The following is a 57,671-nucleotide window of genomic DNA, read 5'->3' on the forward strand; positions in this document are numbered from 1 at the left end:
TTGGGTCTAACATGGTAAGGTTAGATATTTGAGCATAAACATCCATCTCAGCACTCACACTTGAAAGATGTCCATTAGCTGTTACATTGGCATAGTCATTTTTCAACCGCAAATGATGTAAAATTAAACCCTTCGTGTTTCGAGCAACATTACCTGAAAGGGTAAGCCTCCCTTTTAATAAAGAATCAACAGCCTTAGTACCTATCATCACGTTATCAGCAGCTCCTGACAATTCAAAATCAAAAGCGCTACCAGGTAAACTCATACTACCTTTAGCTTTAACATCTGCGTTGCCAGACATTGGTCGCCCAATTAACATACCCAGAGGGGTTAATGTTTGTGCTTTTAAACCAAGATCCCCTTTAAAAACAAAATGATTTACTTCTCCCTTTAACCAAGCAGAAAAACTTTGAGCCACAATGCTAAAATCATGAACTAATATCGGTTTGCCAGAGGCAATATCTGTATCTATATGGAGATGAATCGCTTGATCTAGACCATCTTCAAATGCATTCTTAGTATTTGCAACTCCCTGAAGAATACCATTAACCTGAATGCCAACATGACGGGAAGCTGGATCATCCAGATTTTCGCTTACACCCCCCATATCAAAAACTGCATCACGAATACGAATATTTTCATTGCTCAAATGATGCGCAATAAGCCGACCTTTCCAAACTTGTTGGTCCTGGCGACCATAATCAATGGTTAAAGTCAAATTATTCACACGTGTTTGACTTTCTAACGGTAATAAACGAGCAGACTCATTTTCTTGATCAAAACCTATGTTGCCATCAACAAAAAGACGCCGCAAAAATCCATCGGCTGTTATTTCAGCATTAGCTACAACATTAATTGCTTCACCCTGGACTATCATATGATTAAGGCGTGTGGTACCCTCTTTTGTTATCACCGCCTCTATTCCCAATATTACATTAGATTCAAAAAGACTGCGATACTGAAAAGGCATTAAAAAACCAATTGTACCTGCCAACTGTGCAGAAAGGTTGTGATCATCTAAAACCCTTGCAAGAACAACATTACCATTTAAAATAGGCTTACGATCAACCTCTGCCCGAAGCGCAACAACCAAGTCATCAAAAGTACCATCACCTTTAATGACAAGATTTAATGCAGGGCGTTTCTCAATATTAAAGATATTAGCTAACATACCATTTTGTGGTTCGTTAGCGATAATATCAATTTGAGCTGTACGACTTTTCTTGGATATTTTTGTTAAAATAGAAAAATAACCTGATGCATCTAAACGATGAGCTTTTACATCAGCATCAATAATATCATTGGCTAAAGTTAAATGTCCTTCTAATGATACATCAGAAGAAAAACCAAAAAGGTCTTTTCCAAAGCTCACATGTTCAGCCTTAAACGTATTGACAGAAACAGAGATAGGTAATCGTGGTATGGAAAGTTGATTAGCTTCCAAAAAAGAAACAGATGTAGAACTGTGTGGTTTGCGTAAAAACGTAACATGTCCTATCAAAAGCTCGTTAACCTCAATACGCCCTCTTAACAACGCTAAACGATTCCAATTTATTTTCGCATTGGTAACTGTAAGCCAAACACCTTTATGATCACTTACCGTAATAACATCAATTGATGCTTGGGATGATAATATTCCCTGCATATTATGTAAACGAACTTGACGATTAGGCGTTGAAAGTTTGTGTTCAATAAAAGAAACAAACCATGAACGCTCACCTCTTATTATGTTTTTAAAAAGTGAATCACTTTTCTGTACAAAAACAAAAAAGCTTATTACAAGAAAAGAAAATCCAAATAAAAAGGCAAAAAAACGCAATATTTTTTTCATTAGAATGCTTGCCCTATACCCACATAAAAACCTACACGTGGATCACCTTTCTCCCGCTTAAGAGGCCAAGCCAAATCAAACCGTAAAGGACCAAGACCTGTCATGTAACGTCCCCCAATGCCTACCCCCCATTTAATATCTTGCGAAAAATCAAAATGTGCCTTCGCCTTCACAAGACCACCATCTATAAAACTGACCAATCCTATTGTATTATTGACAGAAAGACGTAATTCAGCTGAACCTTCAACAAGTGCATGTCCACCAATAATAGTATTATTTTTCGCCTTTATACCAATATTGTGATAAGCATAACCACGAACAGACCCTCCACCACCAGCAAAAAAAAGCATATCTGAAGGCAACTTTGTTTTATCATTCCCAATAATTGTACCAAGTTTTGTTCGTGTTGCAAAAACAAAACGATTTTGTTCATCAAGCACCCAATAAGAACGACCTTCTATTGTTATTTTCGTCACAAAATCATTAGCATGCGCTTCATATAATGGTTCAATTATCGTTTCACTATACAAACCTTTTGTCGCATTGAACTTATTATCACGGCTATCATAAATCAAACCACTCTGTAACCCAACCATCGTAAAATTACGGCTTCCAAGATAATCATCATGCGACTGTCCATTAGAAGCTACCACAGCAAACTGCCCGGATAAATTATCATTAAAAATATGAGTAAGGCCAAACTTTCCTCTGATAGCTTGTGTTGTGTAATTATCTAAGCTATCTCGTTGCATTTTTAATTCTGTTTCAAAGTCTGTGTCAGGAGTAATTATACCAGGCTTTATTAATGTCGTTCCAAAAAGATAATTAAAATTCTTTGGATTATAAGATTTTGTTTTATGATCACCAATACCATTTATTTTAGTTTCAATTTTAAGGCGCTCTGCACGGCCAAAAAGATTGTTATGCATCCAATAAGTTTCAAAACCAGCACCATCTAATGTTGAATAGCTACCACCAACGCCAAAACGTCGTGGCTTACGTTCTTCTAAAACGAACGTCAGGGGTAAACTTCCATCAGGGTTAATTGCATCAGCCTCTTGTATATTGACAGCACGAAAAACATCAAGCCGCGCAAGCCGTTTATTAGCTTTAGCTAATGCATCAGAATCATATTGCTGACCTGGCTTTAATGCTGTTATCCATTTAACATAATCTGAATCCATGTGTGGTTGTTCACTCACATTGCGCACACTCAAAGAACCATAATAAGCTTTTTGCCCAGGATCAGTTACAATCTGCGCATCAATAAGGTGCGTAGTGTGATCAGCAACCACATCACGGCTCACAATGTTAACTTTAGCATGTCCATGTCGACGCCACCCTTCAATTACCCATCGTTCTGCCTTAAAAATAGTCTCAGATTTTGCAACAGCCCCAATCTTATAACCCAACTCTTCGACTGAAGGCATTGAATTTGTTTTTTTTATAAATGGAGCAGCCCCTGTGATACTTGCGGCACTAAAAACATATTGTGGCCCAGCATCAACTATAATAACAACGGTAGATTGAACTGGCAATTGAGTCATAGGAGACAAATCAGCAACTTCCAGACCATTAATCTTAATACTAATAACACCCCCGTAACGTCCGTCAGCATAAAGAGCAGAAAGAATGGCTTGATAATTTGAACGAGCTTTAGCCAACAAACCAGAAGAACTAGAAACTGCTTTATCTTGATCAGCAACAAGAGAAGACACGTCTTTAACTATTTGAGCCCCTACTTGCGGTGCACCTTGTGGTACAACAACTTCAACTTGATAAAATTTTTCCGTACCACTCATATCACCTGAAGAAAGATTTGGCTTTTTTTTACCCCACAAATGAATGCCAAAAAGCTCAAACGCCGCAAGTGATTGCGGAAAAGCAAAAATTAAACATAAGCCCACAAATACGCTGCATATAGTTTTTGATTTCGATGAAACTTTTTTCTGACATATTACCAAATCAGATACTCTTAAAATAAATATTCTATAGTATGTTTTTTATACATAACATCCAAAAAGAAAATAAATATGTCTATTTTTTAAATTCTTCACGCATTTGATTATATCAAACAATATTTTTATGGTGATATCGTATCATTTTCCTGTGTTTATAAGCCTCTGATATTATAAAAACAAATAGTCTACTTTTGCTTTTTTTAAACATCCTTATTAGCTCATTCTATAATATCTTGAGCCGTAATATTATTATAATTAAATTTATGTAAATCTCCATCTGTAACTATGCCATACAACTTGTATATATTTATTTATACAAATAAATTGCTTCATCAAAAGCACTATACACAAATCCTGCTTGATTTTTATAGGCAGATATGATTGTTTTTTCGCAATCAAAAAAAGGGGGAAATTTATGGTTGCGCGTGTTACAACAATTGCTTTTCGTGGCTTAGAAGCAATCCCTGTTGATGTACAGGTTATGATTGCTCCTGGTAGGATAGGAATGGCTATTGTTGGATTGGCAGATAAAGCTATCGCAGAAAGCCGTGAACGTGTGCAAGCAGCCCTGCATGCTTGTGGACTTTCCATGCCTAACAAACGAGTTACGATTAATCTTGCACCAGCTGATTTACCTAAAGAAGGCTCACATTATGATCTCCCCATTGCAATAGGCTTAATGCTTGCTATGGGACTTCTTCCCCCAAAAATAGCACAAAATTATATCATTTTAGGAGAATTATCACTGGATGGATCTATTACTGCTGTCAACGGGGTTTTACCAACCGCAATGACAGCTTTATCACTTAATAAAGGGTTAATTTGTCCCCATCAATGCGGACCTGAAGCTGCATGGGCAAATGCAGATATGGATATTCTCGCACCCGATACACTTCTTGCTATTGTCAACCACTTTAAAGGAACACAAATCCTAAAGCGTCCACAACCACGCCAATATACAATCCAAACTGAGTTACCAGATCTTTGTGAGATTAAAGGACAAAAAGCTGCCAAACGTGCTTTAGAAGTATGCGCAGCTGGACGGCATAACCTTTTATTTGTAGGTCCTCCTGGCGCAGGAAAATCTATGTTAGCTCAATGCTTACCTTCTATTTTACCGCCTCTTGATAATCGTGAACTTTTAGATGTTTGTTTGATTGCCTCTATTACCGGAGAAACAGTACACAATACTATTTCACGCCACCGTCCCTTTCGCTCTCCTCATCATTCTGCTTCCATGGCAGCAATAATTGGTGGTGGGCTCAAAGGAAAACCAGGAGAAGTAACACTTGCGCATAATGGTGTTTTATTTCTCGATGAATTGCCTGAATTTTCTCCACAAGTCCTTGATTCTCTTCGTCAACCCTTAGAAAGTGGAGAATGTATTGTTGCCCGCGCTAACCACCATATTAGTTATCCCGCTCGCATCCAGCTCATTGCTGCAATGAATCCTTGTCGATGTGGCATGGCAGGCGAAGAAGGCCATGTTTGTGCTAAAGGTCCACGCTGTCAGAACGATTATCAAGCTCGTATTTCTAACCCTTTGCTCGATCGAATTGACTTACGCATTTGTGTGCCTGCTCTAACAGCTATGGATCTCATGCAACCAGAACAGTCCGAAAAAAGCTGTGATGTTGCAAAACGCGTTGCACGAACCCGTGTTATTCAAGCCAAACGTTTTGCAAAATTGGGCCTTGGTCATATTCGCACTAACGGTGATTGCCCTGGCAAAATTATTGAACAAATTGCTATTCCAGATCAAAGTGCGACCACATTGCTACAAGATATTAGTGAAAAAATGTGCTTTTCTGCACGTGCTTATCACCGTATCCTCAAAGTTGCACGCACTATCGCTGATCTTGATGAAGTAGATCAACTTTCACGTCATCATCTTGCAGAAGCCATTTCCTATCGATTAAACAATGAAAAATTAACAACTATTAGTTAAAGAAGTTATTCGTCAATAAAAATTAATCGGAAAATAATATAAACAAAACTTTATTAGTTTGTCATCATGCACTAAACGTTTCAGAATATAATTAAGCGCATCAACTCATTTTGTATTTTCTACAAAAACACTATGCATTTCCCTCTAACAATTGTAAAGCTATACACCTACCACCCAATAAAATAGTAGCAATCAATTTATTAGATCATTCAGCTATAAAAATAAAAGCTCATAATCATCAAAAAATACTATTTTCTTTTAGTTATAACTTGATCAAAATAGTGAGCATTTTCATAGGTTAAAATATCTGATATTTTCTAAAATTGTCAGAAGAAAACACCATAATTCGTACATTTATCCAGAACACGTGTGGATAGAATGTAAATCTCATTGTAAACGTTTTTTAAGCATAAATATAAAGAAGAGCACTCTTTGAGTAAAAAATAAAGATATCATCCAACCTTCCTTCTCTCCTTCTAGCCAAACAAAGGCTAAAATAAAAGCTTTACAGTATTTGTGTACGAAAAAAATTATTCCACCTAATTATAGAGTAACAAATGTTGAATATATATTTGATATACGATAAATGCTTTACGTAGTTATGCTATAAATAACATATTAGAATATTAAACCTGAAAAGAGCTAATAAAATATTGATTCAAATATAGAAATGGATTGACTTATGAGTGATGAAACAACCTCACCCTTAAGTGGTGAGTATGGTGCTGCTTCCATTAAAGTTCTCAAAGGTCTTGATGCTGTACGCAAACGTCCCGGCATGTATATCGGTGATACTGATGATGGTTCAGGTTTGCACCACATGGTTTACGAAGTTGTAGACAATGCTATTGATGAAGCTTTAGCGGGTCACGCTACTCTTGTAAATGTCACGCTCCATGCCGATGGATCCTGTTCTGTTCGTGATAATGGACGTGGAATTCCAACTGATATTCACCCAACAGAAGGCGTTTCAGCAGCTGAAGTCATTATGACACAACTTCATGCTGGTGGAAAATTTGATCAAAATTCTTATAAAGTGTCAGGAGGATTGCATGGCGTTGGTGTTTCTGTTGTCAATGCACTTTCAGTTTGGTTGCGATTACAAATCAAGCGTAATGGTAAAATCTATGAAATGTCGTTTACCCGTGGAGTGGCTGATTCTCCACTTAAAATTGTTGGTGATTGTGATGCAGAAAGTGGAACAGAAATCAGCTTTTTACCAAGCCCTGAAATCTTTACTAAAGTTGAATTTGATTTCGAAACTCTAGAACGTCGTTTGCGAGAATTAGCTTTTTTAAATTCTGGTGTACATATTCTTCTCACAGACCAACGCCATGCTGATGTCCAATCGGTAGAATTACACTATGAAGGTGGATTAGTCGAATTTGTAAAATATATTGATCGATCTAAAAAAGTGCTCATCGATAACCCTATTTACATTGCAAATGAAAAGGACGGGATGAGCGTAGATGTTGCTTTGTGGTGGAATGATTCTTATCACGAAAAAGTATTATGCTTTACCAATAACATTCCTCAACGTGATGGAGGAACCCATTTAGCAGGTTTTCGTAGTGCCTTAACACGCCAAATCAATGGTTACGCTGAATCTTCAGGTATTACAAAAAAAGAAAAGGTCAATTTAACTGGTGATGATTGTCGTGAAGGATTAACAGCTATTCTTTCAGTTAAAGTTCCTGATCCCAAATTTTCCTCACAAACAAAGGATAAATTGGTTTCTTCTGAAGTACGTCCTATTGTTGAAAATTTAGTGAATGAAGGTCTTTCAGCATGGCTAGAAGAACACCCTAATGAAGCGAAAATTCTCATCAGTAAGGTAGTGGAAGCTGCCGCAGCCCGTGAAGCAGCACGCAAAGCACGCGAACTCACACGGCGAAAAGGAGCTCTTGACATTACTTCACTTCCAGGAAAACTTGCTGATTGTCAAGAACGTGATCCTACAAAATCAGAAATTTTTATCGTTGAAGGGGATTCAGCTGGCGGTTCAGCTAAAAGTGGACGTTCACGTCAAAATCAAGCGATTTTACCTTTGCGTGGTAAAATTCTTAACGTTGAGCGGGCACGTTTTGATCGGATGCTTTCATCTGAAATGATTGGCACACTTATCACTGCTCTTGGAACTTCTATCGGCAAAGATGAATTCTCACCTGATAAATTACGTTATCATAAAATCATCATTATGACAGATGCAGATGTCGACGGAGCTCATATTCGCACTTTGCTTCTTACTTTCTTCTTTAGGCAAATGCCTGAATTGATTGAGCGTGGTCACCTTTATATCGCACAGCCGCCCCTTTATAAAGTATCGCGTGGTAAGTCTTTTCAATATATTAAAAATGAAACAGCATTTGAAGAATTTTTGATTGATGCAGGATTGGAAGATACAACATTAGAATTATCAACAGGTGAGATACGTGCAGGCGCTGATTTACGCCAACTCGTTCAAGATGCTTGTTTGTTACGCCAACTTTTAAATGGTCTTCATACCCGTTATGACCGCAATATTGTTGAACAAGCAGCAATTACTGGTGTTTTTAACTCTGAAGCTTTTGTAACACCAGAGAAAACCCAAAAAACAATAGATAATGTCGTGCAGCGCCTTGACTTAATTGCTGATGATATGGAACGTGGTTGGAGTGGGTATAGCACACCAGATGGAAGTTTGTGTTTTGAGCGCATTTTACGTGGTGTTAAAGACGCTGTTGTGCTCGATACAGGGCTTATAAATTCAGTAGATGCACGTCAAATTGATCGTGTTTGTCAAAATCTCATAGAAATATATAACCCTCCCACTCTTCTGCGTCGCAAAGATAAATCAGAGCATATTTTTGGACCAACGAGCTTATTAGAAAGTATCTTTGTAAACGGTAAAAAAGGCATCACTCTACAGCGTTATAAAGGTCTTGGAGAAATGAATGCTGAACAGCTTTGGGAAACAACCCTTGATCCTGATGCGCGCTCTCTTTTACAAGTTAAAATCAATGATGCAACTGACGCAGATTCTCTCTTTTCCCGTTTAATGGGTGATGAAGTTGAGCCACGGCGAGTTTTTATTCAAAATAATGCTCTAAGTGTTGCCAATCTTGATATCTAAAAATACTTTTTTGTTTTAAGCTTAAGCGCCATAGGTTTTGCGTATTACTTTTTTGTATGTAAGAATTTTCTCTATTCTTCATTTACATAAAAGAAAAATAAGGAAGGTCGTCACATATGCCAGCTGAAATGAAACGCATAGGGGCTGACGGTGGCATGGAATATTCTTTTGGTTTCACAAAAGTTGATGAAATGCAAAAGCAGTCTATGGTCGATGATGTATTTCATTCTGTTGCGACAAACTATGACAAAATGAATGACATTATGTCTCTTGGGCTGCACCGTATGTGGAAAAATTCCATGGTTGCATGGCTCTCTCCACCAGCGATTTCGGGCTGGAAAATTCTTGATGTAGCTGGTGGTACTGGTGATATCGCTTTTCGTATTCTCAATGCTTCACGCAAACAAGTTCACGCTACAGTACTTGATATTAATAATTCGATGCTCAACATTGGCAAAGAGCGTGCACATAAAAATGGTCTTGCTCCTTTTATTGATTTTGTTGAAGCCAATGCAGAAGATCTTCCCTTTGAAAATCAAAGTTTTGATGCTTATACAATTGCTTTTGGAATTCGCAATGTGCCACATATTGATAAAGCTCTTAAGCAAGCTTTGCGTGTTTTAAAGCCGGGCGGACGTTTTTTATGTTTAGAGTTTTCAAATGTCGAAATGCCTTTTCTTGATAAAATTTATGACCTTTGGTCTTTTTATGCCATTCCTCAACTTGGTCAACTCATTACTGGTGATGGCGATGCCTATCGTTATTTGGTTGAATCCATTCGTAAATTTCCCAAACAAGACGATTTTGCCCATATGATTAGTCGTGCAGGTTTCTCGCGAGTATCGTATCGCAACCTAACCGGTGCTATTGCAGCATTACATTCAGGCTGGAAGATCTGAAAAATGGTACAAATTTCTGCTTATTTTCAACTTATGCGTGCAGGATGGATTTTAGCGCGTGAGGGTGTCCTTAGTGCTCTTCCAAGAGAAGGTCTTCATGGCCCTCTGGCGACATGTCATCATATAGCAAGAATTTTAGCACGGCGTAAAACAAAAAAGAAGCACCGGTCTGAAAATATGTCACACGCCATTAATAAGCTTGGCCCCTCTTATATTAAGCTTGGTCAATTTCTTGCCACCCGACCTGACATTGTAGGGCGTGATATTGCTAAAGATCTGGCACAGCTACAAGACTGTGTCCAAACATTTCCTTGTACTGCAGCTATTGTTCAAATTGAAAGTTCGCTAGGTCGCCCTATGGATGATTTATTCATAGACTTCTGTCCGCCTATTGCTGCTGCTTCTGTTGCCCAAGTTCATCCAGCTGAATATTATGATGAAACAGGTCATAAAAAAAAATGTGCCGTTAAAGTTATCCGCCCCAATATCAGAAATCGTTTTGCCAAAGATCTTAAAAGTTTCTACCTTATTGCCCGTTTGCAAGAGCGTTATATTCCCGCTTCTCGACGTTTACGCCCTGTTCGTGTGGTTGAAACTTTGGCACAAACTACCCGTATTGAAATGGATTTACGCTTAGAAGCAGCTGCTCTATCAGAAATGGCTGAAAATATTCAAAATGATGTAGGTTTTCGGGTGCCTCTTGTTGATTGGGAAAGAACAGGGCGCGATGTTTTAACGATGGAATGGATTGATGGCATAAAAATGTCTAATATTCCAGCACTTAAAGAAGCAGGTTTTGATTTAAAAAATTTAGCAACCACGCTTATTCAATCTTTCCTTCGCCACACACTACGGGATGGTTTTTTTCATGCTGATATGCATCCTGGTAATTTATTTGTAGATCGGCAAGGGTGTATTGTTGCAGTTGATTTAGGAATTACAGGGCGGCTTAGTAAAAAAGAAAAATATTTCCTCGCTGAAATTCTTTATGGTTTTATTACTCGTGATTACTATCGAGTGGCACGTGCCCACTTTGAAGCAGGATATGTACCACCTCATCACAGTATTGAAAGTTTTGCTCAAGCCAACCGAGCTATTGGTGAGCCTATTCACGGACAATCAGCGCAAAGCATTTCCATGGCCAAATTACTCACACTTTTGTTTGAAGTTACTGAATTATTTGACATGAAAACCCGACCTGAACTTTTGTTGCTGCAAAAAACTATGATTGTTGTAGAAGGTGTAGCTCGTACATTGGACCCAGCTTTTAATATGTGGAAAGCCTCCGAACCAGTTGTTAAAGAATGGATTGGCAAAAATTTAGGACCTATGGGGCTTATCCAAGATTTTAATGAGGGAGCACAAGCATTGTTTTCACTAGCACGTCAAACACCAAAATTAGTAAAAAACTTTCAACGTATAGAAGAAAATCTCAGCCAAATAACAAAAACAGGACTGTATCTTTCCCCTCCCACCTTTAAGCACTTTGTTTTCGAACAAAATCGTAATCACCGTTATAGCCGTTATAATTTATTTATCACGACCCTTTGTCTCATTATTCTAGGCTTTTTTCTTTTTCATTTTTTCTAATTTGCTTAATATGCTAAAAAGAATAAAGTTTATGAAATCATTGAAATCACTTTATTCCTTTGGAAGCATTTTATGGCCAGTATCACTATCCGTAATCTTTCACCTGAAACCAAAGCAATGTTGCGCACAAGGTCTGCACAAAATGGTGTTTCTATGGAAGAAGAAGCCCGTCGTTTGTTAAGTAATCCCAGCGCATTATCCATACCACCATTACAAGCAAGTACTGTCGAAATGCAATCATTGCAATCAAAATCTGTGCTTCTCATTATCGGCGGTGGAATTGCTGCCTATAAAGCACTTGATTTGATTCGTCGTTTACAAGAACGTGGAGCGCATTTGAACATTATTATGACAAAAGCGGCTCAAAAATTTGTTACCCTCTTAGCAGCTGAAGCTCTGAATGGTGGTGCTGTATATAGTGATTTATTTTCACGTGAAAAAGATCATGATATTAGTCATATTCGGCTAGCACGTAATGCTGATTTAATTATTTTAGCACCAGCTAGTGCTAATCGTATTGCAAAAATGGCCGTCGGTATAGCAGATGATCTAGCTGGTTGTGTGCTTTTAGCAGCACGTTGTCCACTTTTGATTGCTCCAGCTATGAATCCGGCTATGTGGGCTCATCCTGCAACTGTACGTAATGTCGCACAATTGCATGCCGATGGGGTTCATATAGTAGGACCAGAAAGTGGTAAAATGGCTGAACGAGATGAAATAGGTTATGGACGTATGAGTGACCCTTTAACCATTGTAGCCTCAGTAGAAACTCTTTTGAGAGAGCAAGAAAAACCGCTTTCTGGTCGTCATTTTATTGTTACTTCTGGCCCCACATACGAACCAATTGACCCGATGCGTTATCTTGCCAATCGCTCCTCAGGCAAACAAGGCCATGCAATTGCAACAGCTTTAGCCAACTTGGGAGCTGTAGTAACACTTATTTGTGGACCTGTTAATCTTCCTGATCCACAAAATGTAAAAACTATTCACGTGGAAACGGCTTGTCAGATGTTAGAAGCTGTTCAAGCTGCACTACCCGCTGATGGTGCTATTTTTGTTGCTGCTGTTTGCGATTGGCGTAGCCAAACGCAATCTTTACAAAAAATCAAAAAGGAGAATAACAAAATCCCACCATCTTTGCATATGGTTGAAAATCCTGATATTTTGGCAACTATCGGTCACGCTTCAAACCGACCCCCACTCGTGATTGGTTTTGCTGCTGAAACATGTGACATTATTGTGAACGCACAAAAAAAATGTGTTCAAAAAGGAGCAGATTTCATTCTTGCAAACGATGTTTCTCTCCACACTGATGGAACAAGCGTAATGGGTGGAGATACAAACAAAATTTGTCTGGTCAGTAAAAAAACTGTTGAACAATGGCCATGTATGAGTAAACAACAAGTAGCTAAAAAATTAGCAAAGATTATTGTGTCATTTTTTCATTCTCTTTCCACCACTGATTAAAAGAAGAAAGAGCTTCTTGTTTCAATAAAAATAAAAATTTTTAAAAGTTGATGATGTTTTAAAAACACAACATAAAATAAGAGATAAATTTTAATTAATACAATTTACGTAAGGACCATATAATTTACCAAACAGAGCTTATATAAAACACCATTAATACAGGCTATGATGATGTTATTTATTTAATCTATCTCTTGTTTTCTATTCTTCTCTTCTTATCTATCGTTTATGATTTTTACCGCTACTTATTTGGCTCTAAAACGCCTTTCTACCCCGCAATATTGCATCATGATGTTAAAAATTTTGGGGCTTACTTGTATTGTTTTCATCATTATATGGCTACTCATACACAAGCTTTTTATGCCTTATCTTTGGCTTTGGATTACGCATTTTTTTCCCATATTAACAGATTGGATAGGATTATTAAAACTTAGCACATTAATCATTCTTAACTTTGCCCTAGCTTTTTTGGCGCCTTTTCTGATTGCTCCAACTACCGCTATAATTGGTAGCTTTTTCGTTGATGCCGCCGCTGAAATTATTGAAAAAGAAGATTATCCCAATGAACCTGTTGGGCAAACTATGTCGTTTACGTCTTCGCTTATTCTCTCTTTAAAATTTGCTGTCATAAGCTTTTTAGGTAACGCAATTGCCTTTATTTTATTTTTCATACCAGGTGTTAATTTGATCGCTTTTTACGTTATTAATGGCTATATGTTAGGTCGTGAATATTTTTTGCTCTCTGCTTATCGTTTTCAATCCCAGAAAGAAGCCCATAGTTTCTTACGCATCCATCATATGACAGTATTTTGGGCTGGTTTAGTGATTGCGTTTTTCGTTTCTATTCCCATTGTTAATTTAGTAACACCACTTTTTGCAGCTGCCTTCATGACATATTTATATAAAATGCTTCCCCATAATCACTCTACACTTATTACATTAAAATAACTCACATCCAAAAAATAATTTATACTCAATCAAGTCAAATAGTCGACCTACGAAAGAGGCATTTCATTCCGGAATTAATTTTATATTTAATGTAATCTGACGATACTAAAAAATACAAAATTACATATTTTAAACATGATAATCTATTGAAATAATTAATTTTATTAATAAAATGTGTTTATTTTATTGGTTTTATTTTTCTCATAAAAGTACAGCTTAAGCTGGTAATACTTGTAATTGAGATTATCATGCCGCTTTTAAAGCCATATACTTATAAATTAATGATTCAAAGCACTACATCATGTATTCATAAATTGAAGCATATTTTTAAAAAATTCATTTTTATGAACAGCATTTTCCCATATAAATTTTTGCTCTCATTATTTCATAAGTTATTATAATGCTATAGTATTAAAGTTCTTTTGGCTGAAAATTTACATTATTCGGTTGATAATTTAATCTTTGTTGACTTATCACAAAAAACAGATGAAAAATTTTCCTGCTAAAATGAATAATGAAATTTTATTTTATCTATCAATATCTCAACAGTCAGTAACAAACAGATATCAAAAATTTTGCAAAATAGTTCAAATTTTAGCTATTATGTTTTTGCAGTAAATGTCATTAATCAAATATTAAAGGAAATATCTTTGATTAACCAGAGTAACTCTACAATTAAAGTGACCAAACAATACATCCTTACCTGCCGCAATAGGATTTAATATTCAAATAAACAAGCAAACTATATTGCTAAAATTGTTAACAGATTTATTAAAGGAAATACTCTCAACTCATGCCATTGTTGCTCTATTAATAAACAAGGGAAGCTAAAATGATATATTGAAAGCTAACACTGGTAAAAAAATAAAACAAATAGTTGATTAATCAGTCAAAAGAATCCGACTATTCAATCCCAATATGCCCTTAAGCCATATAAAGTGTATAACATCTAAAGGGAGGTTACCAAATGAATTGGATTACAAATTATGTTCGTCCTAAAATTAATTCTATATTAGGTCGCCGCGAAATTCCAGACAATCTATGGATCAAAGATCCTATTAATGGTGAAATGGTATTTCATAAAGATTTAGAAGCTAATCAATATGTGAGTCCTTCTTCTGGTCATCACATGCGCATTAGTGCTAAAAATCGTCTCATGCATTTTTTTGATGATGGTGTTTATACATTACTTGAAAATCCAAAAGTTGTCACAGACCCATTAAAATTTCGCGATACAAAACGCTATACTGATCGGTTAAAAGAATATCGCTCTAAACTTGGTGTTGATGATAATATCTTAAATGCACGAGGAACTATTGAAGGCTTACCAATTATTGCCACCGTTCAAGACTTTGCCTTTATGGGTGGATCGCTTGGCATGGCCTCAGGGGAAGCTATTATCAAAGCTTTTCACACTGCCATTGAAGATAAATGTCCCTTGGTTCTTTTTGCTGCTTCTGGTGGAGCACGAATGCAAGAAGGAATATTATCACTAATGCAAATGCCCCGTACAACAGTAGCAATTGAAATGATGAAAGAAACAAAACTTCCCTATATTGTGGTTCTAACCAACCCTACCACCGGTGGTGTAACTGCTTCTTATGCGATGTTAGGAGATATCCACATTGCTGAACCTGGAGCCATGATTGGTTTTGCGGGGCCACGTGTTATTCAACAAACCATTCGTGAAACTTTACCAGAAGGCTTCCAAAGTAGTGAATACCTGCTTAATCATGGTATGATTGATATGGTTGTATCACGCTTGGAAATGAAAGCCACTATTGCACGGCTTTTACGCTTGATGATGAAACATTCTGCACCCCAAAAACCTTCTTACCCATCATCTCAAAATTCTCAAACAGTATTTTCTGAAACAAATGCTGCTTAAATTATGAAAAAAAGCCGCACACAAAAAGTGATTGATGATTTACTGGAAAGCTATCCCAAAAAATTTGCTCCTTCTTTAGAACGTATTTCTCGTCTTTTAGAGTGTCTTGGCAGCCCACATTTAAAACTTGCACCCATTATTCACATTGCTGGAACAAATGGTAAAGGATCTGCTTCAGCCATTTGTCGGGCTTTGTTGGAAAGTGCAGGCTACCGCGTTCATGTATACAGCTCTCCTCATTTGGTGCGTTGGAATGAACGCTGGCGACTAAGCGGTCAATTTGTCACAGATAGCCAACTGATCAAAACAATTCACCAAATTATAGAAATAAACCGTAACGAACCAATCGCTGTTTTTGAAATTCTCACAGCAGTCGCTTTTATGTTGTTTAGCACAAATCCAGCTGATGCAACAATTGTAGAAGTTGGATTAGGAGGGCGTTTTGACGCTACCAATGTAATTAACAAGCCAGCTGTATCCCTTATTATGCCTATTGACTATGATCATGAAACCTTTCTTGGCAACACTATTGAACAAATTGCTTTTGAAAAGGGGGGAATTATCAAACAGACTGTTCCTGTGGTCATTGGCAAGCAAAATTATGATATAACTCATTCTGTTTTAAGCACTCTTGCTGATAAAAATAAAGCACCTTATTTTATTTTTAACCAGGATTATCAAAGTTATGAAGAATATGGACGTATGGTATTCCAAAACAATCAAGGTTTAATGGATTTACCACTTCCTAATCTTATCGGCGCTCATCAAATTGCCAATGCTGGTGCTTCTATCGAAGCAATCTATCAGGCAGGATTTCAACTTTCACAACAAACAATAAGCAAAGCTTTGCGCAATCTTTACTGGCCAGCACGAATGCAGCACCTCACCCATGGACGACTGGTTGATCAACTTCCTCCAAGTACTGATTTATGGCTAGATGGCGGACATAATCCCGCTGCTGGAAAAGTTGTTGCAACGGAATTTACACAATGGAAAAAAAAATCAAACCGTCCTATTATTATGATTGCTAGTATGCTTAAAACTAAAGACGCTATTGGTTATTTTCGTCCCTTGGCCAATCTCGTAGATAAAGTTTACACGATCCCATTAAATTCCAATGATGCGAATGTATGCCCAACAATCTTAGCTCAATCAGCTCAAAAAGTAGGACTTATTGCTAGCCCACAAGTTAATCTACAAACTGTTTTTCATAAAATTAGTTTAGAACATAAAGATGCAATCATCTTTATTGGTGGCTCTCTTTACTTTGCAGGTGATATTTTACGTGACAATGAAACACCACCATGCTAAAAAATTTTCTTTCATAGAGCTTTAATAAATAGAATTTTTTACCATGAAACTTGATTGTACTCTTTATCAACATCCTAAACTTATCACTGTTTTCGGTGGATCAGGTTTTGTAGGACGACATATCGTTGAAACTTTAACCAAACAGGGTTATCGCGTTCGCGTTGCTGTTCGCTATCCGCAAAAAGCTTACTACATGTTACAAGTAGGTGAAGTGGGCCAAACCCAAATGCTTGCAACTGATATTAAGAACCGTGCTTGTGTTGCCCGTGCATTGCTTGGAGCAGACGGTGCAATCTTTCTTCCTGGAAGCTTAACACAAGCAAGCCAGTCGAATTTTCAAAATGCACAAATTGATGGCGCAAAAAACGTTGCAGAATTATCAGCTCAAGCGAATATTCCGCTCATTCACATGTCTACACTCATCGCCAATGATGAAAATACCTCGTGCTCTTATGCTCATGTCAAATTTACAAGTGAGCAAATTGTGCGTCACAGTCATCCTCAAGCAATTATTATGCGCCCATCGGTTATTTTTGGGCCGGAAGATTGCTTTTTTAATACCTTGGCAAACCTATCTCGTTTTTCGCCTATTATACCACTTTTTGGTGGTGGGCAAAGCAAATTGCAACCTGTTTATGTTGGTGATATCGCTGAATTTGTTGCACGCGCTTTGGAAGGAAAAGTTGCTTTTGGAAAAAGTTATGATCTTGGTGGGCCTGTAGTTATGACATTTCAGAATACCGTTGAAAATGTACTAAAAATCATTCACCGCAAGAAAATAGTTTTATCTATGCCTCTTTCTATTGGTCTCTTCATTGGAAATATTTTAGGCAATATCGGTAAAATACCCTTATTGCCGGAACTTATGACAGCTGATCAAATACGCTTCCTACAAATAGATAATATTGTCTCTCAAGAAGCTATTAAAAATGGACGAATTTTAGAAGGGGTCGGGATTACTCCTAAAACAATGAGCGCTATTTTACCCAGTTATCTATGGCGGTTTCGTCCTCAAGGGCAGTTTTCTAAAAGTTTATCAGCTTAACACATTTTTTGTGATTAAATTGATAATATCTACACTTTTAAAATCTAAAAGAAAAAGAACAGATGTACTGACGCTCAAATTTTATTCATGTGTTATTTTTCAGACAATATAACTTCATAAATAAATTCTTGGGCTTCCTTTTTGCAATGTCAAAATCACTGCAAACTATTAGTGTTTTGCTTTATCAACAGAATTTATGATATTCTTTATTACCTGAGGGTATAATCATTCACTATATCGGTATATTATATCAATATATTGTCGCATAAGCTCATGAAAATCTAAAATCATATAAACATATAAAGAAATCTTTATATGTGGGTGCATTTTTTAATCTTCTTTAATCACTTTGAACAAAGTAATTTTAAAGGAATAAAAATAATAGCTTAAATATTACGTTATCAAGGATACCGAACTTGCTGTTTTAGCAAGAAATCTGGTATTCCTTGCCAAAAATGGAAATATTCAATCTGATGATTTGTCGTAAAGAATTTTCTTCTAATCAACCTTTAAGTGAAACATATATTTTTTGTACAGAAAACTACAAAAATAAAGTAATCGTTTTGCCCAAATATTCTAATGAAAAAGTTGCATACCTTTATCTTGATCGGTTAGAAATAAAATCAAACGTCCTATTGGAAGATATAAGCCATCTATATTGGAGTTACCTACAAAAACCTTATAAGCCAAATCATAACCGTTATTAAAACGTTTCCCTGGTAAAAAAGGAGATGCATCGTGCACAACTTTGGTGACTATACCTCCAAAGAAAAAACTCAAAAAATCATTCAAATTTATACCAGTATTTTTTGCTTCTTATTCTTTTTTTCTCCATTGCCAGCTGTTGCTCAATCGTTAGCATTTCCCTCTCTTTCTAACTTCACTTGGCCAGATGGTTCATGGCTTATTTTAGCACTCTTTGGGGGAATTTCTTGTGCCTCACTGCTCGTATGTATAACGGTTATTATGGCTATAAAAAAAGCTTCATGGAAACCGTTAAAAATGCTTCAAGCAGATTTTTTTGAACAGCTTAAATATTATGAATGGCTTTTTGAAGAAACAGAGCAGTGCCTTCTTATTTGGAAAAATCCAACAGCCTTACCGCATATAGTTGGTAATATTTCCGCATTACAAAAAATGGAAATTAACCAGAAAAATTTTCAATGTTTTGGGCGTTGGTTAGAAGAATTATCTCTAAGACAACTTGATCAGGCACTGATTCAATTGCGTTGCAATGGTTGTCCTTTTGAGCTTTCTATTACTACAACAAATAAAATATTGTTGCAAGTTACAGGCGTCATTGCAGGAACAGCGGCCATTGCGCGTTTTCAAGATATTTCAACGCAGCAAAGTGAAAATATTCGTTTACAGAAAAATATCGCCGAGTTACTTAAGGAACTGAACCTACAACGTAACCTTCTTGATCATATTCAAGAACCTGTGTGGGTCCAAGACTGTAAAGGGAAAATCTGCTTTATTAATCGCGCTTTTCGAGAAATAACAGGCTTTAAAGAAGGCAGCAATCATATAACTGATCTTTTCAATGAAGCCACACAGTGCAAAACAGGTGAAGCAGAAACAGTTTTTCAAGAACATGTGCATACAGTTATTGATGGAGAACGGCGCCACTTTCACCTCACCCGTGTCACAACAGCAGAAGGGATGGCAGCTTTCGCCCGTGATGATAGTGCACATGAAAATCTTACCAAAGAAATGAGACGAATTCTTCAAAATCATTGTGAGACACTCGACCAAATTTCAACAGCTGTGGCAATTTTTGATACTCATCAAAAGTTAAAATTCTGCAATCATGCCTTTAAGGTTTTATGGCCACTGGAAAATTCTTTTTTAGAAAGTGAACCAAGTCATTCATTGCTTTTGGAACAATTGCGTGAAAAAGGATTGCTTGGTGAACATCCTGATTGGCGTGCATGGAAAGAAGAGCTTTTTAAAGCTTACCAGAAAATAGAATCGGACCAACAAATTTGGAATCTTCCCGATGGACGTACAGTGCGTGTTATTGCCAGCCCTCATCCGCAAGGGGGTGTTACTTGGTTTTACGAAAATCTTACTGAAAAAATTGATCTTGAGCGACGTTATAATACATTAATCAGAATACAAGGAGAAACACTTGATAAACTTTCCGAAGGTGTAGTGGTTTTTGGGACTGATGGTCGCCTTCGTTTATCAAATCCTGCCTTATCAAAATTGTGGTCTTTACCTTATAATTTATTAGTAGAAGGGACCCATATTACACAATTACAAACCCATTGTTCAACTTTAACAGTGGGGCAAGAATGGGAACAATTTACCAAATTTATCACTGGTTTTGCTGATAAACGTGATGCATATTCAGGTCGCATAGACTTAAAAAATGGAACGATTATTGATTATACATTGGTACCATTGCCCAACGGACAAACAATGCTAACGTTTGTTAATGTCACCGATAGTGTTCATATTGCGCGCGCACTACAAGAAAGGAATGAAGCTCTAGAAAGTGCTGATCGTTTACGCAACGAATTTGTCCAACATGTTTCTTATGAATTACGTACACCTCTTACCAATATTATTGGATTTTCTGACATTTTACGCGACCAAATTTTTGGCTCTATCAATGAACGCCAACGTGAATATCTTGGCCATATCCAATCAGAGTCAAATGCTCTTTTGAATATTGTTAATGATATCCTTGACCTTGCAACTCTTGATGCAGGTATTATGGAATTAGACATTAAACCAGTTAACATTGCCGATGCTATGGCACAAGCAGTTGCCCGAGTAGAAGAACATCTTAACGGGCGCTATATTACATTTTCACAACAGATTTCTCCTTCTTTAAATTTTATTTTGGCTGATGCGACACGTTTGCATCAAATTTTTGTTAATATACTTAGTAATGCTGTCAATTTTGCAACGGAAGAAAGCACGATTGAATTTTGTGCAAATAAACAAGGAGACAACATTGTTTTCAGCGTCCATAATGAAGGATTTGATATTCCAACTGATATTCTGGATCGTATCTTTAAACGTTTTTCTTCTCGTCCGCACCATGGTGGACGTGCAGGAGCGGGTCTTGGCCTCTCTCTTGTCAAAAGCTTCGTTGAACTCCATGGTGGACATGTTAAAATTTTAACTGATACGGGCCAAGGGACAACAGTTAAATGCTTTTTTCCAGTGCAAAAAGGGGATATAATTTCTTAATCTTACTTTTAGTTATTATAACAATTTTTTTCTATAAATTTCATGGAATTCTTTATGAATTTTAGTTTTTTTCTCGAAAATGAAGAGGCAACTAAACTTTTTGCGCAAGATTTAGCCCTTGCCTTAAAACCAGGCGACCTTGTAACACTCAAAGGCAATCTTGGGGCAGGAAAATCAACACTTGCCCGTGCACTTATCCGTGCACTTGCTAACGATAACACATTGGATGTTCCTAGTCCTACTTTTACTCTTGTTCAAAATTATCAGCTTCCACAATTTGAAGTTATCCATGCCGATTTTTACCGCCTTTCTATGGTAGAAGAAATTGATGAATTAGGGCTTCATGAAGCACGTGAACAAAGTGTTTTATTGATAGAATGGCCAGAAAAAGGAGCAGATCTCTTAGGGCCTGCTACCTTTGCCATCACCTTACAACATGAAAACCGTGGACGCTACATTAGCGTAATATCAGCAGCACATTCTGCCCAGCGCTTGCAACGGTCCTTTTCCATTCGCTCCTTCTTAACAACTCATGGCCGTGGTCATGTTCACCGTTATTTTTTGGCAAGTGATGCTTCAGCACGTTCCTATGAACTTTTAGATGATGGTCACCATCAAGAAATTCTCATGGATGCAGCAATTATGCAAACAACACATGATGCCAATTCGTCTTATTCAGAAATAACACATCTTGCAAAAGATATCCGTCAATTTGTAGGGATAAGTCGGCTTATTTTGAATAATGGATTTTCTGCTCCTCGTATTTTTGTTGAAGATTTTGAAAAAGGCCTTTTAATTTTAGAAGATCTAGGGCGTGAAGGACTTTTAGATCAAACAGGCAATCCTATAGAAGAGCGTTATCTTGCTTGTAGTGAACTATTAGCGACTTTCCATCAAAAATCATGGCCTTTAGAAAAACAATTTGCAACATTTTTACTTCAAATTCCCTGTTATGATTACCAAGCTATGCAAGCAGAACTTTCCTTACTGCTGGACTGGTATATACCCTTTCAAAAACAAAAACCTTTAGATGAAAAACAACGTAAAGCTTTTTTTACCTGTTGGCACCCTTATCTTGACATGTTAATCCAAGGAGAAAATACCTTTGTTATGCGTGATTATCATTCGCCTAACATTCTTTGGCGCGCTCATAAAAAAGGTATCGATCGTATTGGTCTTATTGATTTTCAAGATGGTTTGAAAGGTCCAACAGTTTATGACCTTGTTTCTTTAGCGCAAGATGCACGTTGCTATATTTCACCAACATTGGAAGCAAAAATTTTCGATGCTTATTGCAATGCACGCCGTCAAGCATCACAATCTTTTGATGAAAACGAATTGCGTAAACTTTATGTACTTGCGGGTGCTCAACGGATTTCAAAAATTTTAGGAATTTTTATACGTCTTCATCAACAAGATGGAAAATCATCTTACCTTAAACATTTACCCCATCTGCAAGATTATCTTGCCCGTAATCTTTCACACCCAATTCTTGCTGATTTACAAAGCTTTTATCAAGAAATGGGTATACTTGCAGACACATCATAGACATCCAACCATTGAGCGCATTATCATACGCCTTATACATATTTCATGAGTAGGAAAACAATTCATGAGACTTAATTTGGTATCATTAAACCACCTTTTTTAAAGAAAAATCGTCTTCTCTTATTCTTAAAGTGCAGATCTCCTCTTGATTAATCATAATCTTTTTGTTCCATACAAATGGGATATTATTATCTTCAGCCTTTACAAATCTTATTGTTCTAATCGTTACGTACCACAAAACTATAAAACAAAGCATAATGGTTGTATTATAGCTGCAACTGCAACACTTCACTCCTCTCACTTCTGTTTTGAAAAAAACACTGTATAAACGCAGTTTTTCAAGCTTTTGCTAATTGAAAATTAGTATACAATGGAAATTATCAAAAGATAACTAAGATAGAATTTTTATGCTCCAAAAACAAGGCTCAATGACTCGTAAACCGCGTGTATTTTCTATTTCTCCTGGAACTTCTTTTTTGCCTCATTTTGTTGATGCACTTCTCTCAGGTGCCCTTATTGACGACTTTGCACCAAATGGAGATATCCAAGCTGCGCTTGTTGATACTCTTATTTATGTACCAACACGGCGTGCTGCTCGCGCTTTACGTGCAGCCCTTGTTGAAAGAAGTCATACACGATCGAGTTTTTTACCCACTATCCGCCCTTTAGGAGATATGCATGAAGAAAGTTCTTTTTTTGTTGAAAATCATGACAGTATTTTGACACTTAATCCCCCCATCAAAGAGAGTGAACGCCTTCTCCTTCTAGCACGCCTTATTCGTCCTTGGCGTGAAAATTTGCCAGCTCATTTACGTGCTATATTTGGTACAGAAGATGTGCACATTCCTACTAATACCGCCGATGCAATTTGGCTGGCACAAGATTTAGCAAGCTTGATGGATGAAGTTGAAACAGAATCTGCAGATTGGTCAAAACTCAAAGACATTTGCCCTGATACGGTTGCTGAATGGTGGCAAATCACTTTAGATTTTTTAACTATTATCACACAAAATTGGCCTCAAATTTTAAAGGAAAAACAACGAAGCAATCCAGCTGAGTGGCGGAATCAAACACTCAAAATACAAGCAGACATTTTATACTACACACAACCTCATAAACCTATTATCGTTGCCGGTGCAACAGGTTCTATTCCTGCAGTTGCTCATCTTTCAAAAGTGGTTGCCTACCTGCCCAAAGGAGCCGTTGTTCTCCCAGGGCTTGATCTTTATATGGATGAAGCGCAATGGGATGCATTAGGCACAATTAATAAAGATACAACAACTCTTGACTGTTTTGATCATGCTCTTGGTGCTTTTAGTCACCCTCAATATCATTTAAAAAAATTTTTATCTCTTATGAAATGTCAACGCATTCATGTGAGTGAAATTGGCCAAAGAAGTATAATGCAAACAAAACGCGCTATCCTTGTATCAGAAGCGCTACGACCCGTTTCTACTACAGATCAATGGGCACAAATCGTGCGTGATGACTATGAACGTATTTGTGCAGATTGGTCACTGATTGAAGCTAGTAATGAGCGCGAAGAAGCTTTAGCCATTTCTATTGTTTTACGTAATGCCATTGAAGAACCTCAAAAAATTGCAGCTCTTATCACTAATGACCGTAATTTAGCACGCCGTGTTGTCGCTGAATTACAGCGATTTGGGATTGAAGCAAATGATTCAGGTGGAATGCCGCTTGCACATACATTACCTGCAACCCTATTACGACTGCTGTTAGAGAATGTATTTAAGCCTGGTGATCCTATCGCCTTTCTATCTCTTCTTAAACACCCACTCACAATTCTAGGACAAAATCGTCAACGTTTACGTGAAATAGTAGAAAATTTTGAACTATTTGTTCTTCGAGGCAATCCTAATCGCATCAACCTTTGCGAATGTGATCAATTTCTTGAAACATGGGTGCAAACATATTCCTATAACATGCCTGATAACTGCCCCCTTGATCCACAAAAAACTGAAGAAGCACGCTTGCTTTGTCAGCTTTTGGTTAAAGCAGTTGAGCCATTAGCGTCTTTGATAAAACAGGATAAAGAATGTACCATCAATGAAGTTGCAAGAGCAACTGTTGAGGCATTTGAAAATTTTGGGCGAGACGATAATAATTCTTTTATGCATCTTTATCAAAATGAAGCAGGAAAAGCTTTATCAATTTTTTTGCATGAATTGGTGAGTGATCAATCAGGATTAAAGTTTCATCTTTATGAATGGCCCGCTATGTTTTCAGCTCTTATAGCAACCCGCTGTGTAAGCCCCTCCCCTGGAGGGCATCCGCGTTTATTTATTTGGGGGACCTTAGAATCACGCTTACAAACAGTCGATACAGTTGTTCTTGGCAGCCTTAATGAAGGATTTTGGCCCATAACAACTCGCAATGATGCTTTTTTATCGCGGCCAATGAAAATGACACTAACTCTTGAACCACCTGAAAAGCGTATTGGCCTTGCAGCACATGATTTTCAATGGGCCATGGGAATGAATAAAGTGGTGATGAGCCGAGCTACGCGGGTCAATCATATTCCTTCTGTTCCCTCACGCTGGTTGCAACGTTTAGAAACAGTAGTAGGCAAACAAGTTTGGAAACAAATCTGTTCACGGGGAGAAATATTTCTTCATTGGGCAAAAATGCTCGACAAAACAGATACGATTGGTTTTACACCACGACCTTGCCCTGTACCGCCACTTGATATGCGCCCACGTCATTTTTCAGTGACTGAAATAGAAACGTTGCGTTATAATCCTTATGTTATTTACGCTAAAAAAATCTTGCGTCTCAAACCACTTAAAGCACTCATTTATAGTCCCTATGCAGCTGACCGTGGAATTTTATATCATGCTATTCTTGCCGCTTTTTGCACACAAATAAAAGACCCAAACGTTGCTCATGCATTAGCGACATTTCTGGCCATTGGGCGCAAAGAATTTGACAAATTAAATTTGCCTCCTGATATTAAAGCAATTTGGTGGTCAATTTTTGAAAATTTGGCTCCTTTCTTTATCAAATGGGAACAAAATCTCGGACCTCGCGAACGATATGTTGAAGTTGCTGCTCAAAAAACGCCTATAGGCACAACAGGTGTCACTCTTTCAGGGCGTGCTGACCGTATTGATATTTTGCCTGGTAAAATGGTTGAAATTCTTGATTTTAAAACCAATACTCCTCCTTCATCTAAGCAGGTTCGTGCTTTATTACATCCACAATTGGCGTTGGAAGCAGCTTTGTTAATGCAAGGAGCTTTTACAGACTTCCAAGATCTTACCCCTTTAAACTTATTTTATATCCCCCTTAAAGGAAAAGGTCCAATCCAATCTCAATCGATTATTTCATACCAAAAAAAAGCAAAAGATCAGACAAGTGCAGTTTTACTTGGTCAAGAAGCATGGAAACGCCTTATCGCATTGATTGAGTATTATCAAAATCCACAACAAGGCTACCTTTCACACGCACTCCCTTCACCTCATCGTTATGAAGGTGATTATGATCACTTGGCTCGATTATCAGAATGGTCTAGTAATTTTTATAAAGCAGGTTCATCATGACTACTTTTTTTATTCCTGAAGCAGCCCTTGATGCACAAAAAAAAGCGACACATCCAAAAACAAATGTATGGGTTTCTGCAAATGCAGGATCTGGAAAAACCCACGTTTTAAGTGAACGCGTCATCCGTTTGCTTTTAAACGGCACACCTCCAGCGCGCATTTTATGTCTAACTTATACCAACGCAGCCGCTTCTGTGATGCAATCGCGTATTTTTCGCACACTCTCTAGTTGGAATGAACTTAATGATGAGCAACTCCAAACAGTTTTATCACAACTTGAAAATAAGCCCACAAGTGCACAAAAACTCGCTCATGCGCGTAAACTCTTTGCTCGTGCCCTTGAAACACCAGGTGGCCTAAAAATTCAAACCATTCACGCATTTTGTGAAGCTTTATTGCATCAATTTCCGCTAGAATCTAATATTGCTGGCCATTTTGAACTGCTTGATAATACAAATCGAACACAGTTATTGCATCAAGCCCGTTGCCAACTTTTGGCACATAGCCATATACAATCGGCTTTAAAAGAGCTATTTAAAACTATTAGCGAAAGTACATTTGATCAATTGCTACATGAAGCTGCTCAAAAACAGCATGAACTTTCTGATTTCTTACCGTTCATTTTATCTGAAAGTGGGGAACAGCAATTACGTGCATTTTTTAATTTAAAACTCAATGAAACACATTCACAAATACTTAAAGAAATTCAACAAACTGCTTCATTGTGTTCTTATACCTTCAAATACTTTCAAACCTACAGTAATAAAAAAGCAACAGACATTATAGCGAAATTTTCTCAGTTAGCGACTGTCTCAGATGAAGAAGATATTATAGACATTGTATCAAGCATTTACTTTACAACTGATGGTATACCACGTAATTTTTCATGTCTTTTTTCCAAAAAATTAGATGAAACTTCGTCTTTTATTCAAAAAGAAATTGAAGAAAAACAAAACAAGGTTTCTACTTTATTAGACAAATATCAAGGTATAAAACTTGTCACACTCAATATGGCCGCTTTTCAGATTTGTGCTACTTATCTTAAAATCTACGCGGATTTAAAAAAAGCCAATGGTTTGTTAGATTTTGATGACCTTATTGAACGCACACTCTATTTATTGCAGTGTAAAGGTGCAAGTCAGTGGGTGCAATATAAACTTGACCGTGGCATTGATCATATTCTTATCGATGAAGCACAAGATACCAACCCTGAGCAATGGCAAATTATTCAGCTTTTAGCGCAGGAGTTTTTTGCAGATTATAGTCAAAGCACAAATATCCGCACTATTTTTGCTGTTGGTGATGAAAAGCAATCTATCTATTCTTTTCAAGGTGCTGAACCGGAAAATTTTGCTAAAAATGGCCGGATGTTTCAAAAACAAGTGCAACGTATTAATCAAAAATTTGAAAAAATACAATTAAACTACTCTTTTCGTTCTACAGCTGATATCCTCAAAGGTGTTGATCTTGTATTTGAAACGCCGGAAAATTATAAAGGACTTTCAGCAGACAATGTAAAAACAGTGCACGAACCTGTTCGCATTAACAGCCCAGGTGAAGTTATTTTATGGGATACCATTTCCAAAGAAACAAACGAACTTCCTGATGATTGGCATTTAACTGTTGATCATTTGGATACACCTGAAATACGCTTAGCAAATAAGATTGCCGCAACCATTGCTAATTGGTTGCACTCAGGTGAAATGCTTCCAGCAAAGGGACGTCTGCTGCGTGCCAGTGACATTATGGTTTTGGTTCGTAAACGACATGATCAATTTGTACCTGCTCTTTCTCGCGCACTTAAATTACACAATGTTCCTGTAGCTGGCGCCGACCGTTTACAGCTAACCAGCCATATTAGCGTGCGCGACTTAATGGCGCTTGCACAGTTTGTTTTGCAACCACAAGATGACCTTTCTCTTGCCTGTGTTTTAAAAAGTCCACTTTTTGCGCTTAGCGAAGATGCACTCTATCACCTTGCAGTAAAACGCACAGGATCACTTTGGCAAAGTCTTTGTACCCACGCTTCATCACATGCATCTTATAAAGATGCTTTTGAAAAATTAAGCAAATATCGTACCTTTGTCGATAAAATGCCCGTTTTTGAATTTTATAGCCATATTCTCAACAATGACAAAGGACGACAAAAAATCCTTGCCCGTTTAGGATCTGAAGCAAATGAAATTCTTGATGCTTTTATGGATTATACACTCACAATTCAAAAAACCGGTTTGCCAGGACTGCAAGTCTTTTTAGAAACATTGAGTGCCAATAAACCAGAAATCAAACGTGAACTTGATCAAAACCATGAAGAAGTTCGCATTATGACCGTCCACGCTGCTAAAGGATTGGAAAGCGCTGTTGTTTTTCTGGTTGATCCGGGTAGTGCAATTTGGGATTCACGTTATACACCATACTTTTTCTCATTTCCTTTGAATGGAAGACAAGCTCTTATCTGGCGCCCAAATGCACAATTTGATACAAAATTTAAAAAAGCACTCTCATCTTTAAAAGAGCGTGCAGAAGAAGAGTATAAGCGCCTCCTTTATGTAGGAATGACGCGTGCTGAAGATCGATTAATTGTTTGCGGTTATAGCAGTCAACAAGAAAACCCTAATACATGGCTAAAATTAGTAAAAAAAGCCCTTCAGCCCCACGGCGTTACTATAAAAGGCCCGACAGAAGATATAGCAGCTTGGCGTTATTCTATTACACCTTCCCCTTCCACCCTAATAAACAAGGAAATACTTGATGAAGATAAACAAACATTTCCACCTTTGCCAGCTTTTTTTCATCATAAAATGCCTTCACAACCAGCTTTACCAAAACCCCTAAGACCTTCTGTTGCTACTCCTTTCATTGATGTTGACGTTGAATCTTTACCTAATCAAACACACCTTAGCATTTCACCTGTTTTAGGAGAAAAAAATACAAACAAAATTTTTACTATTGAATATGGTAATTTGGTTCACCGCTTACTACAATATCTGCCTGAATGCCCTCACCAAAAACGTCTCGATTATGCTCAGCGCTATCTTAATATCAAAGCTTCCCATTGGCCTAAAATTCAAAGAGAAAAAGTACTCCATCAAGTTTGTGAACTGTTAGAAAATCCAAATCTCAAGTTTCTTTTTTCTGATAATTCCCGCGCTGAAGTTTCGCTCATGGGTACCCTCAAAATTCATGGTAAAGAACAGATAATTTCCGGCCAAATTGACCGTCTATGTATCACCCAAGACAGCATTCTTTTTGCTGATTTTAAAACAGGGATTTCACCAGAAAATGAAACGACTATCGCACCAAATTATTTATTACAAATGGCTCTTTATCGAAAATTGCTGCAAACTATTTACCCAGATAAAAATATTGACGCCTTTCTTATTTATTGTAAAGAAGCAAAAATTTTTATACTTACTCCTGAAAAACTCGATGCATGTTTAAATGAATTTACCTGATAAAGAAAAAAAACTTTATAAAAGGTCTTGTCCTCCTTTAGTTTATCATTACTTGACATTAATCAAAGTCATTCTAATATGTATAAATGAATATATAAAGGTTCAATCAATGACATGTATAAAAGCTGATAATAGCAATTTCGAAAACGAAGTTCTTACCTCTTCCACCCCTGTTGTAGTTGATTTTTGGGCAGAATGGTGTGGCCCTTGCAAAATGATTGCACCAATCCTTGATGAAATTTCAATGGAAATGCAAGGTCAGGTGAAAATTGCCAAAGTTAATATTGATGAAAATCCAGAACTGGCTACACAATATGGAGTTCGCTCGATCCCCACCCTTTTGATGTTTAAAAATGGAAATATCTCATCTCATATGGTTGGTGCCATTTCTAAAGGACGCCTTTGCGAATGGATTAAAGAGGGGCTTGGTTAAATCTTCTTATAATAAACTTTTATACAAAAAGAGAAGTTTTAAAGAGCTTTTTACCTTCTTAAAACGATTTTCTTTGCTGAAACAAATTATTGTTTAGAACGGATTTGATAATCCTTAAAAAGTGAAAATTTTATTTTTGGAGCTCGTTCTGCTTCATAATTCAATGAAAAATGATTTTCTACTAAAAAAACCGGATCACCATCCAAATCATGAGCAATAGCAGAACGGTGATTTGTGAGAAAATTTTGAAGTTCATCTTTATCATCTGTAAAAATCCAACGACAAATATTAAAACGCGCCGGTTCAAAGTTTACGGGTAAAGAATACTCCACCTTCAGTCTTTCTATTAAAACATCAATTTGCAAAGCACCAATAACACCAATAAGAGCAGGTGATCCATCGTCAGGAATAAAGAGTTGAACAACTCCCTCTTCAGCCATTTGCCGCAAAGCTTCTTTAAGCTTTTTTGCTTTCATGGGATCACTTAAACATACGCGACGCAAAATTTCTGGTGCAAAATTTGGTAAACCTTTAAAGAAAATATCCTCCCCTTCAGTCAAAGTATCACCAATTCGCAAAGTTCCATGATTAGGAATCCCGACTACATCACCAGCATAGGCTTGATCAGCAATTTGGCGTGAACGAGCAAAGAAAAATTGCGGTGTCGAAAGCGTCATTGGTTTTCCCGTCCGAACTAATTTTGTCTTCATACCACGCTTAAGCGTCCCCGAACATACCCGTAAAAATGCAATCCGATCACGATGATTGGGATCCATATTGGCTTGAATTTTAAAGACAAATCCTGTCATCTTAGATTCTATAGCCATTACAGTGCGCTGATCAGCCACCTGATCACGAGGACTTGGACCAAAATCAACTAACGCATTTATCAAATCACGAACACCAAAATTACGTAAAGCTGAACCAAAATAAACAGGTGTCATATGACCTTCACAGAAAGCTTGAAAATCAAAATTTTTGCATGCATTACGGGCAAACTCTACTCCTTCAACAAAAGAAGCACGTTGATTTTCAGAAAGTAAATTAGAAACTTCAACAGGCCCAGATACTATTTGTGGAGTTACTTCATCATCATGTTGACGAAAACGATTATGATGAAGATCAAAAGTACCTTTAAAATCTTTACCTATACCTACAGGCCACGTGATTGGAGCAGTATCAAGAGCAAGTTTTTCTTCAATTTCATCTAAAATTTCTAGGGGATCACGCGCCTCACGATCCATTTTGTTAACAAAAGTAACAATAGGGATGTCCCTCATTCGGCAAACTTCAAATAGCTTTAATGTCCTAGGCTCAATTCCGCGTGCACCATCCAATACCATAATAGCACTATCAACCGCCGTGAGAGTGCGGTATGTATCATCGGCAAAATCAGCATGGCCTGGAGTATCTAATAAATTAAAAATATGCCCCTCATATTCAAATGTCATCACAGATGTTACAACCGAAATACCGCGGTCACGTTCAATTTTCATCCAATCGGAACGAGTTTGAATACGGTCTTTTTTTGCTCTCACCTCACCAGCAAGTTGAATAGCTCCACCAAACAGTAAAAATTTCTCTGTTAACGTCGTCTTTCCTGCATCAGGGTGAGCAATAATCGCAAATGTACGCCGTCGCTTTACCTCTTGTGCTCTATTTTCCATTATTCCCCCACAGGCCGTGCAAGCACTTCAACAATGAGAGCACGCATTTTATCAATTCCATAAAGTGCAATAAACGATCCAAACCTTGGCCCCCGTTCTTGCCCTAAAAGGACTTCATAGAGCATTTGAAAAAAAACATTCGAAACACCAGGACCCCCTTCAGGACTTTTTTTGTTATGATCTTGATAACGCTCGGTTAAACGTGCAACATCAAGAAGTGCATTTTGAATTGTATTTTCATCAACAGTTTCTGGAAGGCTGGCTAATTTTTCATCAATTTTAGCCAATGTTAAACGTTCATCTTCATCAGGTATGCGAAATTTTTTGTTTGGTTTTACAAAAATACCAAAATATTTAATGGCAAATTCCACTAACTGGTCAAGTATTGGGTATGTTTGCGGATTTGCTCCTTTAGCATAGCGAGAAATAAATCCCCAAAGAACTTCTTTATTTTCAGCATTTGAAGCACTTACTAAATTCAATAACATAGCAAAAGATACAGGCAAGCTAATCTGTGGAGGGCAACCATTATGGATATGCCATACGGGGTTATTTAGCCGTTCTTTCCACAACTGACGATTATAAGCTGAAAGATGTGCATAATATTCATCAACAGCTTTTGGAATGACATCAAAATAAAGTCGTTTTGCCGTTTTAGGCTTTAAAAACATATAAAGTGCTAGGCTTTCTGTTGGTGCATAAGTTAACCATTCATCAATAGTCAGACCATTCCCTTTAGATTTGGAAATTTTTTGCCCCTTATCATCTAAAAAAAGCTCATAATTGAACCCTTCAGGCGGATTACCATCAAGTACTTTGCAAATTTTAGAAGAAAGAGTGACAGAATCGATAAGATCTTTTCCTGCCATTTCATAATCAACCCCAAGCGCTTTCCAGCGCATTGCCCAATCCACCTTCCACTGGCATTTAACCTTTCCACGTGTGATTTCTGTTTCAATTGTTTCACCTGTTTCAGGTTCTATATAAGTGACAGTGCCTTTCTCAACATTACGGTCAATCATTGGTACCTGTAAGACTTTTCCAGAAACAGGAGAGATAGGTAAAAAGAGTGAATATGTTGCACGCCGCTCTTCACCCAATTTTGGTAGAATAATGTCCATAATCTGGTCATAACAGGCGAGTATTTTTAAAAGTGCTTCATCAAAACGACCAGAGTTATAATAATCGGTAGAACTGACAAATTCATAATCAAAACCAAAGCGATCAAGAAAAGTGCACAAACGCGCATTATTAGCTGCTCCAAAAGAAGGATAAACATCCCCAAAAGGATCTGGCACACGACTAAGTGGCTGACCAAGATAACGTTCCATCTTTTCACGGTTAGGTATATTATCAGGAACTTTGCGCAAACCATCCATATCATCAGAAAAACACAAAAGTTTTGTTTTAACTTGATTCTCAGTTAAAATGTGAAACGCATGGCGTACCATGGTCGTGCGTGCCACTTCTCCAAAAGTACCAATATGCGGCAAACCAGAAGGTCCATAACCTGTTTCAAATAAAACGCTCTCTGGATAACCTGTTTTTTCATAACGCTTGATAATTTTGCGTGCTTCTTCAAACGGCCAAGCTTTCGACTGAGCAGCTGCATCAACTAATTTGGGTGTAAGACTAAGGGCAGCACATTGATCACGCATTTATAATTTTTATCCTTAAATTAAATTGTTTAATACCATGGTGCATGGTTATTGAATTTATTCGTCAATAATAGCAAAGTTAAAAAGTAGCAAAATTCTTTTATCTCATTTTATTACTTTACAATAAGCCTTGCTTTTATACTTTAATTGGCTTTTTTAAGTGTCGTCATTTTAAACTTCACCCTACTACACTTACTCCAAAAGAAAACAAACCCTTTCACATTGAAAACAACATAGACAAATAACGTATCTGTTGTTGGTAAAAATGAGTAATAAAAAACTCTGTTAAATATTTTAGCTAAAAGTTATGTTTCCAGAAAAAATATTAAAGTAGTTTTTTATTATTTTCATCTATAATTTTGATGAACGCATTGCTAATGTACCCAAGCGTAAAGCATTTAATTTAATAAAGCCAGCAACATCTTTAACTTTAATATCGGGGTTAAGAGCATAGGCAGAAAGTTCAAAACGTACTTGATTATTCCCTTTTCTTGTTGCGCCATGAGCAATTGCATCTGCACCTGTTTCTTTAGCAATTTCAATAAGATGTTTTGAAATAAGTGAGCGAGCAATTGATGTTCCCAAAAGATAAACCCCTTCATAAACTGCATTTGTTCGAAACATTAGAAACACAAAATCACGTACAAATTGTTCACGCAAATCTTCAATATAGATTTCCTTAAACCAAGATTTTGGCTTTAAACGGCAGGCTTTAATTCTTCCCTTTACCCCAAATCAACTGTAAAAGTTACAACTTTAACACCGAGTTCGCTTTGTAACCATTTAAGAATGATTGACGTATCTAATCCTCCTGAATAAGCTAAAACAACTTTCTTAATATCTTGCCATTTTTCACTTTAAAGCTCTACATGATTTTCCTTCTTTTCTTTTATTCAGAAATCAAACCCATGCAAGCAATCAAAATAAATTCCCTTTAAACAGTATTAAAAGGATGCAAAAAAGAATGAAAAAGCTTAAAAAAAATGTGTATGTGAAAAATTTACGTTATAGCAATCTCTTTATATAAAGGAAGTTTAAATGTCATTTTTCCCTGAATGGCCCATTTTTGTACAATTCGCTCTAACATCTTTGATTTTAGCGCTTATCCCAGGACCTGATATGATGCTTTCAGTGGGACGGACTATTGCACAAAATAAAAAAGCTGGGATTATGTGTGCCTTTGGTAGTGCAACGGGTTTTGCTATTCAAGTTACTGCCGTGGTTATTGGTTTATCAGCACTTATTGTCACCTCACCGAGGGCTTTTTTTCTTCTGAAAATTGTTGGTGCTTTCTTTCTTCTATGGTTTGCTTTTCAAACATTGTTAAAAAACTCAACATTTTCCCTACAACAGACATCCCCACCAAAACATCAAAGCCTCAAACGTAATTATCTTGCAGGAGTTGGAATTAATCTTTTAAATCCCAAAGTTATTCTTTTTAATATGACTTTCTTACCTCAATTTATCGATGTTAATGACCCTATGGTCAAACAAAAATTGTTTATTTTGGGACTTTCCTATATCCCTATATCTTTACCCATTACAATTTTATTGGTTCTTATGGCCAACAAATTTTCCACGAGTTTAAAGGAAAACCCTTTTTACATTCGCATGCTCAATTGGCTTATTGCCGCTATCTTCATTATTTTTGCTTTACGCCTACTTATTATCAAAGCGTACTAAATTAAGCTTATTCATCCCTAGTTGTATTTTTACATTGTAATCGCTCAGATTTACGTAAGCGTTCTGAAGCTGATTTTAGCTGTCCACAGGCAGCTAAAATATCGCGACCACGTGGCATCCGAATGGGTGAAGCATAACCTGCTCGATTAATGACATCAGCAAAGCGTTCAATTTGTTCCCAATCAGAACATTGATAATGACTTCCCGGCCATGAATTGAAAGGAATCAAATTAATCTTAGCAGGAATACCTTTAAGCAATTGTACTAATTGTTTAGCATCATCCAAACTATCATTTACGTCTTTCAGCATAACATATTCAAATGTAATTCGTTTTGCATTAGAAAGACCAGGATAATTACGACAAGCGTCCATTAACAGAGCAAGCTGATATTTTTTATTGATTGGTACCAATATATCTCGTAATGTATCATGTACAGCATGGAGGGAGATCGCTAACATAACTCCAATTTCTTTTCCGGCTCGTATAATTTCAGGAACTACTCCACTTGTTGAAAGTGTGATTCGCCGTTTCGATAAAGAGAGTCCATCACCATCGGATGCAATCAATAAAGCTTTTTTGACCGCTTCAAAATTATAAAGCGGTTCACCCATACCCATCATAACAATATTGGTGACTTTGCGCCCTTCGATTGAAACGGCTGCACCATTAGGTGTATTTTTCTCAGGAAAATCACCCAAACGATCACGTGCAACTAACAATTGCGCCAAAATTTCTTCAGCTGTCAAATTACGAACAAGTGTCTGTGTTCCCGTATGACAAAAAGAACAGGTTAATGTACACCCTACTTGAGATGAAATACATAAAGTACCGCGCCCTTCTTCAGGAATATAAACTGTCTCAATTTCAACAGGCTTTCCAGCACCACGCGCTGGGAAACGCAAAAGCCATTTACATGTACCATCGTTTGATGTTTGTTCTTCAACAATTTCCGGACGCGCAATAGAAAAATGATCTTGAAGCATTCTGCGCATTGGCTTAGCAATATTTAACATTTCATCAAAATGTGAAACACCACGCACATAAAGCCAATGCCAAAGTTGACGTACGCGCATACGCGTTTGATGTTTTGGTACATCAATTTCCTCCAAAGCTTGCACCATTTCATCACGTGATAAGCCAATTAAGGATAGTTTAGACCTCTCCTTTATCTCAATATCATTTACTTTGAGCACTTGACATGCACCATTTAGTTGAAAAATTATATAAAATAGCCATTAATTTCCAGTTTATATAGCTATTTTTAAAATTATAAGCGCTTTAATGACATTTTTGTGCCATATTTAACGCAGCCGTCACCCCTTTTAAGGAATAAGTATAAGTAGTATGCGTTCCCCGTTTTGAGGTCGCTTTTACCACCATATCTTTACCCGAACGCATAACAGAAACAAGCTGTTTTTCCATCTCCGATGATGCTAACCAAGCTGATGAATCCTTTGTAAAAAAGTCAAAATCTTTATCTCCAACAGTTACAGTAACTTTTGACCCTTCCTTAAGTGTATAACCAGCCATAAATTGCGGTTCAAATGTAATAGGTGAATCAGAACGTTTAGTGATCAAAAAGAAATTATCACCATGATTAACAGTTGTTGGAAGCGCACTTAAAGGTACTGATAACACGTAACAAACTGTATTTTCTGATGATTTATAAGAATAAGCTCCCCAAGCTTCAAATTGATTTAGGCGATTTGGCGTTTGTGCCCATGTTATCCCAGCAGCAGCTAGAATCATCACAGACGTAGTGATAAAAGTCTTTTTTAACATCTTCATTTAGCTCACTTCTTTATTCTCTTTAACAAAATTCTTTTATTAATGAAGCCTAACAAAGGCTGGCTAAACATTTAGCATTATTGTTGTTAATTATTTAACAATAAAATAAGGCCCCCAATTAAAATAAGCCTTTCATTCTAGTGTAATCTTTTGGCTTTTATAGAATATAAATTTTTTTATTTATAACCAGATAAAAAGACAACACTCTGATTTCATTTCGTCAAATTTATTTTTGCATAAAACACTTATGTTTTCGTAAACGAGTATATTTCTGCCGTTTAAAATAAAAATACACCTTGCTCTGCTTGATAATTTGATTACAAAATAGAACAAAAAATAAACACATTGTCAAATCGTTAAGCAACAAATTGTAAGAATTATACTGTATACAAATGAATTATTACACAACTTTGAAAAACGTATTTTGTGTGGGAAATTCTGAATTTTAAAATCTTGTTGTTATCATTAATCGATATCAAAAATTGGATCTACATGCATAAAAATACAAGAGTAGTTTTGTCTCTATATTGATCACTGCTTTACTTATACACAAATACGAAACTTTATGTTCACTTACTATAGTGTGCTTAAAGCTCAAGCAATTAACAAACTTCACATTCCTTATCAGTTAAAGCCAACTTTTAGATTTATGTGTGATGCTATTTTATGCCTTTTCCTTTTTTGCTTGTTCAAAATAAATATCGCAAAATTATCAGATATTATGCGCCTTCCAACTTTTAAATATTTACAAAAAAGACTAGATTGCCTTTTCAGGCTGCATTTAATGTTAAATGTTGAAGTAATAAAGCATCAAGTGCATCAACATCATGTGTATTGCGTAATTTATCAATAACGTCAGAATAATGCAAAATACGCATAATTTGTGACAAAGCTTTCAAATTATCCGTGCCAGCATGCTCTGGTGCTAAGAGTAGAAAAACAAGGTCAACAGGTTCATCATCAAAAGTTTCAAAATCAACTGGATGTTCAAGACGAGCAAAGATACAGATATTTCGATCAATATTAGGAAATTTCCCATGAGGGATCGCGATGCCATTTCCCACACCAGTTGATCCCAATTTTTCACGCTGCAAAATAACATCAAAAACCATACGCTCATTAAGGCCTGTTAACTCATTAGCTTTCTCAGCTAAAATTTTCAGGACTTGTTTTTTCGAATTTGCTTTAAGCACTGGAATAATTGCTTCTGGTGCAATTAACTCACTCAAATTCATAACTTATTTCCTTTTTTACGCCTGAATACTTATTTACAAATCCCAAAATAGTATTAATTTTTAAGAATTTTTGTCGATTTCTGTCAATATCTTATGTATATTATTTTTTCACAGTAACTATGAATTAATCTTTCTAATATCACTATTAGTTTGATGATAAACACGCTCAGCCTGTTCTCAACAACATTGGGAAAACAAAAATAAGACTACCTTGTCAATCAAAATTTAATTCCCGCTCGAGTAATAGCTGTCATCATTTTTATTAACTTTTCAATTGTTATAGTTGATTTGTAATCCTTAGAAGTTCGTTCTCTTTCTTACAATAAGCTCCATAATACCACATACATATTAAGCTAAAATGGTATTTTCATTTGGAGTATCAGTGTATGGCTTAAAACAACTAATGATAACAACAAAGCTGTATAAAATACATTCAACCACTCTATTAAAAGCTATGCGCACATTTTGTAATTGGTTTGACGTACGTAAAAATGTGCCGATTTTTAAATCGTGCAATATAATCAACAAAATAGCACAAACTTGATGTGACAACCGCACTATAACCGTAACACTACCATTAAAATATTTGGAAATAAAATCACTGATACATTGTTTGAGTTGATTGTGAAAAATCTTATTGCCATCCCCATTTTTTCTAGAAATGCACAGATTCATGACAACCCCATTTATCATTCAATATAAGATTAATTTAGCAGTATCTTTCTTTAAGATACAATCAAAAGCACGTTAAAAATCAATAAAACCGTTTCATCTTTTAAGGTATTCGTCTAACCATATCAGCAAAAAATTCAATTAAATTGCAATTATAAAAATTCATACAAACAAGAATCTATGCACTAAAACAATGAATATTATCAATATAAAAGCGATTCTTACAGAGTGGAGAAATAAGAAGAAAACAAATTTTATTGTTTCGTTCTGAGCTTAAAAATCACTCAAATCACTAGATCTTTTATTTTATTAAAACGGCATCATAATAGCTCATTAATAGAGGATTTTTATAGCTGTGTAATGGAAATACGTAAAATGGCTGTCTAGTAAAAAACCTCATCAGCATTATTAAGATGCAATTGATAGAAAACAGCATCTTACCCCTTATAGTTATGATCTTTTAAATTTAATTTGATCTTCTATAACACATTAAAATAATCAAAGAGAAAACTGATTGCCCAAATAAATTCTGCGGACATCAGCATTATTGATAATATCGTTCGGACAACCATCAATTAACACCTGTCCTTCATGAATAATATAAGCACGATCAACAAGATTTAATGTTTCACGCACATTATGATCGGTTATCAAAACACCGATACCACGTCGAGTTAAATGATGAACGAGTCGTTGGATATCAGAAATAGCAATAGGGTCAATTCCTGCAAATGGCTCATCAAGCAACATAAAATTGGGGCGTGAAGCTAAAGCACGTGCGATTTCAAGTCGCCGTCGTTCACCACCAGATAAAGAAATAGCTGGTGTTTTGCGTAAATGATCAATTTTGAATTCACATAAAAGCGCATCCAATTCTTCACGACGTTTAAAGCGATCTTTTTCGATCACTTCCAAAACAGCTTTAATATTATTTTCTACTGAAAGACCGCGAAAAATAGATGCTTCTTGTGGTAAATATCCAATACCCAAACGCGCACGTTGATACATCGGCATATGGGTGACATTAAACCCATTAATTTCAATTGTCCCCCCATCGGCTTCAACTAAACCTGTAACCATATAAAAACAAGTAGTTTTACCAGCACCATTAGGGCCTAAAATACCTACAGCTTCACCGGTGCAGACATTAAAAGAAACATCCTTAACAACCTGCCTTCCTCGATAAGCTTTAACTAAATGACGCGCAACTAAAGTTCCTTTTAAAGGTTGTTTTAAAGCTTCACTTGCAAGACCACATCTAGTTGTTTGTTTTGTTTTTTTGATTTTAAGCATAAAATCTTAATAGCTATTTTGACTTGATTTTAAAATGATTGAAGCACGATTCTTTTTCTCAAACGCCTGACAACCTTCGAGAAAAGCTTTTCCACTTTCCATATGTACTGTCAACTTGCACCCTGTCGCAATATTATTATTATCTTTCAAGACAACTTTATTACCTGTCAAGACCATCCTATTTGATTGTCTATCAAAAATACCTTTATCACCGGTAGCAATTTGCGTGGCTATTTTAATATAAACCTTTCCCAACGCTTCCATTTTTTTAATACCCGTTACATCAAAGCCAACAGGCGATGTTGACTCTATGTTTTTCTTATTTTCATCAATTGCTTTATGTGTTCTATCATAATAAACAATTAATTGTGATGTTTGCATCAGCCGCTCACCTTGAACAATTGAAACATTGCCACTAAAAACAGCAACCTCTTCTTTATCGTGTATTTCTAAGGAATCTGCATGCAATTCTATGGACTCTTTACTATTTGATAAATTAATCCCGAAATGAGCCTCCTCAGCATGTCCCAAAACCACTGTCAATCCTAATGTTCCCACGATTAAAGCCAAATATAAACCCATTTGTTTTTTATATGATGTTCTTAGCTGCACTTAATTATCCTCAATTTTCCCATTTGTTTATGTACAGATTTATCTTCCATAAACATCATTTAAAGATTCGTGTTGGTTTTAATTTATTGTTTGTCGATCACTAAATGCACATCACCCTGAAAATATATTTTTTGCCCTTTTTCATGAATTTGCAAAGTATTTGCTTTAAGAGATAAGCCTGCACGTTTAATATGTACACATTGATCGGTTTTCAATTGGCCTTCAGATAAATTGATATCGGCAGCTATAAACTGTGCGACCATATTGTCCTGTGTTTTGATTGTAAATGGCTTATCTAATTTCAAATGATTATTAATATGATTATAAGTCCCACTTTGTGCCTGGAGAAAAGCTGTTCCCAATTTGCCTGAAGGTATTTCAGCTGCAATACCTTGTAATCTAACCACCTCAGAATGTAGAGAATCTTGAAAAGCTTCTTGCGCTTCAAGCCAATAAAGCTTGTGAGAATTTGTATAACTTTCTAATTTTGGATTAACCATTATCAATTTTACTATCTCATCATCTTCACTCTTTAAAATCACACTACCAGAGGAAACAGAAAGAGAAAAAAATATAAACCAAGAAAAAACCAGCGCTATAATCAATGCCACGAGAGGTAAAAAGATTTTTAACAAACGGATTCGACACGAATGATGATATGCTTTCTTAAAAATATCATCAGAAGATGATTTCATTGAAAAATCTTCATGGTAATTGTGCATAGTCATATTTGTTTCATCTCTCAAATACTCTACTTTTTTCAATCTGTAGCATCTCTTAATATGTATTTTTAAATTTTGCTTCTTGCAATCTGACTGCTCTTGGTTTTATTCTGTTTTTATTAATCTATATGCGTAACGTGCGCATATGGAATGCATAATTGGTAAAATATAATCTTTTTTGTGTAAATAGAGAGGCTATTTTGATCAAATCAGAGCTCATACAAATTATTGCTCATTATAACCCACATCTTCTTCAGCGTGATGTAGAAAATATTGTAAATGCTGTTTTTGAAGAAATTTCAACAGCGCTCATTAATGGCGACCGTATTGAACTTCGTGGTTTTGGAGCTTTTGCCGTCAAAAGTCGTTCAGCGCGCAATGGTCGTAATCCACGAACAGGTGAAACCGTTGTCGTTGAAAAAAAATGGGTCCCTTTCTTCAAGACAGGTAAAGACTTGCGGGATCGACTGAATAAATGAGTAAACTAATGACAACCAAACGTATTCTTTTGGCAATTATTTTAGTGCCTCTTACAATTTTTTTGATTGCTTTTACTGTAGCTAATCGTCAAATTGTTACTTTAACGCTTGATCCTTTTCGAACTAATTCTGAAAATTTTACTTACCAAGCTCCCTTTTTTGTTTGGCTTTTTATTTTTCTTGCTCTTGGTATTTTGTTGAGTAGTACAGTGCATTGGCTTATACAACGTCAATATCGTAAAGCTCTTAAAAAGAGTAAAGCAGAGCTTGAGAAATTAAAGACGTCGATTGCTGAAAACCTTAATATAATGACGCCTTAATGAATTTCATCCTTATTGTGTTTGACAATGAATCTTAAAGGTATTCTTGCTTTTTTTATAATTTTTAATTAACTTCAAACTTTCACATTATTCTAGAAATTCAATAGTCTTTCATAATAAACCTTCTTGCAAAGAAAGTACTATAATACCAAATATGTCTGCAAAATGCTTTCAAACACATTTCAATGGTGTGTACCCGCAAGAAAAAATACCTCTTATTTTAGAAACAAGTCCCAGTGCAGATTATGCCTTAATTGACTCTGGTAATGGACGAAAATTAGAACGTTACGGTTCTTACCGCATTATCCGACCGGAAGGTCAAGCACTATGGAAACCCGTTCTACCACAAAAAAATTGGACAAATGTTGATGCTATTTTCAAAGAGAATCGAGATGAGGAAGGTATTGGTCGCTGGCATTTTCCAAAAAAACAACTTGATGAAACATGGCCTCTTTTTTGGAATGGTTTGCCTTTTTGGGGACGTTTTACTTCTTTTCGTCACGTAGGTGTTTTTCCCGAACAAGATGCTCACTGGCGTTTGATGGAAGAACAAATTATTCAAGCCAAGCACCCTATCAAATTGCTCAATCTTTTTGGTTACACAGGTGTTGCTTCTTTGATTGGTGCACGTGCAGGTGCAGCTGTCACCCATGTTGATGCTTCTAAAAAAGCTATCACTTGGGCAAAAGCTAATCAGGAAAAAGCAGGATTATCAGATCGTTCTATTCGTTGGATCTGTGACGATGCTGTAAAATTCGTTGAACGCGAATTACGTCGTAAAAAAACCTATGATATAATTCTTCTTGATCCTCCTGCTTATGGACGTGGACCTCATGGTGAGGTTTGGCAATTATTTGATCATTTACCAGAAATGATTAAAAATTGTCGCAACCTTTTATCTGATAAACCATTATCCATCGTGCTTACAGCCTATACTATTCGTGCTTCTTTTTATGCACTTCATACTTTAATGCGTGACGAATTCATAAATCTTGGTGGTATAATTGAATCAGGAGAACTAATTTTGCGTGAAGAAACTGCTGGACGTGCTCTTTCTACTTCTCTCTTTAGCCGTTGGATTGCTTGAACATGGATACACAAAAAACAGGTCAAGTTAAAGAAATCACCTCTCTTAGCAACCCTATTATTAAAAGCCTTAAAGCACTCAATCAAAAGAAGAACCGTAATCGAGATAGAGTCTTCATGGCAGAAGGACTTAAACTGGTGATTGATGCTTTAAACCTTGGCTGGATAATTCAAACACTTATTTTATCTAAAAATAAAGTTGGTAACACTGTTATTGAAAATATAGCTGCACGTACTGTAGCTCATGGTGGTTTTGTCATTAAAGCTTCACAAAAAGTTATGGAATCTATTACCCGGCGTGATAATTCGCAAACAGTTGTTGGCATTTTCAAACAACAGTGGCACCCTATTGAAATGATAAAAGGACTAACTCAAGATGTTTATATTGCACTTGATCGTGTACGTGATCCTGGAAATCTTGGTACCATTATCCGCACTGCAGATGCAGTGGGAGCAAAAGGGGTTATGTTGATTGGCAAAACGACAGATCCTTTTTCACCCGAAACAGTACGTGCAACAATGGGATCAATTTTTTCCGTACCACTCTACCGTTTTAGTGAAAGCGCCTTTTTGAATTGGTCTACACACTTTAAAGGCATCATTATTGGAACACATCTCAAAACATCTGTTGATTATCGTACCGTTGATTTCAAAAAAGGTCCTATTATACTTTTAATGGGAAATGAGCAACAAGGTTTACCCGATGTCCTTGCTGATCGCTGCGATCAACTGGTGCGCATTCCGCAAAATGGACGTGCCGATTCGCTTAATTTGGCTATAGCTACAGCTATTATGCTTTATGAAATTCGCCGTCCTTATTTAACACTTGAACCTATGTGAGGTCAAAATATGACACACAAATCATTATCCTTCCTTTTTTCTGGTTTGTTTATTACAGTTTTACTTGATCAAGCGATAAAATTTTGGGTTATACAGACTATACCTTTAGAAACAAAAATTCCGCTTCTTCCTTTTATTTCGCTTTACCACGTACGTAACTCTGGTATTGCATTTTCATTTCTTTCTTCTTTTTCCCATTGGGGACTCATTGCTTTTACGCTCATCATTATTGTTTTCCTTTTATGGTTTTGGAAAAATATCGAGCATAATAAAATTTTAACACATTTTGGTATTGTCTTGATTATTGGTGGAGCAATCGGAAATCTTATTGATCGTGTTCGTTTCCATTATGTTACTGATTATATATCATTCCACATTGATGGTATCTTTTCTTTTGCTATTTTCAATCTCGCTGATACTTTCATAACACTTGGATCCATTGCCGTGTTAATTGATGAATTTCGTATTCTTGCTTCGAAAAAAACGCTATCTCAATAAATAATACTTCCGCGAAATAATTTACCCCATTAGCCATATTTATGAAGTTATTTCTGCTATAAATATAACCTCTTATTTTATCTACTGATAAGGTTAACCCACAACGTATTTATATTCTATATTCTATCTGCTACTGTTTTTTCTTTACAGAGCTTAGTGAAACTGTAATCCTAATTTACAATAGAAAAATTCAATATTCACTCTTTAGTTGCGATATTATTAAAGCTTTTTCCAGCTTTGTGTAGTATTTTTAATGTATAATTATGTATAATGAAGCCGTATCGTTAGAAAACTAACACTGGATTGATATTATGGATTTAAGCTAATAGAAAAAAATGCTTTTAGATTAAAATCTAACATCTCATAGACTATTTTAACGTTCTTTACTGCCGTCAAGTAAATGGTACAATATTGGAGATATTAGTAAAGCAGGTTTTATTACTGTTTTAGATTATTCTGATTTGTTTTTATAAAATTGACGATATAAAAATAGTGCCTGTTTTGACCATTGAAGTACTGACAACTAAAATTTGGCCTAGATAGTACTTCAGTTATGAATTATTGACCCAAAATAGAAAAATTTTTAGTATTCATTAAAAAATAAAGTGCTTAACTAAATTTTTGAAATTATGCACATTAATAAATATTACTGAATATAGCTAATTCTTTTCAGATTTATTCAAACAAAATTGTTTATTCTTGCTACTGATAAAATAGATTACCTAATCTTTTAAAATTATTCTTGAAACAATTAAATATTTCCAGTTAAAATGCGCTCTTTCATTACGACTTTGTAAGTTTTCCTTTCAATAAAAGTCTCTTGTAATTTTTAAATAAATCTCCATAATAGAGAAGCGTATGCTGGAATTTTACCAGCAGCGTTTAGGGTTGTTTATATGAGCTTAATAATAGCTTATATAACGTTATTAAAAGGAATTTTTACCTTTTAATCCTAACTCGTGACGGAACATATGCTAAAGGACTTTTTATTATGGCTGATTTCAAAAATTTACGTTCGGCGTCTGTTTCTCATGCCGATGCATCAATCGATCAAGGATTGCGCAGTTATATGCTGGGCGTCTATAACACAATGGCCATTGGTTTACTTATTACAGCTTCCGCTGCTTATATAATTGCATCATTGGCCACAACAGCAGATATAAATCAAGCAGCTGCACAAATTAATGGTAGCGTTTACTTAACATCATTTGGAGTGACATTTTATACGTCGCCTTTATCTTATGTCATTATGTTTTCGCCGCTTGTTGCTGTATTGTTTCTCAGTTTTAAAATCAATACGCTTAGTACCAATGCTGCTCGTAGTCTCTTTTTTGGTTATGCAGCGCTCGTTGGCCTTTCATTGTCATCAATTATTTTGCGTTACACACCTGAAAGCATTGTGCAGACTTTTGTTATCACTTCTGCAGCTTTTGGCTCTCTTTCGCTTTACGGCTACACTACAAAACGTGATCTTACAGCGATGGGATCGTTCTTGTTTATGGGGTTGATCGGCTTGCTACTTGTTATGGTCGTTAATATTTTTCTGGGATCAAGCGCCTTGCAATTTGCTATTTCAGTAATTGGCGTTCTCGTTTTTGCGGGTTTAACAGCTTATAATACACAGACTATCAAATTAATGTATTATGAAGGTGATGCAGATGACACTCGTGGTCGTAAAATTATTATGGGTGCGTTAAATCTCTATCTTGATTTCATTAATATGTTTGTTTTCTTGTTGCAATTTTTGGGTTCAAATCGCAATTAACTATACAGTTATTGTTTTATTAAAAAGCCTTGTTTCATTCAAGAAACAGGGCTTTTTTGTTTTTAATATAAGCTCGTATTCTCTAATCTTTTAGCATTATATTTATGTGTACTGAACAACTAACTCAAACATAAAATGATAAAGAAGCCTCACAAACCAAAATTTCGCTGGCCCACTGCATTTATCCAGCAAAAGCTTCATAAACCTCTCTTAAGTGTTATTCGTAATCGTTCTGGTTACCGACCAAATATTGTCAATTGCGACAACGATTATGATCTTATTGTTGCTTCTTATAATGTTCATAAATGCGTAGGTGTTGATAAAGTTTTTAACCCTACTCGCATTGTACGTGTTATTGCAGAATTACAAGCTGACATTCTCGCACTCCAAGAAGCGGATAAACGTTTTGGTGAACGCATTGGTTTGATTGATCTTAAATTGTTAAAAGCTGAAACAAATCTGATTCCTGTACCTTTGAATACCATGTCACCCAATGGACATGGTTGGCATGGTAATGCTCTTTTTGTGCGTCAAGGACGGGTGCATGATATTTTACAAATCTCCCTACCTGGTATTGAACCACGAGGTGCTATAATGGCGGAATTAGAAATGGAGACAGGTTTTATTCGCATTATCGCAGCTCATTTTGGCTTGTTACGCCATTCTCGTAATCAGCAAGTAAAAATGCTTCTTACACTTTTGCAAAAACGTTCTTTTATGCCCACACTACTTATTGGTGATTTTAATGAATGGCGAGTAGGGAAAAAATCGTCATTAAATCATTTTCTTCCTTACTTTGATATCACACTAGGGATTGTACCAAGTTTTCCCTCTCGTTTCCCTTTTCTAGCCCTTGATAGAATTTTTGCTTTTCCTCCCCATTTGGTAACAAAAATTGAAAGTCATTATTCACCATTAGCACGCGTTGCATCAGATCACTTACCAATTAAAGCCCACCTTAATCTTGCCAACGTAATGACTCCGTTTAAAGACCAAATAAGTGAGAAAAACTAATGTGCCTCATTCCAGTTTTGAGCAGCTACGACTTTTACTTTAAGAGGGACAGACAAAGATAATGCGGGCATTGTAGCATTTTCCATTACCTTTTTAACAAGGACCTTTGTTTTTTCACTCTCAGTTTCTAGTACTTCAAAAATTAGTTCGTCGTGAACCTGTAGTAGCATTTTTGCTGACAGTTTTTCTTTTTTCAAAGCACCTTCCATTTGGATCATAGCACGGCGAATGATATCTGCAGCTGATCCTTGAATTGTTGCGTTGATAGCAGCTCTTTCATTGAAAGTGCGGATTTGTGAATTAGTCGCTTTTATTTCAGGGTAATGAATACGACGTCCAAAAATTGTTTCTACATAACCATGTTGGCGCGCAAATGATTTAGTCGTTTCTATATAACCTTTAATTCCTGGAAACCTTTCAAAATAAATATCAATATAGTGACTTGCCTCGTTTCGTGAAATATTTAATTGATTTGCCAATCCAAAAGCTGAAATACCGTAAATAATACCAAAATTAATCGCCTTTGCACGTCGGCGTATATCTGAGGGCATCCCTTCTACTGCAACTCCAAATACTTGCGATGCGGTTATAGCATGAATATCTTGATCCTGTGCAAATGCCTCTTTCAATGCAGTGATATTGGCGATATGTGCAAGAATGCGCAATTCAATCTGACTATAGTCGGCCGATAATAGTACACATCCCTTTGGAGCAATAAAAGCTGTTCGAATTTTGCGCCCTTCTGGCGTCCGTATTGGAATATTTTGTAGATTGGGCTCTGATGAAGATAACCGCCCTGTTGATGTCGTTGCTAAAGAATAATTAGTGTGAACACGCCCTGTCTCAGGCAAAATGTAATAAGGTAAAGCATCTGTATAAGTGGATTTTAATTTTGTAAGTTGGCGCCAATCAACGATTTTACGCGGTAAAGTATGATTTTCAGCAGCTAATTCTTCTAAAATTTGCGCAGAAGTTGACCACTGACCATTTTTGGTTTTAACACCCCCAGGTAAACCCATTTTACCAAAAAGAATATCACTTAATTGTTTTGGTGAGGCAATATTAAATCGTTCACCAGCTAGCTTATAAATTTCCTCTTCCAGAGAAAGTGCAGCCTGCGCTAACTCACATGAGAGACGCGAAAGAATTTGCCTATCAACCAGAATCCCTCGTTCTTCCATTTTTGCAAGAACTTCTATTAGTGGTCGATCAAGACGTTCATAAATTTTCGTCACTCTTTGTGCAACAAGTTGTGGCTTTAAAACTTGCCATAACCGTAGCGTTATATTGGCACTTTCTGCTGCATAAAAGGTTGCCTGTTTTAAATCTACTTGTGCAAAAGAAGTAACTTTCTTTCCGTTATGCGTTAAATTTTTGTAAGCAATTGGTTTATGCTTAAGCCATCGTTCAGACAAAATACTCCTATCATGAGTCGAAGTTCCAGTATTTAGAGCATATGATATAAGCATTATGTCATCAAAAGGTTGTATCACAATGTTGTATCGTTTCATAATCAACCAATTATATTTCATATTATAGCCAATTTTTAATATAGCTTGATCTTCTAATATTGGTTTTAAAAGCGTTAAAACCTTCTGTGTTTCAATTTGTGTGACTACATGCCCACCTCCTAAAAGGTCACATCCTTCTTCAGTGTGTTCTAGTGGTATATAAGCTGCTTTTTCTGGTTGTAATGCTAACGAAAAACCAATAATTTTCGCTTGTATAGGATTCAATGAGGTTGTTTCTATATTAAAAGCAAAATAACCTTGCTCTTGTACTTCCAATAACCATTCTCTTAAGATTTTCTCATCAAGGATGATCTTATAAGAATCTCCTATATTTTTTTGTACAAGAACCTGATCTTTACGTTTTTGTGCCAAAGTTTGTGGTGAATCTTTACAGAAATCATGGGTTAATAATGGACCAACTTTCTCACTATCCAAGTCAGGCCCATGAATAGTTTGGGTCCACTCAGTATCTACATCAAGTGCATCAATAACCTCTGCATCACATTCTGTTGCTTCTGCTACACGACGGGTTAACGTTGTAAATTCCATAGCTTTTAAAAAAGCAATTAAACGCGGGCCATCTTGTGGTTCTAAAATGAAATTATCTAAATTATTGTCTATAGGTACATCTGTTTTAAGCTTTACTAATTCACGAGAAACCTTTGTTTGCTCTTTATAAGCTTGAATATTTTCACGCCGTTTCACTTGTTTGATTTCTGCTGCGTGTTGCAATAAGAGATCGAGAGTACCAAATTGATTCAGTAATTGTGCTGCAATCTTTGGACCAATACCTGGAACACCTGGAATATTGTCTGTGGGATCTCCAACTAAAGCTTGCAAATCAATCATTTTTTCAGGCGTTACACCCCATTTTTCTATGACTTCAGAAACACCGATATGTTTATCTTTCATTCCATCATATAAAGATACATGCGTATTTACCAATTGCATTAAATCTTTATCTGAGGAGATAATTGTTGTTTTTGCTCCCGCTTGAGTTGCTAGTCGTGCATAGGTCGCAATTAAGTCATCTGCTTCAAATCCTTTTTTTTCGATGCAAGGCAAATTAAAAGCTTTTGTAGCTTGTCGTATCAGTGCAAATTGAGGAACAAGATCTTCAGGAGGAGCTGCACGATTGGATTTATATTGAGGGTAAATTTGTTTACGAAATGTATCAGACGAATAATCAAAAATAACAGCAAAATGGGTTGGCACAATACCAACAGCCGTATTGCGAGTATCACAAAGTAATTTCCATAACATGTTGCAAAAACCGGCTACAGCCCCTACAGGAAGCCCATCCTTTTTGCGTTTTAAGGGTGGTAAAGCGTGATAAGCGCGAAAAATGTAACCTGATCCATCAACTAAAAATAAGTGATCTTTTGTTTCCATGATAATTTCATTTCTTCGTTTTAGCGCAAAACAAATTTATTTTTATATTTTTTTCGATCTCATTTCAAAATTTATAGAGTTGCCTCTGAAAAGCCATTTTTTTGTTTTTATAAGGTATAAAGCCGTTGCGTTTTATAGTTGGTACCGAGAGCTTTTCTTTGTTATTATAGGATATGATAGCTTTCATTTTACTCCTTCTATGATAGCTGAGGTACAACGTAGCGGTAAGGCCGTTGTGGTGTTCCCCTCCCCACAACGGTCGTATCTTTAAGAATTATATTACCTAATCCAAATTTTTAATAATTTTTTCAAAGAAACTTAAATTCTTATTAAAAAATTTTGAAGTTATTCCACAAAGCTTTATCGCCTATTTTTTTAACTAAATCAGCGTGCATATTTTTTTCTTGTGCGCTTAACCTTGAAGGTAAAGCGTGGGGACGAACTTTAATTGTATGGGGAATATTCTTGCTATTTTGAACATTTTCATCAAGGTCACTATTGTTATCAAAACTAAGTACACCCTGTTTTCCACCAATTAACTCAATATAAATATCAGCAAGAATCTCCGCATCAAGTAGAGCACCATGAAGAACACGATTGCTATTATCAATTCCAAGACGTTTACATAAAACATCAAGAGAATTAGGTCCCATAGGGAATTTTTGCCGTGCTATCGCCAGTGTATCAATGACATTGTCAACACTGATAAGCGGTTTATTGATCCGCCCTAATTCCGCATTAAGAAAGCTTATGTCAAAACTTGCATTATGAGCAACCATTGTTGCACCATCGATAAATTCTAAAAACTCATCAGCAATATCTTCGAATTTCTTTTCATTTTTTAAACGTTCATTGGTCAATCCATGAATCGCTACAACTTCATCAGGGATAATGACTCCTTGCGGATTTAAATAAACATGGAATTGACGTCTCGTAAGATAACGATCAACCATCTCTACACAACCAATTTCAATAATACGATCGCTGTCTTTATCTAAACCCGTTGTCTCGGTATCAAAAATAATTTCACGCATTTCTTTAATTCTTTAAAGATACATCCTTTAATAAACTCTTTATTATATGAAAAACTTGTTGACGTGTATTATCTAAACTTTTTCCCGTATTAATGACAAAATCCGCACGTTCTTTCTTTTTTTCATCGGATATTTGTTTGGCACTGATCACTGCAAATTTTTCCTCACTCATATTCGGACGATTCATTACACGCTTCTTTTGTATTGCTGATGGTGCAGACACAACAATTACACTATCTACTCGATTTTCACTGTTTGTTTCAAAAAGAAGCGGAATATCAAGGACTATTAGTTTTTTTCCCTGTTGGCGTGCTTTATTAACAAATTCTTTCTCTTTTTTCCAAACTAAGGGATGAATTATTTTTTCTAAAGTTTGTAATTTTTCGTCATTATTTATCAAAACTTTAGAAAGTTTTAAACGATTAACTTGACCATTTTCAACAACACCTGGAAAAGTACGTATAATAAGTGACAAAACCGGCTCACTACAATAAAGTTGGTGCACTACTTCATCAGCACTAAAAACAGGAACACCTGCTTGTTCAAAAAAACGAGCAATTGTTGATTTGCCCATGGCAATTGATCCGGTCAATCCTATAATTTTCATATTTTATTTTCACTCATATCCTCTACAATTGCTGTTCGCAATGCCTTTGTTACAAGCGGTCTTGTTCCAAACCACCGTTCAAAACCAGGTACAGCCTGATGTAAAAGCATACCAAGCCCATCGACTGTTTTCAAACCATGAGCTTTTGCTTGTTGTAAAAAAGGAGTTGTCAATGGAGTGTAAACAACATCTGTTACCAATGCTGTTGGTTTAACTTTATGAAAATCAAAAAAAACACCCTTTTGTTTGCTATAAAGATTTGTCATACCTACAGAAGTTGCATTAACAATGAAATCAACTTGATAAAGTATTTTGTAAATATTATGCCAGTCATAAACCTCGACAGGTTTTCCAAAATACTCAGCCAAATCGTCTGCATGTTGTTTTGTACGATTAAGCAAGAAAATACGTTCAAATCCACGTTTTTTCAAGATATATAAAACAGCGCGTGCAGCACCTCCTGCACCAAAAACAAGTGCTGTTTCTTTAACCCAATCAGGAGTAAATTCATCAAGATTAGCACTAAAACCATACGCGTCAGTGTTTGTAGCACAAAGTTTTTGTCCTTCAAACCATAACGTATTAACAGCACTAATAGCCGTTGCTACCTCATCCTTATAAGTTGCTAAATGAAAAGCTTCCTGTTTATGGGGTAAGGTAACGTTGCCTCCACAAAAACCCCTTTTTTGTGAAGATATAAGAAAACTTTTAAACTCTTCGGTTTTTACCTCTTTTGCAAGATATTCACCTTGTAAACCATATTGTTTGAGCCAAAAATTGTGAATTTTTGATGATTTTGAATGATGAATAGGATAACCAGCAATAAAAGCACACGGATATTTTTTTTTGTAATTTATTGCAAAATTAACCATCAATAACTCCCAAATGACGCAATTTAGCCAATAAAGGTAATAATGGTAAACCAATAATAGTAAAAAAATCTCCTTCTATTTTTTCAAAAAGATGGATTCCTTCTTTTTCAATTTGATATACCCCTACACTTTTTAAAACATCCGCCCCTACACGCGTTAGATAACGTTCAATGAATTCTGATGAGAGAGAACGTACCGTCATATGAGCACTAAAAGCTTCAACCCAAATTTCTTGACCATTTTTGACTAAAGCTATTGCACTATGAAGAGAATGTATTTTTCCTGATAAAGCACGTAATCGTTGATGTGCTTCTTTAATATTTGAAACTTTATGAAAAATCTTACCCTCCAGATCAAGTATTTGGTCACAACCAATAACTAATGCATGAGGAAAACGCTTAGAAACATTTTTTGCTTTTGCACTTGCAAGGAAACAACTCGTTTCTTTAGGAGTTTTAGTCTTTATTTTCTCTTCCACTTTTCGTTCATCAAAAGAGGCAGCTTCAATGGAGAATTTTAAACCAGCTTTGTCTAACAATTGTGCGCGATAGGAGCTAAGAGATGCTAATATTAACATATTTTCATCCATAATTTTTTTCATCTTCTCTCACGAAATTGTGATAAAAGTTTAAATACCGCTGCTGCAGTTTCTTCAATAGAGCGTCTTGTTACATCAATGATAGGCCAACCAAAACGTTCATAAATACGTTTTGCATAAATCAACTCTCTAGCTATGCTGGTGCGATCAGTATAATTTTCAATAGCAAAATCTTCTCCCAAATCTCGATTTTGGCGAATATGTGAAATTCTTTCAGCCGAAGCAATTAAACCAACAACTAAGATATTTTTTTCTTCTAAAAGAGTTTGTGGTAAATCAATTCCTGGAATAAGAGGTATGTTAGCAGTTTTTATTCCACGATTTGCTAAATAAATGCTTGTTGGTGTTTTAGAAGTTCTTGAAATTCCTACGAGAATTACATCTGCATCTAATACACTATCAGGAGATTGTCCATCGTCGTGCTCTATTGTAAAATTCAACGCTTCAATACGGCGAAAATAATCTGCATTAAGACCGTGTTGCGCACTAGCACGTAAATTTGTTGGTGTTCCAAGATAAGACTGAAAAGCATTTAAAACAGGATTTAAAATGGCAACACAAGGAATGCCTATTTTGGCACATACTTTACTGAGAAGTTGCTTCATTTCTTCATCAATAATTGTGTAAAGAACAATACCCGGCTCTTCTTGAATTTCATCAAGAATTTTTTGCAACTGTGTTTTATTACGAATCATCGGGTAAAGATGTTCTACTGCCTGATACATCGTGTATTGCGATGCAACAGCTCTTGCAGCAGAGATTAATGTTTCCCCCGTTGCGTCAGAAATCATATACAAATGAAAGCTTTTTTTTTCTTTTTGCATAGAAATTTTAACTTCTTGTTAAGAAATGTGCATAGAATTTCACAATTTATTTATAAAATAAAAACTTTTAAAAAATATTTTGTTATTATGCACAAACTAGACGACTGTGATAAATAAATTTCTCTTCTAAAAAAGAATGGGGATAATATTTCTAAAGTATTTTTATTATTTACTTTTTTTTTCTCTTCTTTGTGGATAAAACTGAGGACGAAACAGTATAACTAATGATCCACATTAAACACAGGTTTTAATAAGAAGAATCCTTTTTTAAAACTATATTTTAATTTAGATTTTTTTAAAATTATAGTGATTAATATTCCAATTACAATAAAATAAAGTATAAATCTCTATTGTTATTATATAGATAATAAGTTTTTATTCCACGATTTGCTAAATAAATGCTTGTTGGTGTTTTAGAAGTTCTTGAAATTCCTACGAGAATTACATCTGCATCTAATACACTATCAGGAGATTGTCCATCGTCGTGCTCTATTGTAAAATTCAACGCTTCAATACGGCGAAAATAATCTGCATTAAGACCGTGTTGCGCACTAGCACGTAAATTTGTTGGTGTTCCAAGATAAGACTGAAAAGCATTTAAAACAGGATTTAAAATGGCAACACAAGGAATGCCTATTTTGGCACATACTTTACTGAGAAGTTGCTTCATTTCTTCATCAATAATTGTGTAAAGAACAATACCCGGCTCTTCTTGAATTTCATCAAGAATTTTTTGCAACTGTGTTTTATTACGAATCATCGGGTAAAGATGTTCTACTGCCTGATACATCGTGTATTGCGATGCAACAGCTCTTGCAGCAGAGATTAATGTTTCCCCCGTTGCGTCAGAAATCATATACAAATGAAAGCTTTTTTTTTCTTTTTGCATAGAAATTTTAACTTCTTGTTAAGAAATGTGCATAGAATTTCACAATTTATTTATAAAATAAAAACTTTTAAAAAATATTTTGTTATTATGCACAAACTAGACGACTGTGATAAATAAATTTCTCTTCTAAAAAAGAATGGGGATAATATTTCTAAAGTATTTTTATTATTTACTTTTTTTTTCTCTTCTTTGTGGATAAAACTGAGGACGAAACAGTATAACTAATGATCCACATTAAACACAGGTTTTAATAAGAAGAATCCTTTTTTAAAACTATATTTTAATTTAGATTTTTTTAAAATTATAGTGATTAATATTCCAATTACAATAAAATAAAGTATAAATCTCTATTGTTATTATATAGATAATAATTATTAAATTAAAATTTAAAATATATGCATAATAATAAAAAAATAAAATTTAAGATTATTCATTTAAGCAAGATAAGTTATTTTTATAGTATTTATTTAATTTCCAAACTTAATCATAATTATTACTTTTATTATTATTATTTTATTAAACACAAATCCAAGCTAACAGAGTAACACTTGCAGTTTAAAAGAGTTAAGTGTATAATATTTATTTCTTAAATAAGAATATTTTATTCTTCAAATTTCTCATAAATTCATTGAATTTTTTATTCAAAAACAATTCCCCATTTTAATTAAAGAGAATATTTCATGCAAGAAATGAAACTACAAGAGCTCAAAAGTAAAAACCCCGTTGAACTTGTTACTTTTGCTGAAACATTAGAGGTTGAGAATGCTTCATTAATGCGTAAACAAGAATTAATGTTTGCTATTTTGAAAAAACTCGCTTTACAAGACGTAGAGATTATTGGGGAAGGTGTTGTTGAAGTTTTACAAGATGGGTTTGGATTTTTGCGATCTGCTGATGCTAATTATCTTCCAGGGCCTGACGATATTTATCTTTCTCCTGCACAAATTCAGTCTTTTTCTTTAAAAACAGGAGATACGGTTGAAGGTCCTATTCGTGGGCCAAAGGAGGGAGAGCGTTACTTTGCTCTTCTTAAGATTAATACAATTAATTTTGAAGATCCTGAGAAAATCCGCTATAAAATTCATTTTGATAATTTGACACCTCTTTATTCAAATGAACGTTTTCAAATGGAAATGCAAGATTCTACAAATAAGGATATGTCATCACGAGTTGTTGATTTAATATCTCCGTTAGGAAAAGGCCAAAGAGGATTAATTGTAGCACCTCCTCGAACAGGAAAAACGGTTTTACTACAAAATATTGCTCACTCTATTACAACTAATCACCCTGAATGTTATCTTATCGTTCTTTTGATTGATGAGCGTCCAGAAGAAGTAACAGATATGCAACGTTCTGTAACAGGGGAGGTAATTTCTTCTACCTTTGATGAACCAGCAATACGTCATGTACAAGTAGCTGAAATGGTTATTGAAAAAGCTAAACGCTTAGTTGAATATGGACGTGATGTTGTTATCCTCCTTGATTCTATTACACGTCTTGGACGTGCATATAATACGGTTGTTCCCTCATCAGGTAAGGTTTTAACAGGTGGTGTTGATGCAAACGCTTTACAACGTCCTAAACGTTTTTTTGGTGCAGCACGCAATATTGAAGAAGGTGGATCTTTAACTATTATCGCAACGGCTTTGATTGATACAGGTAGTCGTATGGATGAAGTTATTTTTGAAGAATTTAAAGGAACAGGTAATTCAGAAATCGTTCTTGATCGTAAAGTTGCTGATAAGCGTATTTTCCCAGCTATGGATGTTTTAAAGTCAGGAACACGCAAAGAGGATCTTTTAGTAGCTCGTCAAGATTTACATAAGATCTTTGTACTTCGTCGTATTTTGGCACCTATGAATGTAACAGATGCAATTGAATTTTTAATTGATAAATTGAAACAGACAAAAAATAATAGTGAATTTTTTGATTCAATGAACACTTAGAAGTATCATGGTTTTAAAATAGGATTAGTCCTGTGGATACAATCTTTGCACTTTCAAGTGGATTGTTGCCTTCAGGGGTTGCGGTTGTTCGACTTTCTGGTCCTGATGTTGTGAATATTGTTAAAACGCTTTGTGGTTGTTTACCTAAAGCGCGATTTATGCATTATGGTAATCTTATTGCACGTGACGGTAGCTTTTTAGATTCTGCTCTAACTGTTTTTTTTCCTGGTCCTCATAGTTTTACAGGTGAAGATTGTGCAGAATTCCATTTACATGGAGGTAAGGCAGTTGTTAATCGTTTTTTAGATGAATTATCTGGATTTCCTGAGTGCCGTATTGCTGAAGCGGGTGAATTTTCTCGTCGAGCATTTACTGAAGGAAAAATAGATTTAATTCAAGCAGAAGCTCTTGTTGATTTAATAGAAGCAGAAACAGAAAGTCAAAGACGTTTAGCTGTTATAGGT

Annotated in this window: 41 protein-coding genes and 3 pseudogenes (2 of these 44 cut by a window edge); 25 read left to right on the forward strand and 19 right to left on the reverse strand. The window is 35.8% G+C overall.

The window, feature by feature from the left end:
- Positions 1 to 1,831: the 5' end (the start) of a translocation/assembly module TamB domain-containing protein gene (locus ME3_RS00845; RefSeq protein ID WP_007476228.1), read on the reverse strand. It extends 2,819 nt beyond the left edge of the window; 1,831 of the gene's 4,650 nt are visible here — the first part of the coding sequence; the start codon lies at positions 1,829 to 1,831; its stop codon lies off the left edge, out of view.
- Positions 1,831 to 3,738: an autotransporter assembly complex protein TamA gene (locus ME3_RS00850; protein WP_007476230.1), complete on the reverse strand. Its 1,908-nt coding sequence runs from the start codon at positions 3,736 to 3,738 to the stop codon at positions 1,831 to 1,833. The genes ME3_RS00845 and ME3_RS00850 overlap by 1 nt, the downstream gene beginning before the upstream one ends.
- Before the next feature lie 469 nt (positions 3,739 to 4,207).
- On the opposite strand from ME3_RS00850, the gene ME3_RS00855 reads away from it, so the two are divergent.
- The 15 genes from ME3_RS00855 to trxA all read left to right on the forward strand — a co-directional run bounded on the left by ME3_RS00855 (position 4,208) and on the right by trxA (position 30,200).
- Complete coding sequence (locus ME3_RS00855) at positions 4,208 to 5,740, forward strand: YifB family Mg chelatase-like AAA ATPase (protein ID WP_007476232.1); 1,533 nt, start codon at positions 4,208 to 4,210, stop codon at positions 5,738 to 5,740.
- 682 nt (positions 5,741 to 6,422) lie between these two features.
- Complete coding sequence (gene gyrB, locus ME3_RS00860; RefSeq protein ID WP_007476234.1) at positions 6,423 to 8,852, forward strand: DNA topoisomerase (ATP-hydrolyzing) subunit B; 2,430 nt, start codon at positions 6,423 to 6,425, stop codon at positions 8,850 to 8,852.
- Between the two features lie 116 nt (positions 8,853 to 8,968).
- Positions 8,969 to 9,751 (forward strand): bifunctional demethylmenaquinone methyltransferase/2-methoxy-6-polyprenyl-1,4-benzoquinol methylase UbiE, encoded by a 783-nt coding sequence (gene ubiE / locus ME3_RS00865; RefSeq protein ID WP_007476236.1) that lies wholly within the window; start codon positions 8,969 to 8,971, stop codon positions 9,749 to 9,751.
- A 3-nt stretch (positions 9,752 to 9,754) separates the two neighbouring features.
- The gene (gene ubiB, locus ME3_RS00870; RefSeq protein ID WP_007476238.1) at positions 9,755 to 11,341 is read left to right on the forward strand and encodes a 2-polyprenylphenol 6-hydroxylase; all 1,587 of its coding nucleotides are present in this window, start codon (positions 9,755 to 9,757) and stop codon (positions 11,339 to 11,341) included.
- A gap of 72 nt (positions 11,342 to 11,413) precedes the next feature.
- Complete coding sequence (gene coaBC / locus ME3_RS00875; protein WP_007476240.1) at positions 11,414 to 12,808, forward strand: bifunctional phosphopantothenoylcysteine decarboxylase/phosphopantothenate--cysteine ligase CoaBC; 1,395 nt, start codon at positions 11,414 to 11,416, stop codon at positions 12,806 to 12,808.
- 228 nt (positions 12,809 to 13,036) lie between these two features.
- The gene (locus tag ME3_RS00880; protein ID WP_007476242.1) at positions 13,037 to 13,756 is read left to right on the forward strand and encodes a sulfate transporter family protein; all 720 of its coding nucleotides are present in this window, start codon (positions 13,037 to 13,039) and stop codon (positions 13,754 to 13,756) included.
- Positions 13,757 to 14,723: 967 nt separating this feature from the next.
- Positions 14,724 to 15,644 (forward strand): acetyl-CoA carboxylase, carboxyltransferase subunit beta, encoded by a 921-nt coding sequence (accD, locus tag ME3_RS00885; RefSeq protein ID WP_007476244.1) that lies wholly within the window; start codon positions 14,724 to 14,726, stop codon positions 15,642 to 15,644.
- Positions 15,645 to 15,647: 3 nt separating this feature from the next.
- Positions 15,648 to 16,955, forward strand: coding sequence for a bifunctional folylpolyglutamate synthase/dihydrofolate synthase (locus ME3_RS00890; RefSeq protein ID WP_007476246.1), 1,308 nt, complete (start codon positions 15,648 to 15,650; stop codon positions 16,953 to 16,955).
- Between the two features lie 43 nt (positions 16,956 to 16,998).
- Entirely contained in the window at positions 16,999 to 18,000 is a 1,002-nt protein-coding gene (locus tag ME3_RS00895; RefSeq protein ID WP_007476248.1) for a complex I NDUFA9 subunit family protein, read from the forward strand.
- A gap of 473 nt (positions 18,001 to 18,473) precedes the next feature.
- On the forward strand, positions 18,474 to 18,707 hold the full coding sequence (locus tag ME3_RS07345) for an adenosylhomocysteinase (RefSeq protein ID WP_198002710.1): 234 nt from the start codon (positions 18,474 to 18,476) through the stop codon (positions 18,705 to 18,707).
- Between the two features lie 31 nt (positions 18,708 to 18,738).
- On the forward strand, positions 18,739 to 21,204 hold the full coding sequence (locus ME3_RS00900) for a sensor histidine kinase (RefSeq protein WP_007476250.1): 2,466 nt from the start codon (positions 18,739 to 18,741) through the stop codon (positions 21,202 to 21,204).
- A gap of 54 nt (positions 21,205 to 21,258) precedes the next feature.
- Entirely contained in the window at positions 21,259 to 22,752 is a 1,494-nt protein-coding gene (locus tag ME3_RS00905) for a bifunctional tRNA (adenosine(37)-N6)-threonylcarbamoyltransferase complex ATPase subunit type 1 TsaE/phosphotransferase (RefSeq protein ID WP_007476252.1), read from the forward strand.
- 428 nt (positions 22,753 to 23,180) lie between these two features.
- Positions 23,181 to 26,312 carry a double-strand break repair protein AddB gene (addB, locus tag ME3_RS00910; protein WP_039952426.1) on the forward strand — a complete coding sequence of 1,044 codons (3,132 nt, stop codon included), beginning with the start codon at positions 23,181 to 23,183 and terminating at the stop codon, positions 26,310 to 26,312.
- Positions 26,309 to 29,767: a double-strand break repair helicase AddA gene (gene addA, locus ME3_RS00915; RefSeq protein ID WP_007476256.1), complete on the forward strand. Its 3,459-nt coding sequence runs from the start codon at positions 26,309 to 26,311 to the stop codon at positions 29,765 to 29,767. Before addB ends, addA begins: the two co-directional genes overlap by 4 nt.
- Before the next feature lie 109 nt (positions 29,768 to 29,876).
- Positions 29,877 to 30,200, forward strand: coding sequence for a thioredoxin (gene trxA, locus ME3_RS00920; RefSeq protein WP_039952428.1), 324 nt, complete (start codon positions 29,877 to 29,879; stop codon positions 30,198 to 30,200).
- 86 nt (positions 30,201 to 30,286) lie between these two features.
- Here the strand turns inward: trxA and ME3_RS00925 are convergent, their stop codons facing one another.
- The 3 genes and pseudogenes from ME3_RS00925 to ME3_RS06765 form a co-directional block, all read right to left on the reverse strand.
- Complete coding sequence (locus ME3_RS00925) at positions 30,287 to 31,867, reverse strand: peptide chain release factor 3 (protein ID WP_007476260.1); 1,581 nt, start codon at positions 31,865 to 31,867, stop codon at positions 30,287 to 30,289.
- On the reverse strand, positions 31,867 to 33,525 hold the full coding sequence (locus ME3_RS00930; protein ID WP_007476262.1) for a lysine--tRNA ligase: 1,659 nt from the start codon (positions 33,523 to 33,525) through the stop codon (positions 31,867 to 31,869). Before ME3_RS00930 ends, ME3_RS00925 begins: the two co-directional genes overlap by 1 nt.
- Before the next feature lie 426 nt (positions 33,526 to 33,951).
- Positions 33,952 to 34,364, reverse strand: a pseudogene (locus ME3_RS06765) (argininosuccinate synthase domain-containing protein); the annotation flags it as partial.
- A 199-nt stretch (positions 34,365 to 34,563) separates the two neighbouring features.
- On the opposite strand from ME3_RS06765, the gene ME3_RS00940 reads away from it, so the two are divergent.
- Positions 34,564 to 35,208, forward strand: coding sequence for a LysE family translocator (locus ME3_RS00940; protein ID WP_007476266.1), 645 nt, complete (start codon positions 34,564 to 34,566; stop codon positions 35,206 to 35,208).
- Positions 35,209 to 35,215: 7 nt separating this feature from the next.
- Here ME3_RS00940 and rlmN read toward each other — a convergent pair whose 3' ends face one another.
- From rlmN to lptC, 7 genes and pseudogenes are all read right to left on the reverse strand, one after another.
- Entirely contained in the window at positions 35,216 to 36,403 is a 1,188-nt protein-coding gene (gene rlmN / locus ME3_RS00945; RefSeq protein WP_007476268.1) for a dual-specificity RNA methyltransferase RlmN, read from the reverse strand.
- A gap of 85 nt (positions 36,404 to 36,488) precedes the next feature.
- Positions 36,489 to 36,992 (reverse strand): invasion associated locus B family protein, encoded by a 504-nt coding sequence (locus ME3_RS00950; protein ID WP_007476270.1) that lies wholly within the window; start codon positions 36,990 to 36,992, stop codon positions 36,489 to 36,491.
- A gap of 776 nt (positions 36,993 to 37,768) precedes the next feature.
- The gene (gene ptsN / locus ME3_RS00955; protein WP_007476272.1) at positions 37,769 to 38,233 is read right to left on the reverse strand and encodes a PTS IIA-like nitrogen regulatory protein PtsN; all 465 of its coding nucleotides are present in this window, start codon (positions 38,231 to 38,233) and stop codon (positions 37,769 to 37,771) included.
- Between the two features lie 348 nt (positions 38,234 to 38,581).
- On the reverse strand, positions 38,582 to 38,908 hold the full coding sequence (locus tag ME3_RS00960) for a hypothetical protein (protein WP_039952336.1): 327 nt from the start codon (positions 38,906 to 38,908) through the stop codon (positions 38,582 to 38,584).
- Positions 38,909 to 39,403: 495 nt separating this feature from the next.
- Positions 39,404 to 40,129: pseudogene (gene lptB, locus ME3_RS00965) on the reverse strand (LPS export ABC transporter ATP-binding protein); the annotation flags it as partial.
- Positions 40,130 to 40,204: 75 nt separating this feature from the next.
- Positions 40,205 to 40,810, reverse strand: coding sequence for an LptA/OstA family protein (locus tag ME3_RS00970; RefSeq protein WP_007476278.1), 606 nt, complete (start codon positions 40,808 to 40,810; stop codon positions 40,205 to 40,207).
- Between the two features lie 83 nt (positions 40,811 to 40,893).
- Positions 40,894 to 41,538: an LPS export ABC transporter periplasmic protein LptC gene (gene lptC, locus ME3_RS00975; RefSeq protein WP_007476279.1), complete on the reverse strand. Its 645-nt coding sequence runs from the start codon at positions 41,536 to 41,538 to the stop codon at positions 40,894 to 40,896.
- A 194-nt stretch (positions 41,539 to 41,732) separates the two neighbouring features.
- Between lptC and ihfB the strand changes: the two genes are divergently transcribed.
- The 7 genes from ihfB to ME3_RS01010 all read left to right on the forward strand — a co-directional run bounded on the left by ihfB (position 41,733) and on the right by ME3_RS01010 (position 47,534).
- Complete coding sequence (gene ihfB / locus ME3_RS00980) at positions 41,733 to 42,011, forward strand: integration host factor subunit beta (RefSeq protein WP_007476280.1); 279 nt, start codon at positions 41,733 to 41,735, stop codon at positions 42,009 to 42,011.
- 8 nt (positions 42,012 to 42,019) lie between these two features.
- Positions 42,020 to 42,331: a LapA family protein gene (locus ME3_RS00985; RefSeq protein WP_007476281.1), complete on the forward strand. Its 312-nt coding sequence runs from the start codon at positions 42,020 to 42,022 to the stop codon at positions 42,329 to 42,331.
- Positions 42,332 to 42,485: 154 nt separating this feature from the next.
- On the forward strand, positions 42,486 to 43,418 hold the full coding sequence (locus tag ME3_RS00990; RefSeq protein ID WP_007476282.1) for a class I SAM-dependent methyltransferase: 933 nt from the start codon (positions 42,486 to 42,488) through the stop codon (positions 43,416 to 43,418).
- A 2-nt stretch (positions 43,419 to 43,420) separates the two neighbouring features.
- On the forward strand, positions 43,421 to 44,257 hold the full coding sequence (locus ME3_RS00995; RefSeq protein ID WP_007476283.1) for a TrmH family RNA methyltransferase: 837 nt from the start codon (positions 43,421 to 43,423) through the stop codon (positions 44,255 to 44,257).
- 9 nt (positions 44,258 to 44,266) lie between these two features.
- Complete coding sequence (gene lspA / locus ME3_RS01000) at positions 44,267 to 44,755, forward strand: signal peptidase II (protein ID WP_007476284.1); 489 nt, start codon at positions 44,267 to 44,269, stop codon at positions 44,753 to 44,755.
- Between the two features lie 991 nt (positions 44,756 to 45,746).
- Positions 45,747 to 46,520, forward strand: coding sequence for a Bax inhibitor-1/YccA family protein (locus ME3_RS01005; protein ID WP_007476285.1), 774 nt, complete (start codon positions 45,747 to 45,749; stop codon positions 46,518 to 46,520).
- A 135-nt stretch (positions 46,521 to 46,655) separates the two neighbouring features.
- Positions 46,656 to 47,534: an endonuclease/exonuclease/phosphatase family protein gene (locus ME3_RS01010; RefSeq protein WP_007476286.1), complete on the forward strand. Its 879-nt coding sequence runs from the start codon at positions 46,656 to 46,658 to the stop codon at positions 47,532 to 47,534.
- Here the strand turns inward: ME3_RS01010 and polA are convergent.
- The 7 genes and pseudogenes from polA to ME3_RS01045 form a co-directional block, all read right to left on the reverse strand.
- Positions 47,531 to 50,437, reverse strand: a complete 2,907-nt coding sequence (gene polA / locus ME3_RS01015; RefSeq protein ID WP_007476287.1) for a DNA polymerase I — start codon at positions 50,435 to 50,437, stop codon at positions 47,531 to 47,533. The genes ME3_RS01010 and polA overlap by 4 nt on opposite strands.
- 329 nt (positions 50,438 to 50,766) lie before the next feature.
- Positions 50,767 to 51,471, reverse strand: a complete 705-nt coding sequence (gene dnaQ / locus ME3_RS01020) for a DNA polymerase III subunit epsilon (RefSeq protein WP_007476288.1) — start codon at positions 51,469 to 51,471, stop codon at positions 50,767 to 50,769.
- A 4-nt stretch (positions 51,472 to 51,475) separates the two neighbouring features.
- Entirely contained in the window at positions 51,476 to 52,078 is a 603-nt protein-coding gene (coaE, locus tag ME3_RS01025; protein WP_007476290.1) for a dephospho-CoA kinase, read from the reverse strand.
- A complete protein-coding gene (locus ME3_RS01030) occupies positions 52,075 to 52,950 on the reverse strand; it encodes a shikimate dehydrogenase (RefSeq protein ID WP_007476292.1) in 876 nt (291 codons plus the stop codon). Before ME3_RS01030 ends, coaE begins: the two co-directional genes overlap by 4 nt.
- Complete coding sequence (locus ME3_RS01035; RefSeq protein ID WP_039952430.1) at positions 52,943 to 53,539, reverse strand: Maf family nucleotide pyrophosphatase; 597 nt, start codon at positions 53,537 to 53,539, stop codon at positions 52,943 to 52,945. The genes ME3_RS01030 and ME3_RS01035 overlap by 8 nt, the downstream gene beginning before the upstream one ends.
- An 8-nt stretch (positions 53,540 to 53,547) precedes the next feature.
- Positions 53,548 to 54,372, reverse strand: coding sequence for a pyruvate, water dikinase regulatory protein (locus ME3_RS01040; protein WP_007476296.1), 825 nt, complete (start codon positions 54,370 to 54,372; stop codon positions 53,548 to 53,550).
- A 370-nt stretch (positions 54,373 to 54,742) separates the two neighbouring features.
- Positions 54,743 to 55,261 (reverse strand): annotated as a pseudogene (locus ME3_RS01045) (kinase/pyrophosphorylase); the annotation flags it as partial.
- Positions 55,262 to 55,941: 680 nt separating this feature from the next.
- On the opposite strand from ME3_RS01045, the gene rho reads away from it, so the two are divergent.
- Positions 55,942 to 57,207 carry a transcription termination factor Rho gene (rho, locus tag ME3_RS01050; RefSeq protein ID WP_007476302.1) on the forward strand — a complete coding sequence of 422 codons (1,266 nt, stop codon included), beginning with the start codon at positions 55,942 to 55,944 and terminating at the stop codon, positions 57,205 to 57,207.
- Positions 57,208 to 57,239: 32 nt separating this feature from the next.
- Positions 57,240 to 57,671, forward strand: the 5' portion of a protein-coding gene (gene mnmE, locus ME3_RS01055; RefSeq protein ID WP_007476304.1) for a tRNA uridine-5-carboxymethylaminomethyl(34) synthesis GTPase MnmE. It continues 876 nt past the right edge of the window; 432 of the gene's 1,308 nt are visible here — the first part of the coding sequence; the start codon lies at positions 57,240 to 57,242; its stop codon lies off the right edge, out of view.

The sequence above is a fragment of the Bartonella melophagi K-2C genome (genome assembly GCF_000278255.1).
Taxonomy (GTDB): domain Bacteria; phylum Pseudomonadota; class Alphaproteobacteria; order Rhizobiales; family Rhizobiaceae; genus Bartonella; species Bartonella melophagi.

Excerpts from the sequence above, each read along its gene's own strand:
- ME3_RS07345 (WP_198002710.1), top strand. The coding sequence starts at position 18,474 with ATGATTTGTCGTAAAGAATTTTCTTCTAATCAACCTTTAAGTGAAACA.
- ME3_RS01005 (WP_007476285.1), top strand. The coding sequence starts at position 45,747 with ATGGCTGATTTCAAAAATTTACGTTCGGCGTCTGTTTCTCATGCCGAT.
- dnaQ (WP_007476288.1), bottom strand. The coding sequence starts at position 51,471 with ATGCGTGAAATTATTTTTGATACCGAGACAACGGGTTTAGATAAAGAC.
- coaE (WP_007476290.1), bottom strand. The coding sequence starts at position 52,078 with ATGAAAATTATAGGATTGACCGGATCAATTGCCATGGGCAAATCAACA.
- ME3_RS00995 (WP_007476283.1), top strand. The coding sequence starts at position 43,421 with ATGGATACACAAAAAACAGGTCAAGTTAAAGAAATCACCTCTCTTAGC.
- trxA (WP_039952428.1), top strand. The coding sequence starts at position 29,877 with ATGACATGTATAAAAGCTGATAATAGCAATTTCGAAAACGAAGTTCTT.
- addB (WP_039952426.1), top strand. The coding sequence starts at position 23,181 with ATGACTCGTAAACCGCGTGTATTTTCTATTTCTCCTGGAACTTCTTTT.
- accD (WP_007476244.1), top strand. The coding sequence starts at position 14,724 with ATGAATTGGATTACAAATTATGTTCGTCCTAAAATTAATTCTATATTA.
- ubiB (WP_007476238.1), top strand. The coding sequence starts at position 9,755 with ATGGTACAAATTTCTGCTTATTTTCAACTTATGCGTGCAGGATGGATT.
- gyrB (WP_007476234.1), top strand. The coding sequence starts at position 6,423 with ATGAGTGATGAAACAACCTCACCCTTAAGTGGTGAGTATGGTGCTGCT.
- ME3_RS00940 (WP_007476266.1), top strand. The coding sequence starts at position 34,564 with ATGTCATTTTTCCCTGAATGGCCCATTTTTGTACAATTCGCTCTAACA.
- ME3_RS00880 (WP_007476242.1), top strand. The coding sequence starts at position 13,037 with ATGATTTTTACCGCTACTTATTTGGCTCTAAAACGCCTTTCTACCCCG.
- ME3_RS00925 (WP_007476260.1), bottom strand. The coding sequence starts at position 31,867 with ATGGAAAATAGAGCACAAGAGGTAAAGCGACGGCGTACATTTGCGATT.
- ME3_RS01010 (WP_007476286.1), top strand. The coding sequence starts at position 46,656 with ATGATAAAGAAGCCTCACAAACCAAAATTTCGCTGGCCCACTGCATTT.
- ME3_RS00890 (WP_007476246.1), top strand. The coding sequence starts at position 15,648 with ATGAAAAAAAGCCGCACACAAAAAGTGATTGATGATTTACTGGAAAGC.
- ptsN (WP_007476272.1), bottom strand. The coding sequence starts at position 38,233 with ATGAATTTGAGTGAGTTAATTGCACCAGAAGCAATTATTCCAGTGCTT.
- ME3_RS00990 (WP_007476282.1), top strand. The coding sequence starts at position 42,486 with ATGTCTGCAAAATGCTTTCAAACACATTTCAATGGTGTGTACCCGCAA.
- polA (WP_007476287.1), bottom strand. The coding sequence starts at position 50,437 with ATGGAAACAAAAGATCACTTATTTTTAGTTGATGGATCAGGTTACATT.
- ME3_RS00855 (WP_007476232.1), top strand. The coding sequence starts at position 4,208 with ATGGTTGCGCGTGTTACAACAATTGCTTTTCGTGGCTTAGAAGCAATC.
- ME3_RS00905 (WP_007476252.1), top strand. The coding sequence starts at position 21,259 with ATGAATTTTAGTTTTTTTCTCGAAAATGAAGAGGCAACTAAACTTTTT.
- ubiE (WP_007476236.1), top strand. The coding sequence starts at position 8,969 with ATGCCAGCTGAAATGAAACGCATAGGGGCTGACGGTGGCATGGAATAT.
- lptC (WP_007476279.1), bottom strand. The coding sequence starts at position 41,538 with ATGACTATGCACAATTACCATGAAGATTTTTCAATGAAATCATCTTCT.
- ME3_RS00960 (WP_039952336.1), bottom strand. The coding sequence starts at position 38,908 with ATGAATCTGTGCATTTCTAGAAAAAATGGGGATGGCAATAAGATTTTT.
- ME3_RS00985 (WP_007476281.1), top strand. The coding sequence starts at position 42,020 with ATGACAACCAAACGTATTCTTTTGGCAATTATTTTAGTGCCTCTTACA.
- ME3_RS00895 (WP_007476248.1), top strand. The coding sequence starts at position 16,999 with ATGAAACTTGATTGTACTCTTTATCAACATCCTAAACTTATCACTGTT.
- ME3_RS01035 (WP_039952430.1), bottom strand. The coding sequence starts at position 53,539 with ATGGATGAAAATATGTTAATATTAGCATCTCTTAGCTCCTATCGCGCA.
- addA (WP_007476256.1), top strand. The coding sequence starts at position 26,309 with ATGACTACTTTTTTTATTCCTGAAGCAGCCCTTGATGCACAAAAAAAA.
- ME3_RS01040 (WP_007476296.1), bottom strand. The coding sequence starts at position 54,372 with ATGCAAAAAGAAAAAAAAAGCTTTCATTTGTATATGATTTCTGACGCA.
- lspA (WP_007476284.1), top strand. The coding sequence starts at position 44,267 with ATGACACACAAATCATTATCCTTCCTTTTTTCTGGTTTGTTTATTACA.
- ME3_RS00930 (WP_007476262.1), bottom strand. The coding sequence starts at position 33,525 with ATGCGTGATCAATGTGCTGCCCTTAGTCTTACACCCAAATTAGTTGAT.
- coaBC (WP_007476240.1), top strand. The coding sequence starts at position 11,414 with ATGGCCAGTATCACTATCCGTAATCTTTCACCTGAAACCAAAGCAATG.
- rho (WP_007476302.1), top strand. The coding sequence starts at position 55,942 with ATGCAAGAAATGAAACTACAAGAGCTCAAAAGTAAAAACCCCGTTGAA.
- ME3_RS01030 (WP_007476292.1), bottom strand. The coding sequence starts at position 52,950 with ATGGTTAATTTTGCAATAAATTACAAAAAAAAATATCCGTGTGCTTTT.
- ME3_RS00950 (WP_007476270.1), bottom strand. The coding sequence starts at position 36,992 with ATGTTAAAAAAGACTTTTATCACTACGTCTGTGATGATTCTAGCTGCT.